At 56.5% G+C, this 46,743-nt stretch carries 44 protein-coding genes, 1 tRNA gene, 2 rRNA genes and 2 pseudogenes (2 of these 49 running past the window's edge); 30 read left to right on the top strand and 19 right to left on the bottom strand.

Annotated elements, in window-relative coordinates; all coding sequences use genetic code 11:
• The 3 genes from AC1DFB_RS14210 to AC1DFB_RS14200 all read left to right on the top strand — a co-directional run.
• Positions 1–2,521, top strand: a 23S ribosomal RNA gene (locus AC1DFB_RS14210) (it extends 345 nt beyond the left edge of the window).
• 190 nt (positions 2,522–2,711) lie between these two features.
• A 5S ribosomal RNA gene (gene rrf / locus AC1DFB_RS14205) occupies positions 2,712–2,826 on the top strand.
• Between the two features lie 122 nt (positions 2,827–2,948).
• A tRNA-Met gene (locus AC1DFB_RS14200) sits at positions 2,949–3,025 on the top strand.
• Between the two features lie 266 nt (positions 3,026–3,291).
• On the opposite strand, the gene AC1DFB_RS14195 is transcribed toward AC1DFB_RS14200, so the two are convergent.
• The 5 genes and pseudogenes from AC1DFB_RS14195 to AC1DFB_RS14175 all read right to left on the bottom strand — a co-directional run bounded on the left by AC1DFB_RS14195 (position 3,292) and on the right by AC1DFB_RS14175 (position 6,175).
• A complete protein-coding gene (locus AC1DFB_RS14195; protein WP_480921519.1) occupies positions 3,292–4,347 on the bottom strand; it encodes an energy transducer TonB family protein in 1,056 nt (351 codons plus the stop codon).
• Complete coding sequence (locus AC1DFB_RS14190; RefSeq protein WP_223117422.1) at positions 4,344–4,721, bottom strand: ExbD/TolR family protein; 378 nt, start codon at positions 4,719–4,721, stop codon at positions 4,344–4,346. The genes AC1DFB_RS14195 and AC1DFB_RS14190 overlap by 4 nt, the downstream gene beginning before the upstream one ends.
• 4 nt (positions 4,722–4,725) lie before the next feature.
• Positions 4,726–5,052: a biopolymer transporter ExbD gene (locus AC1DFB_RS14185; protein ID WP_480921518.1), complete on the bottom strand. Its 327-nt coding sequence runs from the start codon at positions 5,050–5,052 to the stop codon at positions 4,726–4,728.
• Between the two features lie 31 nt (positions 5,053–5,083).
• Positions 5,084–5,747, bottom strand: a pseudogene (locus AC1DFB_RS14180) (MotA/TolQ/ExbB proton channel family protein).
• Positions 5,744–6,175 (bottom strand): hypothetical protein, encoded by a 432-nt coding sequence (locus tag AC1DFB_RS14175; protein ID WP_480921517.1) that lies wholly within the window; start codon positions 6,173–6,175, stop codon positions 5,744–5,746. Before AC1DFB_RS14175 ends, AC1DFB_RS14180 begins: the two are co-directional and overlap by 4 nt.
• Positions 6,176–6,447: 272 nt before the next feature.
• Between AC1DFB_RS14175 and AC1DFB_RS14170 the strand changes: the two genes are divergently transcribed.
• Together AC1DFB_RS14170 and amaB are read left to right on the top strand one after the other, a co-directional pair.
• On the top strand, positions 6,448–7,554 hold the full coding sequence (locus tag AC1DFB_RS14170) for a saccharopine dehydrogenase NADP-binding domain-containing protein (protein ID WP_170408719.1): 1,107 nt from the start codon (positions 6,448–6,450) through the stop codon (positions 7,552–7,554).
• A 3-nt stretch (positions 7,555–7,557) separates the two neighbouring features.
• Positions 7,558–9,069: an L-piperidine-6-carboxylate dehydrogenase gene (gene amaB / locus AC1DFB_RS14165; RefSeq protein ID WP_480921516.1), complete on the top strand. Its 1,512-nt coding sequence runs from the start codon at positions 7,558–7,560 to the stop codon at positions 9,067–9,069.
• A 38-nt stretch (positions 9,070–9,107) separates the two neighbouring features.
• Here the strand turns inward: amaB and AC1DFB_RS14160 are convergent, their stop codons facing one another.
• Positions 9,108–10,685 (bottom strand): DUF5928 domain-containing protein, encoded by a 1,578-nt coding sequence (locus AC1DFB_RS14160; RefSeq protein ID WP_480921515.1) that lies wholly within the window; start codon positions 10,683–10,685, stop codon positions 9,108–9,110.
• Positions 10,686–10,825: 140 nt separating this feature from the next.
• Here AC1DFB_RS14160 and AC1DFB_RS14155 point away from each other — a divergent pair, with 140 nt between their 5' ends.
• Entirely contained in the window at positions 10,826–11,644 is an 819-nt protein-coding gene (locus AC1DFB_RS14155) for a sulfotransferase family protein (RefSeq protein ID WP_170423261.1), read from the top strand.
• Positions 11,645–11,814: 170 nt separating this feature from the next.
• Here AC1DFB_RS14155 and ilvD read toward each other — a convergent pair whose 3' ends face one another.
• Complete coding sequence (gene ilvD, locus AC1DFB_RS14150; RefSeq protein ID WP_480921514.1) at positions 11,815–13,647, bottom strand: dihydroxy-acid dehydratase; 1,833 nt, start codon at positions 13,645–13,647, stop codon at positions 11,815–11,817.
• A gap of 104 nt (positions 13,648–13,751) precedes the next feature.
• Between ilvD and AC1DFB_RS14145 the strand changes: the two genes are divergently transcribed.
• From AC1DFB_RS14145 to AC1DFB_RS14130, 4 genes are all read left to right on the top strand, one after another.
• Positions 13,752–14,309 carry an XRE family transcriptional regulator gene (locus AC1DFB_RS14145; protein ID WP_170395136.1) on the top strand — a complete coding sequence of 186 codons (558 nt, stop codon included), beginning with the start codon at positions 13,752–13,754 and terminating at the stop codon, positions 14,307–14,309.
• A gap of 14 nt (positions 14,310–14,323) precedes the next feature.
• Positions 14,324–14,593, top strand: a complete 270-nt coding sequence (locus AC1DFB_RS14140) for a CBU_0592 family membrane protein (protein WP_170395139.1) — start codon at positions 14,324–14,326, stop codon at positions 14,591–14,593.
• 93 nt (positions 14,594–14,686) lie between these two features.
• Positions 14,687–15,541 (top strand): 3-mercaptopyruvate sulfurtransferase, encoded by an 855-nt coding sequence (sseA, locus tag AC1DFB_RS14135; protein ID WP_170515509.1) that lies wholly within the window; start codon positions 14,687–14,689, stop codon positions 15,539–15,541.
• Complete coding sequence (locus AC1DFB_RS14130) at positions 15,541–16,725, top strand: amino acid aminotransferase (protein WP_170626352.1); 1,185 nt, start codon at positions 15,541–15,543, stop codon at positions 16,723–16,725. The genes sseA and AC1DFB_RS14130 overlap by 1 nt, the downstream gene beginning before the upstream one ends.
• 70 nt (positions 16,726–16,795) lie before the next feature.
• Here the strand turns inward: AC1DFB_RS14130 and AC1DFB_RS14125 are convergent, their stop codons facing one another.
• On the bottom strand, positions 16,796–18,118 hold the full coding sequence (locus AC1DFB_RS14125) for an ammonium transporter (RefSeq protein WP_170395150.1): 1,323 nt from the start codon (positions 18,116–18,118) through the stop codon (positions 16,796–16,798).
• A 33-nt stretch (positions 18,119–18,151) separates the two neighbouring features.
• Entirely contained in the window at positions 18,152–18,490 is a 339-nt protein-coding gene (locus AC1DFB_RS14120) for a P-II family nitrogen regulator (RefSeq protein WP_039541190.1), read from the bottom strand.
• 257 nt (positions 18,491–18,747) lie between these two features.
• Between AC1DFB_RS14120 and AC1DFB_RS14115 the strand changes: the two genes are divergently transcribed.
• Positions 18,748–20,934 carry a transglycosylase domain-containing protein gene (locus AC1DFB_RS14115; protein ID WP_480921513.1) on the top strand — a complete coding sequence of 729 codons (2,187 nt, stop codon included), beginning with the start codon at positions 18,748–18,750 and terminating at the stop codon, positions 20,932–20,934.
• Between the two features lie 57 nt (positions 20,935–20,991).
• Here AC1DFB_RS14115 and leuB read toward each other — a convergent pair whose 3' ends face one another.
• Positions 20,992–22,095 (bottom strand): 3-isopropylmalate dehydrogenase, encoded by a 1,104-nt coding sequence (gene leuB, locus AC1DFB_RS14110; RefSeq protein WP_170395155.1) that lies wholly within the window; start codon positions 22,093–22,095, stop codon positions 20,992–20,994.
• Between the two features lie 91 nt (positions 22,096–22,186).
• On the opposite strand from leuB, the gene AC1DFB_RS14105 reads away from it, so the two are divergent.
• Positions 22,187–22,714 (top strand): redoxin domain-containing protein, encoded by a 528-nt coding sequence (locus AC1DFB_RS14105; RefSeq protein WP_170395157.1) that lies wholly within the window; start codon positions 22,187–22,189, stop codon positions 22,712–22,714.
• Between the two features lie 6 nt (positions 22,715–22,720).
• Here AC1DFB_RS14105 and AC1DFB_RS14100 read toward each other — a convergent pair whose 3' ends face one another.
• Positions 22,721–23,614 (bottom strand): LysR family transcriptional regulator, encoded by an 894-nt coding sequence (locus AC1DFB_RS14100; RefSeq protein WP_170395159.1) that lies wholly within the window; start codon positions 23,612–23,614, stop codon positions 22,721–22,723.
• Between the two features lie 83 nt (positions 23,615–23,697).
• Between AC1DFB_RS14100 and AC1DFB_RS14095 the strand changes: the two genes are divergently transcribed.
• The gene (locus AC1DFB_RS14095) at positions 23,698–24,603 is read left to right on the top strand and encodes a sugar nucleotide-binding protein (protein WP_480921512.1); all 906 of its coding nucleotides are present in this window, start codon (positions 23,698–23,700) and stop codon (positions 24,601–24,603) included.
• Between the two features lie 7 nt (positions 24,604–24,610).
• On the opposite strand, the gene AC1DFB_RS14090 is transcribed toward AC1DFB_RS14095, so the two are convergent.
• The 6 genes from AC1DFB_RS14090 to AC1DFB_RS14065 all read right to left on the bottom strand — a co-directional run bounded on the left by AC1DFB_RS14090 (position 24,611) and on the right by AC1DFB_RS14065 (position 29,576).
• Entirely contained in the window at positions 24,611–25,633 is a 1,023-nt protein-coding gene (locus AC1DFB_RS14090; protein ID WP_480921511.1) for an endonuclease/exonuclease/phosphatase family protein, read from the bottom strand.
• Positions 25,630–26,460: a hypothetical protein gene (locus AC1DFB_RS14085; RefSeq protein WP_170395166.1), complete on the bottom strand. Its 831-nt coding sequence runs from the start codon at positions 26,458–26,460 to the stop codon at positions 25,630–25,632. The genes AC1DFB_RS14090 and AC1DFB_RS14085 overlap by 4 nt, the downstream gene beginning before the upstream one ends.
• A 332-nt stretch (positions 26,461–26,792) precedes the next feature.
• Complete coding sequence (gene leuD, locus AC1DFB_RS14080; protein ID WP_480921510.1) at positions 26,793–27,398, bottom strand: 3-isopropylmalate dehydratase small subunit; 606 nt, start codon at positions 27,396–27,398, stop codon at positions 26,793–26,795.
• A 42-nt stretch (positions 27,399–27,440) separates the two neighbouring features.
• A complete protein-coding gene (locus AC1DFB_RS14075) occupies positions 27,441–27,995 on the bottom strand; it encodes an HdeD family acid-resistance protein (RefSeq protein ID WP_170395171.1) in 555 nt (184 codons plus the stop codon).
• A 38-nt stretch (positions 27,996–28,033) separates the two neighbouring features.
• On the bottom strand, positions 28,034–29,437 hold the full coding sequence (gene leuC, locus AC1DFB_RS14070; protein ID WP_170395174.1) for a 3-isopropylmalate dehydratase large subunit: 1,404 nt from the start codon (positions 29,435–29,437) through the stop codon (positions 28,034–28,036).
• 43 nt (positions 29,438–29,480) lie between these two features.
• Positions 29,481–29,576, bottom strand: coding sequence for an isopropylmalate isomerase (locus AC1DFB_RS14065; protein ID WP_260023663.1), 96 nt, complete (start codon positions 29,574–29,576; stop codon positions 29,481–29,483).
• 123 nt (positions 29,577–29,699) lie between these two features.
• Here AC1DFB_RS14065 and AC1DFB_RS14060 point away from each other — a divergent pair, with 123 nt between their 5' ends.
• From AC1DFB_RS14060 to AC1DFB_RS14045, 4 genes and pseudogenes are all read left to right on the top strand, one after another.
• A complete protein-coding gene (locus AC1DFB_RS14060; protein WP_170408707.1) occupies positions 29,700–31,061 on the top strand; it encodes a mechanosensitive ion channel domain-containing protein in 1,362 nt (453 codons plus the stop codon).
• A gap of 164 nt (positions 31,062–31,225) precedes the next feature.
• A pseudogene (gene rsfS / locus AC1DFB_RS14055) lies at positions 31,226–31,586 on the top strand (ribosome silencing factor).
• A gap of 44 nt (positions 31,587–31,630) precedes the next feature.
• Positions 31,631–32,101 (top strand): 23S rRNA (pseudouridine(1915)-N(3))-methyltransferase RlmH, encoded by a 471-nt coding sequence (gene rlmH / locus AC1DFB_RS14050; RefSeq protein ID WP_170408706.1) that lies wholly within the window; start codon positions 31,631–31,633, stop codon positions 32,099–32,101.
• A 1-nt stretch (position 32,102) separates the two neighbouring features.
• The gene (locus AC1DFB_RS14045) at positions 32,103–32,588 is read left to right on the top strand and encodes an NAD(P)H-dependent oxidoreductase (protein WP_170636501.1); all 486 of its coding nucleotides are present in this window, start codon (positions 32,103–32,105) and stop codon (positions 32,586–32,588) included.
• Between the two features lie 3 nt (positions 32,589–32,591).
• On the opposite strand, the gene AC1DFB_RS14040 is transcribed toward AC1DFB_RS14045, so the two are convergent.
• Positions 32,592–32,939: a hypothetical protein gene (locus AC1DFB_RS14040; RefSeq protein WP_480921509.1), complete on the bottom strand. Its 348-nt coding sequence runs from the start codon at positions 32,937–32,939 to the stop codon at positions 32,592–32,594.
• Between the two features lie 35 nt (positions 32,940–32,974).
• Positions 32,975–33,685, bottom strand: a complete 711-nt coding sequence (locus AC1DFB_RS14035) for a DUF599 domain-containing protein (protein WP_170395190.1) — start codon at positions 33,683–33,685, stop codon at positions 32,975–32,977.
• A gap of 80 nt (positions 33,686–33,765) precedes the next feature.
• Between AC1DFB_RS14035 and AC1DFB_RS14030 the strand changes: the two genes are divergently transcribed.
• The 13 genes from AC1DFB_RS14030 to AC1DFB_RS13970 form a co-directional block, all read left to right on the top strand.
• Entirely contained in the window at positions 33,766–35,205 is a 1,440-nt protein-coding gene (locus tag AC1DFB_RS14030; protein WP_170408703.1) for an FAD-linked oxidase C-terminal domain-containing protein, read from the top strand.
• A 50-nt stretch (positions 35,206–35,255) separates the two neighbouring features.
• On the top strand, positions 35,256–36,350 hold the full coding sequence (locus tag AC1DFB_RS14025) for an FAD-binding protein (protein ID WP_480921508.1): 1,095 nt from the start codon (positions 35,256–35,258) through the stop codon (positions 36,348–36,350).
• Between the two features lie 3 nt (positions 36,351–36,353).
• Positions 36,354–37,667, top strand: a complete 1,314-nt coding sequence (gene glcF, locus AC1DFB_RS14020; protein ID WP_480921507.1) for a glycolate oxidase subunit GlcF — start codon at positions 36,354–36,356, stop codon at positions 37,665–37,667.
• A 117-nt stretch (positions 37,668–37,784) separates the two neighbouring features.
• Positions 37,785–38,570 (top strand): trypsin-like serine protease, encoded by a 786-nt coding sequence (locus AC1DFB_RS14015; protein WP_170395202.1) that lies wholly within the window; start codon positions 37,785–37,787, stop codon positions 38,568–38,570.
• Complete coding sequence (locus AC1DFB_RS14010; protein WP_480886176.1) at positions 38,567–39,385, top strand: trypsin-like serine peptidase; 819 nt, start codon at positions 38,567–38,569, stop codon at positions 39,383–39,385. The genes AC1DFB_RS14015 and AC1DFB_RS14010 overlap by 4 nt, the downstream gene beginning before the upstream one ends.
• 122 nt (positions 39,386–39,507) lie before the next feature.
• The gene (locus AC1DFB_RS14005) at positions 39,508–39,975 is read left to right on the top strand and encodes an Hsp20 family protein (protein ID WP_170395206.1); all 468 of its coding nucleotides are present in this window, start codon (positions 39,508–39,510) and stop codon (positions 39,973–39,975) included.
• Between the two features lie 223 nt (positions 39,976–40,198).
• A complete protein-coding gene (locus AC1DFB_RS14000; RefSeq protein WP_170395209.1) occupies positions 40,199–40,630 on the top strand; it encodes a hypothetical protein in 432 nt (143 codons plus the stop codon).
• A gap of 210 nt (positions 40,631–40,840) precedes the next feature.
• On the top strand, positions 40,841–41,920 hold the full coding sequence (locus tag AC1DFB_RS13995) for a coiled-coil domain-containing protein (RefSeq protein WP_170423295.1): 1,080 nt from the start codon (positions 40,841–40,843) through the stop codon (positions 41,918–41,920).
• On the top strand, positions 41,921–42,277 hold the full coding sequence (locus AC1DFB_RS13990; protein WP_170423297.1) for a hypothetical protein: 357 nt from the start codon (positions 41,921–41,923) through the stop codon (positions 42,275–42,277).
• Positions 42,264–43,388: a hypothetical protein gene (locus tag AC1DFB_RS13985; RefSeq protein WP_480921506.1), complete on the top strand. Its 1,125-nt coding sequence runs from the start codon at positions 42,264–42,266 to the stop codon at positions 43,386–43,388. The genes AC1DFB_RS13990 and AC1DFB_RS13985 overlap by 14 nt, the downstream gene beginning before the upstream one ends.
• Positions 43,389–43,443: 55 nt before the next feature.
• Positions 43,444–45,375, top strand: coding sequence for an AAA family ATPase (locus tag AC1DFB_RS13980; RefSeq protein WP_480921505.1), 1,932 nt, complete (start codon positions 43,444–43,446; stop codon positions 45,373–45,375).
• Complete coding sequence (locus AC1DFB_RS13975; protein WP_170408696.1) at positions 45,372–45,704, top strand: hypothetical protein; 333 nt, start codon at positions 45,372–45,374, stop codon at positions 45,702–45,704. Before AC1DFB_RS13980 ends, AC1DFB_RS13975 begins: the two co-directional genes overlap by 4 nt.
• A gap of 148 nt (positions 45,705–45,852) precedes the next feature.
• Positions 45,853–46,743, top strand: partial view of a DUF6638 family protein gene (locus AC1DFB_RS13970; protein ID WP_480921504.1) — the 5' portion only. Its footprint extends 447 nt past the window's final position; 891 of the gene's 1,338 nt are visible here — the first part of the coding sequence; it begins with the start codon at positions 45,853–45,855; the stop codon falls past the right edge of the window.

The raw sequence follows: 46,743 nt of genomic DNA, 5'->3' as shown, positions 1-46,743 counted from the left end.
CATAGCGGGTGACAGCCCCGTATAGGAAGCTTTGATGGACGTATTAAGTAGGGCGGAACACGTGAAATTCTGTCTGAAGATCGGAGGACCACCTTCGAAGGCTAAGTACTCCTTGCTGACCGATAGCGAACCAGTACCGTGAGGGAAAGGTGAAAAGCACCCCGACGAGGGGAGTGAAACAGTACCTGAAACCGAACGCCTACAATCAGTCGGAGGATCCTCGAGATCTGACGGCGTACCTTTTGTATAATGGGTCATCGACTTGGTCTTACGAGCAAGCTTAAGCCGTTAGGTGTAGGCGTAGCGAAAGCGAGTCTTAATAGGGCGAATGAGTTCGTGGGATCAGACCCGAAACCGAGTGATCTAGGCATGGCCAGGTTGAAGGTAAGGTAACACTTACTGGAGGACCGAACCCACATCCGTTGAAAAGGATCGGGATGAGCTGTGCCTAGGGGTGAAAGGCCAATCAAACTCGGAGATAGCTGGTTCTCTGCGAAATCTATTTAGGTAGAGCGTCATCCGAATACCCCGGGGGGTAGAGCACTGGATGGGTAATGGGGCCCCACAGGCTTACTGATCCTAACCAAACTCCGAATACCCGGGAGTACTAGATGGCAGACACACTGCGGATGCTAACGTCCGTAGTGGAGAGGGAAACAACCCTGACCTACGACTAAGGCCCCCAATTCATGGCTAAGTGGGAAAGCAGGTGGGACGACCAAAACAACCAGGAGGTTGGCTTAGAAGCAGCCATCCTTTAAAGATAGCGTAACAGCTCACTGGTCTAAATAAGTTGTCCTGCGGCGAAGATGTAACGGGGCTCAAGCCATGAGCCGAAGTCTAGGGATGCGTAAGCATCGGTAGCAGAGCGTAGTGTGACATAGCACTTATCTTGTATTATCGCCGGTCATTTGGTGCGAGTAATCGCGCTCAAGTAGCCGAATAGGCGGTAGCGCAAGATAAAGTGCTTTCGATGAAGCGGGCGCGTGAGCGATCCCGTGGAGAGATCACTAGTGAGAATGATGACATGAGTAGCGACAAAGAGTGTGAGAGACACTCTCGCCGAAAGTCCAAGGGTTCCTGCTTAAAGCTAATCTGAGCAGGGTAAGCCGGCCCCTAAGCCGAGGCCGAAAGGCGTAGGCGATGGGAACTAGGTTAATATTCCTAGGCCAGGAGGATGTGACGGATCACAGGTGTAGTTCAATCTTATCGGATTGATTGGGCTGCTGAGTGGTTCCTGGAAATAGCCCTCCATCAGACCGTACCCTAAACCGACACAGGTGGACTGGTAGAGCATACCAAGGCGCTTGAGAGAACGATGTTGAAGGAACTCGGCAAAATACCTCCGTAAGTTCGCGAGAAGGAGGCCCGGTTCCTAGGCAACTAGGGGCTGGGGGCACAAACCAGGGGGTGGCGACTGTTTATTAAAAACACAGGGCTCTGCGAAGTCGCAAGACGACGTATAGGGTCTGACGCCTGCCCGGTGCCTGAAGGTTAAAAGGAGAGGTGAGAGCCTTGAATTGAAGCCCAGGTAAACGGCGGCCGTAACTATAACGGTCCTAAGGTAGCGAAATTCCTTGTCGGGTAAGTTCCGACCTGCACGAATGGCGTAACGACTTCCCCGCTGTCTCCAACATCGACTCAGCGAAATTGAATTGCCTGTCAAGATGCAGGCTTCCCGCGGTTAGACGGAAAGACCCCGTGCACCTTTACTACAGCTTCGCACTGGCATCAGGATTGTGATGTGCAGGATAGGTGGTAGGCTTTGAAGCGGAAACGCAAGTATCCGTGGAGCCTCCCTTGAGATACCACCCTTCGCACTCTTGATGTCTAACCGCGGTCCGTTATCCGGATCCGGGACCCTGCGTGGCGGGTAGTTTGACTGGGGCGGTCGCCTCCTAAAGCGTAACGGAGGCGCGCGAAGGTTGGCTCAGAGCGGTCGGAAATCGCTCGTTGAGTGCAATGGCAGAAGCCAGCCTGACTGCAAGACTGACAAGTCGAGCAGAGTCGAAAGACGGCCATAGTGATCCGGTGGTCCCGAGTGGAAGGGCCATCGCTCAACGGATAAAAGGTACGCCGGGGATAACAGGCTGATACTGCCCAAGAGTCCATATCGACGGCAGTGTTTGGCACCTCGATGTCGGCTCATCTCATCCTGGGGCTGGAGCAGGTCCCAAGGGTACGGCTGTTCGCCGTTTAAAGAGGTACGTGAGCTGGGTTTAGAACGTCGTGAGACAGTTCGGTCCCTATCTGCCGTGGGTGTAGGAGACTTGAGAGGAGTTGCCCCTAGTACGAGAGGACCGGGGTGAACGATCCACTGGTGGACCAGTTGTCGTGCCAACGGCAGTGCTGGGTAGCTATGATCGGACAGGATAACCGCTGAAGGCATCTAAGCGGGAAGCCCCCCTCAAAACAAGGTCTCCCTGAGGGCCGTGGAAGACCACCACGTCAATAGGCCGGAGATGTAAGCGCAGTAATGCGTTCAGTTGACCGGTACTAATCGCCCGATAGGCTTGATTTGATCCAGTAATGGAAAGACAAATCACCAAAAGCATACACTGACCTTGAGTTGGATAACGTCGCAGCGCCAAGCCGCGATGTTGGTTGATACTATAACCGAGTGGCAACGCGCCTTTTGCAAGCAAAAGGCGCTGCCTGCCACCTCGTCGCTTTCCTGCAACGCAGGAAAGTCGACATGGGCTTTTCCTCGGTTTGGTGGTCATAGCGCAAGTGAAACACCCGGTCCCATCCCGAACCCGGAAGTTAAGCACTGCCGCGCCAATGGTACTTGGGCTTAAGCCCCGGGAGAGTAGGTCACCGCCAAACCTAGAAAAAGCCCACATCTCTCTAACACGATGAAAAGAACACTACCCGGTCTCAAGTAGCCGAATAGGCGCTAGACCAACACAAGACCTCAAGTAGCGTAAGCGATAGGTCACTTAAAGTGTCGCGGGATGGAGCAGCCCGGTAGCTCGTCAGGCTCATAACCTGAAGGTCGCAGGTTCAAATCCTGCTCCCGCAACCAACTTTAGAAAATCCCAGAGCAGCCCGTAGCATAAACGCTGCGGGCGTTCCGCTGTGTACCAAGAGCCAAAAGACCCGCCAACTCCCCAACGAGTTCTATGGTAAGCTGTCCGTCATTGGGCAGCAGTCGAATCAGCTCTTTTTTGCCAATTTCTGCGCTTCGCCCATGGTGATCTTGCCGTGACGACCGATCGAAATCCTCTCGCTGGAGCGTGTTGAAGCATTCAGGGAACGATCAACTGGTTCGGCGAACTGCTGTCTTTGGTATCAATTATTTTGGTAATAAAACGATAGCCTGCGGCTTGACCCGCTTGGTGGACGGGGAAATGGAGCGGCGCGGATGACTTGATCTCTGGCGGCGCGTTCGATTTCGGGTGAGCCAGAGCTATCGACGATATCAACCCACGCCAGTGATCCATCCGGACTGATTTCAAAGAATACCTGCGCAAACCCGCGGACCGGGACATAGACGACGGGCGTTTGATTGAGGTGGACCAGGACTTGTCCGGCATAGTTCGTGGTATCGGAGTTTCCAACGCCGCGACCCGAGGATTGATTTCGGCCACTGCTGGCTCGGAACGGGTCAGCCCCTTCCTTTTGATAAAGGCTAAGCGGCGACTCCAATGTTTGCGTAGGGTTGCGCAAGTTATCGAAATTACTGAACCCATCAAGTGATTTTGGTGTTTCAGTTGCTGGCCTTCTGTCCGGGAGGCGGGGGCGTTTGGAAACAGATACGGCCTGATCGGAAGGCGCTGCTTGTTCTTCTGGTAGCTCGTTTGTTGGCTCATCGACCGAACTAGGGATTTCTGGTTCGACTGCCGTACTCTCGAGTGTAGGGACCGGCGCTGTTGAGCCGTCTGTGGGCGGTAAAGCTGCCAAACGCTCGGGTTCCGGATCGACCGCTGGCGTTACGGCGGTATCTGCGTCTGTGGCTGGTTCCGGATTGGACGGGGCGACCGGTTCGGTCGGCACCTCTTCGTGTAGCTCTGATCGTGGGGCGACGGGCGCTCCGACATCGGGTGAAGATACCTGCTGAGGATTGGGGGAAGCGACGAGTGTATCGCTGATCGGGATGTCGGCAGTATCGGGCTTAACAGTGTCTTCAACCGGAGGCTCGGGGGCTTCAGCAGAGTCCGGCTGCACCGGGTCCGTCGTGTCGTCGGTGAATTCCTCGAATGTGTTGCCAAGCTCGATCAAACTGACCGTTTCCTCATTGGCCCGCAGTTCTGGCAGACTGGAACCGTAGAAACTGATCCCAAAGATGTGCAGGACAAGCGAAAGCACACCCGCCAACGCAGCGATGGCTGCTGACTTCCGGATCATTTTAAAGCCTGCTGGGTCACGAGGTACACAGATGGCGCCCCATGCCGTCGAAGGGCACCGGTTACCTCCATCAATCGTTGGCCTGAAACATTGCGGTCGGGGACAATCCTGACCGGTCCGTCATCATGGCTGGACATGAAAGCCTCAGGGTCGGTTTGCACTCCGCGAAAGCTGAGGATGCCATCAGCGTTCAAGACAAGCGCATCGGGAGGGTCGCGGCCTTCGAGTTCCGATGTGTCGACAAGCTGAAGCTCGGGATCAAGCGGTGGTGCCAGGGTGCCTGCAATCAGAAAGAAGATCAGCATCAGAAAGACGACGTTGATCAGAGGGATGGTCGAGTCTCGTTTGCGGCTTGGGCGACCAAAGCGGATCATCGGTCTACTCCAACACCGTGACGGTCAGGCCATCGCGGCCACGCAGCCTGGTCAGCAAATCCACAAGCCGTTGGGCGGACGTATCGGCATCAAGGCTCACCAGAGCCTGACCAGCCCCTATCTGCGCCGGCAGTTCATCCAGCGTCAGCGTTTCGCCATTCAAAGTCACGCGCTCCGCACCGATCTGAATGAAAATTCTCTCCACCGGCTCAGCCGAGGCTGATGCTCCTGAGGTTGCGCTGCCGATTTCGATTTCCGCGAACTTTGAGAAAGTTGAAGACAACATGAAAAACAGCAACAGCAAGAAGATGACATCGATGAGCGGGGTCATCGACATCGGGCGTCTTACAAAGGGCGCCGTGTTACGCATGTTCAGCGTTCAGAATCTCGGTCCTGCCTGAGGCGGGCTGGTTCGAGTTGTTCGGGACCAGAACCGTGCGCAGTGCTTTGTCCGCAAACACCCGTTCCCGGGCAGTTCGGCTTTCAAACCAAGACAAGACCATTGAAGTCGGCATTGCCACCGCAAGGCCAACGGCTGTTGTTACCAGAGCAACCCAGATGCCACCTGCCAACAATGAGGGATCGACAGAAGACCTGGCAGACTGAAGGCTTTGGAATGCATTGATCATTCCCAAAACTGTTCCGAACAATCCAAGCAGGGGTGCAAGCTGGGCGACCGTATCCAAAAGCCGAAATCCGCGCTCCAGCCCGGCCAGGGCCAATCCAGCTTCGGCATCCAGTCGAGCGTCCAGATCAGGAGTGTCCGGCGCGTCCATGGCGGCTTCTGACAAGCGGTGCAAGATAGCTGCTGCTCTGAGCGAGGCGCGCGCGTGCAGTGGCTCGATCTCCAGCATCCCAGGCCTGCAGCGCTTGTGACAGAACCTTGTGCCGCCCTACGCCACAGGCAGCGAACTGCCAAAGCTTGTAAAGAGTAACTGCTACGGTCAGGACCGACATGACAATAAGGATAGCCACAACGGGCCCGCCAAGGGTCAGGATCTCCCGAAGAGATGAGAGAATATTCATCCAAGCAACTCCACTTCAATCCGGCTGCTGAGCGTTAGGGTCGATTGACAGATGTCGCTCTGGGAGCCTTTTACCACGCATGAACTCGCGCCATTGATCAATGCGCGCCCAACAGTCGTGCAAGACATCTCTGGCAGATCGAACTGACGAACACGTGGGCGATCCAAAGGTAAGTCGCGAAAATCAAAAAGCGAGAGGGTAACGACACTGCCTTCGGTGTCAAATATCACCGTCTCGAATATGGCTTCATCGATAGTAGTTCCGGATTGGTTGGTCACCAGAAAGGTCAATCTGCAGGCACTACCAACGTCTTCCAAGGCATTGAGCTCTAACGAAATCTCAGCGGCAGGTGCCTCAGCGGATTGGGCCAGAGCTGCAAAAGGAAGCAGGCATGCGAAACAGGTAAGCAGGACACGGAGAGATCTCATTGAAGGCACCTATATGCTTGGGCGAACCGCGATTGCCCGCGTTGTATAGCCGACAATGGTCCTCTCATACCTGATAGTACAATCACTTCAAAGGAGCGCTGAAACGATTGTGACTTCGACCATGTTCGAAGTCATATTCGAGTAAGCTATTTAGCAAAGTGACGTATAATATGGCAAAATGACGGAATATTACCTCATTTCGTCAAGATACGATCTGCAATCCGAACAAGTCGCCCTTCATAATCAAAAGAAACACAGAATGGAGGCGCGTTTTGAGCTCGAATATTTGCGTAGTCGGGGCGGGGAAGATCGGTCAGATGATCGCGACTTTGCTGAAAACCTCGGCACATTACACGGTGACTGTTGCCGATCACGATCTTGCGGCCCTGTCAGCATTCAAGAAACGGGGCATTTCTACGCGGCAGATTGATGCCAGCGATAGCGCGGGCTTGGAGAAAGGCCTTAAAGGGTTTGATGCGGTGATCTCTGCCGCGCCGTTCTTTCTGACACCGGCGATTGCGAGCGCGGCCAAAACTGTTGGGGCGCATTACTTTGACCTGACCGAAGATGTCGCCGCCACCAACGCGGTGCGCGAGCTGGCGCAGAACAGCGAGACGGCATTTATGCCGCAATGCGGGTTGGCCCCCGGGTTTGTCGGGATTGCGGGCGCTGCGCTGGCGGCCGAGTTCGATGAAATCGACAGCCTGCATATGCGGGTCGGGGCGTTACCGCTCTATCCGACCAACGCGTTGAAATATAACCTGACTTGGTCAACTGATGGGCTAATCAACGAATACTGCAATCCATGTGATGCCATTGTGAATGGCGAGAGGGTCAAGACCGCCCCCCTCGAAGATTATGAGCTGATCGGCCATGACGGAGTCGAGTACGAGTGCTTCAATACATCGGGCGGGCTGGGCACCTTGCCCGAGACGCTAGACGGTAAGGCGAAGGCGGTATCCTATCGCTCGATCCGCTATCCGGGCCATCGGGATATCTTGCGCTTGTTGCTCAGTGACCTGGGACTAGAGCGTCGCCGCGATCTGCTGAAAGAGATTTTTGAAACGGCCTTGCCGCGTACGGATCAAGACGTCGTGTTGGTCTATTGCACTGCAAAGGGCATCGTTGACGGCACGTTGCGTGAGAAATCCCTGATCAACAAATCCTTTGCGCGCACCATCGATGGACAAGTCTGGAGTGCGATCCAAGTAACCACTGCGGCAGGCGTATTGGGTGTCGTCGATCTGATGCGGACAGGGGTTCTGCCCTCGAAAGGCTTTGTTCGGCAAGAGCAGGTAAAGCTTGCCGATTTCCTGAACACCGAATTTGGCCGGCTTTATCGCGCCGGTGACGTTACCGAACAAAACAAGGCGGCTTGAGATATGAAAGACATTATAATGACTGCTGAAACCACGCTTGCGAATTTGGACCTGACTGCAGCTGAGCTTAGCGGCGGGTCGCTGCGGGTGACCTCTCCGATAGATGGCAGCCTGTTGGCCGAGGTTCACGAAACTCCGGTTTCCGAGATGGGGGCCATCTTTGCCCGCTCGAAAGCGGCGTTCAAGGAATGGCGCGTTGTGCCGGCTCCGCGCCGGGGTGAGTTGATCCGCCTGCTGGGCGAAGAGCTGCGGGCCGCCAAGGACGACCTTGGCGCGCTTGTCAGTTGGGAGGCAGGCAAGATCACCTCGGAAGGTCTGGGCGAAGTGCAGGAGATGATCGACATCTGCGATTTTGCTGTTGGTCTGTCGCGGCAGCTTTATGGTCTGACCATTGCTTCGGAACGCCCGGGTCACCGGATGATGGAAACGTGGCATCCGGCGGGACCGGTCGGAGTGATCTCGGCCTTTAATTTCCCCGTGGCGGTATGGTCGTGGAATGCTGCGCTGGCCCTGGTCTGTGGTGATCCGGTAGTTTGGAAACCGTCCGAGAAAACGCCACTGACCGCGTTGGCTTGCCAGAAAATCTTTGAGCGGGCATTGGCCCGGTTTGGTGACGCCCCCGAGGGGCTTTTGCAGACCCTGATCGGTGGTGCCGATCTGGGTGAGGCGCTGGTTGCCAGCGAGGATGTGCCGATCATTTCAGCCACCGGCTCGACCCGGATGGGCCGCGCGGTGGCGCCGATTGTGGCGCAGCGCCTTGGAAAGTGTATTCTGGAACTCGGCGGCAATAACGCGATGATCGTTGGGGCGTCGGCTGATCTGGAAATGGCGGTGCGCGCGATCGTATTCTCGGCTGTCGGGACAGCAGGGCAGCGCTGTACGACACTGCGGCGGTTGATTGTACACAACTCGATCCGCGAGGAACTGGTTGGGCGTCTGAAGAAAGCCTATGCAGGTCTACCCATCGGTAATCCGTTGACCGAGGGTACGTTGATTGGGCCGTTGGTGGATGAAGCTTCGGGCAATGCGATGACCGCAGCGCTTGAATCAGCAAAGGCCGAGGGTGGTGCCGTGTTCGGAGGTCAGCGCGTGACCGAAAATGTACCGGGCGGTGTTTATATGCAACCGGCCATCGTTGAGATGCCGGGCCAGACCGCGACTGTGAAGGCCGAGACCTTTGCTCCGATCCTTTACGTCATGGGCTATGACGATTTTGCCGAGGCGATCGAGATTCAGAACGACGTGCCACAGGGCTTGTCGTCCTGCGTTTTTACACTGAACATGCGCGAAGCCGAGCAATTCCTGACAGCGGCCGGGTCGGATTGCGGGATTGCCAATGTGAACATCGGCCCGTCCGGGGCCGAGATCGGTGGCGCATTTGGTGGCGAGAAGGAGACCGGAGGCGGGCGCGAAAGCGGATCAGATGCCTGGAAAGCCTACATGCGCCGTCAGACCAACACGGTAAACTATTCAGCCGAGTTGCCATTGGCGCAGGGTGTCAAATTCGACATCTGAACGCGAATGTCCGGCGGCACCTGATCGTGCCGCCGGATTCAATCAGCGAACAGGTAATCCAGTTGCATGATCGCTTTGGCCTGATCGGCACTGATCCCCAGAAATTCCGCAATAATCACCTCATTCTCCGAACGTTCCGCCGCCTCACGCAAATGGAACAGCCCATCATTCTGGGTACTGCGGATCAATTCGGATTCGTAAGCCAGCGCATTGCGAAGGGTCGGTAGCAGGCGTGCAAGAGAATCCTGTGAGCTGTTCTGGCCCGCAAGACCGACACGATGGGCATGGCCCGTCAGATATTCATCTGAATAGGCACATTCGATTTCCAGAACACGTGTTTGGGCCTGATCTGCACAGAAATCCTGAATGACGTCCAGATTGGCCGGATCTACGCAGAGTACCAGCCTGTCGCTTTGGAAATAATCGAACAACATACGTGCAACGGCCCGCCGATGGCGCGACCGCTTAATCAGGGTCGTCTCGATTCCACCCAAATCGGGCAATGGCGTATCCTGCTCATCATAGATGTATTCGATGCAGGGAATGGGGGTTTCCGACGCGATCTGGTCAACAAGCCGTTTGGCGACATGCCACTTCTTGCAAACGATCAGAAACGCCTGCCGCTCGGGGCCTAACGTATTGCCGACCTCCCAAAAGCGCTGAGCGAAACGTCGTCCTACCCGACCGCGACCGGCAAGGAAGTGATACAGATTACGCCCTTCGTCCGAGATTTGGAACGTGACCCCTTCGCTGGCATAAAGCTGACCCAACCGTTCCTTCAACTCATGGGCCTCGGGGCTGATCTTGCGAGCGAACAGGTAGTTCTGCCCCAACAGCATGTCATAGTGATCATTATAGAAGGTGACAGGCATGCCATAGTCGGAAAACACCAAAAATGTCACTGTACGGTTTTCGATTTCCTGCTTCGGGACGAGGTGGCGAACAAGCGTCTGAAAGAACGTCTCGTCCGGAATCCAGGTGGTCGAGAAAAACCGGACCACATCGCGGCGTTGACGCAGGAAGTCCAGAATCATCTCGACTGTGCGACGGCGCAGGCACCACCACTGGCTGCCGATCTTGACCTGCAGGTCTGCGGGTATGCCGCGGGTCAGACCGAAACGCTTTTGCATTTCGTATGCGGCATAGAACAGGCGCGGCTGATTGCGTTCGTTGAAATAGTGACGATAGATCAGCCGGTCTTCTTTCATTCCGGTCTTAATCCAATTGCTTTCGAAGAAGTCATGGCTTTCGATGAAATCCATGTCGCGTTCATCAAGAAAGCTGTGCACATACTCGGCGGTTTTAATTGCCATGCAATCGCCGGACAGCATGTAAAAATGGGTGACCCTTGGGAACTGATCCACCGCCGCCTGTAATGCATGGAGCGTGGCCTGAACCAGTGACCATTCGCCCCATCCGCATTTGATCCGCTTCGTTGCAAATGTGACATTGCGGTTATCTTTCAGGGCGTCGCGTATCTGCGCATAATCCGTATCGTTGGCGCGAGCGTCAAAATGGATCGCCATACAATCGCCGGCAGCCGTTAGCTGACTGGCCTGCGCAATGATCGCGTCAGGATCTTTGTGGCACAGCAAGATATAGGCAATCTTTGCCATTTGCGTCTCGTAATTCCCCGTTTCTGCCCAATTGCAACCGTGATACTGAGGATGAGCGATTGAATAAACAGAATATTTTTGGTTCTTTGGGTCAAAATGCCGGAGTATCAATGCGATAACTGGCTAAGGAGGCGCAGTAGATGGGTTTTCCAGGAACATGGATGACCGAAAGTCAAAGCATGGTCTACCGTGTTGTGCCGAAATGCGCCTGCTCGACGATCGGGCAAATCATGTATTTCTCGGATCATGGCAGCTTCTTTGATGGTGACATTCACGACGCCAAGGACGGAATGCACAAGTGGGCCTTTGGTGCCAGTCAGGATCCGATTGCCAGAAATGTTCAATCGCACCAGTCCTATACGTTTACCTGCGTGCGTAATCCCTACACACGCATTCTCAGTTCCTTTTTTGACAAGATCTGCGGCATCCAGCGCAACGGCAAACGCTATCGCGGCAATCTGGTGCCAACGCTGATTTACAACTATGGAATCGAAGTCGGGGGTGACGACGGCAAGGGCGAGTTTGACCAAATTGCCAGTTTCCGCCGGTTCCTTTTATTCGCACGTGACACGATCCGTTGGCGGCGTCCGATGGACCCCGACATTCACTGGTCGGCCATGTCTGGCCATGTCTCGACGCTGATCGCTAATGGCGGGCGATATGATCGGATTTTTTGGACCGAGAAGTTCAACGATGGGATGCAGGGTGTGTTGGACAATCTTGAAACCTCGCATCCCGTGACTCTGTCCGAAATCCCGCGCTTCAACGAATCCGAAGGCCATGGGCCAAAACGCGTGCATCCGGTCGAGGATTACTTTGACGATTTGTCGATGCATCTGGTCTACGAGATCTACAAACAGGATTTTGAACTGTTCAAGTATGATTTCGAAAATCCCGCCAACAAAATGCCGACGGGTGAGATCGATCTGGATGAGATTCACGCCAAGCTGGGTGATTAAGACGCTCGAAGTGTGACGCTCCCGCCCATCGTCAATGTCTCTTGTGAGACATCTCCTCTGGTTGGGCCCGGCGCCGCGCAAAGCGCGGCGCCGGGCCCAAATTCCGAAAGTGGAATCGGCGCAGCCGATTCCATGTATCGGGTGCGGGAGTGTTCGCTCACCCGCAGTGCTTAGACCTGACGGACGGCACCTTTTGCGGCACTGGTCGTCAATTTGGCATAGGCTTTTAGCGCGGTGGACACTTTACGCTTACGTGGTGCAACGGGCTGCCAGCCCTTCTCGTCCTGCTCTTCGCGCCGCGCGGCCAGGTCTTCGTCGGAGACCGCCAGATGGATGCTGCGGTTGGGAATGTCGATTTCGATCGTGTCGCCGTTTTTCACCAAACCGATCTCACCACCTTCCGCTGCTTCGGGCGAGACGTGGCCGATTGACAGTCCCGAGGTGCCACCCGAGAAACGACCGTCAGTCAGCAGCGCGCAGGCTTTGCCCAGTCCCTTGGATTTCAGATACGAAGTCGGATACAGCATTTCCTGCATTCCCGGCCCACCACGCGGGCCTTCGTAGCGGATCACCACCACGTCACCTTCCTTGACCTTGCCGGTCAGGATGTCATTGACAGCCTGGTCCTGGCTTTCGCAGACATAAGCTGAGCCTGTGAATTTCAGGATGTTCTCATCCACACCCGCAGTTTTCACGATACAGCCGTCGCGCGCAATGTTGCCGAACAATACCGCCAGACCGCCATCCTGGCTGAATGCATGCTCTTTCGAACGGATCACGCCGCCTTCGCGGTCAGTGTCCAGCTCCTTGTAGCGGTTCGACTGGCTGAAGGCTTGTGTAGTACGCACGCCGCCGGGCGCCGCTTTGAATAGGTCCTGAGCCTTCGGGTTGTTGGCGACTTTGATGTCCCAGTTGGCAATCGCTTCGCCCATGGTTCCGGAATGCACCGTGTGACAATCCTCGTGCAGCAAGCCCGCGCGGCTGAGTTCACCAAGGATCGAGAAAATGCCACCAGCGCGATGGACGTCTTCCATGTGCACGTTTTCGATGTTGGGCGCGACTTTGCACAAACAGGGCACTTGGCGGCTCAGGCGGTCCATGTCGGACATGGTGAAATGCACTTCACCTTCGTGCGCGATGGCCAGCAAATGAAGCACCGTATTGGTCGATCCACCCATTGCGATATCCAAGCTCATGGCATTTTCGAACGCGTCGAACGTGGCGATTTCACGCGGCAGGAAGCCTTTCTCGTCCAGATCATAGTGGCGCTTGGTGATCTCGACGATGCGGCGACCAGCTTCCAAGAACAACTCTTTACGGTCGGCATGTGTGGCCAGGGTCGAGCCATTGCCCGGCAGCGCCAGACCCAGTGCCTCGGCCAGACAATTCATCGAGTTCGCGGTGAACATGCCCGAGCATGAACCACAGGTTGGACAGGCGTTTTCCTCGATGTGTTGAACCTGTTCATCGGTGAACCGGTCGTCGGCCGCAGCAACCATCGCGTCGACAAGGTCGATCTTCTTGGCGTCCAGGTCGGCGATGTCGATCTTGCCCGCTTCCATCGGTCCGCCCGAGACAAAGATCGCCGGGATGTTCAGACGCATGGCCGCCATCAACATGCCGGGCGTGATCTTGTCGCAGTTCGAGATACAGACCATAGCGTCCGCGCAGTGGGCGTTAACCATGTATTCAACAGAATCCGCAATCACCTCACGCGAGGGCAGCGAATACAGCATCCCGTCATGGCCCATGGCGATGCCATCATCGACCGCGATGGTGTTGAACTCTTTGGCGACACCGCCAGCGGCTTCAACCTCACGCGCAACCATCTGTCCCAGGTCCTTCAGGTGGACGTGACCGGGTACAAACTGGGTGAACGAGTTGACGATGGCGATGATCGGTTTGCCGAAATCGTCGTCTCCCATACCGGTGGCGCGCCACAGGCCGCGGGCACCGGCCATGTTACGGCCATGGGTGGAGGTTCTGGATCGGTACATTGGCATGATGCTGTATCCCTATTGCCCAAACTGCGATATTGGGTGTGTACGTTATAGCGCACGTATCATATGTACGTTATAACGCACAAGACAAATCGCAGGGCGCGGCTATGGAATCGGACGAACTAACGCTGAAACTAAGGGATGTGCGGGCGGCATCCGGGCTGAGCCTGTCAAAAGTCGCGGAACTCACCGGGGTCAGCAAAGCTATGCTGGGCCAGATCGAGCGTGGCGAATCAAGCCCGACCATCGCGACCCTGTGGAAGATCGCGAAGGGTTTCCAGCTCCCGCTGAGTGCTTTGATTGGTACTGCTGCAATGCGTGACACGACAGATGCCGATGTGTTCAGTACCGTGAGATTTCCAGGAAGCATCGAAGTCAAGATTGTCTTTCCCTTTGATCCCGCATTGGGGGCCGAAACATTTCATGTCGAGTTGTCACCCAATCAAAGCCACGAATCTCCGGCCCATGCAGCAGGCGTAACCGAAGAGGTTTTTGTTCTGAGCGGAGCTTTGGACGTGCTGCGAAATGGAAACTGGGTTCCGCTACAATCCGGTCAAGGGTTGCGATTTTCTGCGGATGTGCCGCATGGATACCGCGCTGGTGATCAGGGAGCTGCTTTTCTAAATATGCACCACTATTCGCAACCAGCGGAAGTTTCAGAATAGGAAAGCCCCATACAATGACCGCACTACTGGACAGTTTGACCGTCGTCGATGCCATCGGCTCATTCGGGGCTTTGATCGTTGTTGCGGCATATTTTGCGACCCAGATGCGAGTGATGAACTCGGAGGATCTGGCCTTTCCGCTGGTGAATCTTATCGGTTCGGTGCTGATCGTGTTCTCACTGCTGCAGAACTTCAATCTGGCGTCGATGCTGATCGAAGGCTTCTGGATCATCATCAGCGTTATTGGGATCATCCAGTATTATCGCCTGCGTCGTTTGCGATAAATCCAGTGTGGTCGGGACGCTAGCGCTATCCAGCCTTGAACCTGCATCCTGCCAAGTATAGGGAAAACCCAAGCTCGCTTAGGGGAGGCATAGATGCAGGACGATCCAAAAACCCTCGTTTCTACCGAATGGCTTGCCGCACATCTCAAGGATCCGGATCTAAGGATTCTGGATGGGTCGTGGTACCTGCCGCAGCAAGCGCGAGACGCCAAGGCAGAGTATGACTCTGCCCACATCCCTGGTGCGCGGTTCTTTGATATTGATGAGATATCCGACCATCGTTCTGACCTGCCGCATATGGCACCTCCGGTCGAGAAGTTCATGTCGCGCCTGCGCGCGATGGGCGTTGGCGATGGCCATCAGGTCGTGGTCTATGACGGTGCGGGGCTGATGTCGGCGGCGCGGGTCTGGTGGTTGTTCCGTCTGATGGGACAGGACAATATTGCCGTTCTGGATGGTGGACTGCCAAAATGGCAGTCCGAAGGGCGCGAGATCGAAGACCTGCCCCCCATTATTCGCGACCGTCATATGACGGTGCGGGTTCAGAACCACCTTGTCCGCGATGTGACGCAAGTTTCATCAGCCGCGAAGCTTGCGGATCACGAGATCATCGATGCCCGCTCGGCGGCCCGTTTCTTCGGGACCGAAGCCGAACCGCGCGAGGGGTTGCGCTCGGGTCATATCCCAGGCTCGCGCAACGTGCCTTTTGGAATGCTGTTGAACAAGAATGGCACGATGAAGTCGCCCGAAGACTGCCGCGCGGTTTTCGAAGATGCCGGCGTCGACTTATCGAAACCCGCGATCACATCCTGTGGCTCTGGTGTGACTGCCGCAATTCTCAGCCTTGCCTTGGAACGCATGGGCAAGAAAGACCACGCGCTATATGACGGCTCCTGGGCTGAATGGGGTGCCTTCCCAACCCTGCCCGTCGCAACCGGAGAGAACTGATGTTCGAGAACCTTAAACCGCAGCCGGCAGACAAGATTCTGGCGTTGATGCAGATGTACCGCGACGACCCACGTGATCAGAAGATCGATCTGGGCGTTGGCGTCTACAAGAATGCCGAGGGGGTCACTCCGGTGATGCGCGCGGTGAAAGCAGCTGAAAAGCGTATTCTCGAAGAGCAGGAGAGCAAGGCTTATACCGGTCTGGCTGGTGATCCAGCCTTTGCGGACGCGATGATCGACTTGATCCTCGGAAATTCTGTCCCGCGTGGCAACATTGCAGCCGTAGCCACCCCCGGTGGTACCGGAGCCTGTCGTCAGGCGTTTGAGATGATCCGTATGGCCAACCCCACCGCGCGTGTTTTCGTGTCGAACCCCACATGGCCAAACCATTTGTCGATCCTGAACTATCTAGGGATCGAGACAGTCCAATACCGTTATTTCGACGGAGAATCGCGTGGCGTCGATTTCGACGGTATGATCGAGGACCTGAAAACTGCCAATGCAGGCGACGTGGTTCTTCTGCACGGCTGTTGCCACAACCCAACGGGTGCCAACTTAAATATGGTGCAATGGCAAGAGGTCGTGAACCTGATCAACGCGCGTGGCCTCGTCGCAATGATCGACATCGCCTATCAGGGCTTTGGCGACGGTCTGGAAGAAGATGCGCAGGCAACCCGTCTGGTGGCATCGTCAGTGAAGCGCTGCCTGATCGCGGCGTCTTGTTCGAAGAACTTCGGCGTCTACCGTGAACGCACCGGCCTGCTGATGGCGATCAGTGACGATCCGGCACAGACTGCACTGAACCAGTCTACGCTGGCATTTCTGAACCGCCAGAACTACTCGTTCCCGCCTGATCACGGCGCGCGGGTGGTGACGACGATCCTGAATGACGATGCTCTGCGGGCAGATTGGGCGACCGAATTGGAAGATGTCCGCCTTTCCATGCTGGGCCTGCGTCAGCAACTGGCTGATGAGTTGCAGAGCCTTAGTGGATCGGATCGATTTGGATTTATCGCCCAGCATCGCGGCATGTTCTCGCGACTGGGGGCCGCGCCAGAACTGGTTGAAAAGCTGCGTGCCGATCACGGCATTTACATGGTCGGTGACAGCCGTCTGAACATCGCTGGTTTGAACGCCAATACTGTGCCCATTTTGGCGCAGGCGATTGTCGATGTCGGCGTCTGAGCGATATCTTTGAATGAAGGAAAACCCGGGCGCGAACGCCCGGGTTTTTTTGTTTTTACTTGGTTGGCTATTAGCCCTTGGAGAATTCCGGATACGCTTCCATACCCAGTTCAGCCATGTCGAGGCCGTTGATCTCGTCCTCTTCGCTAACACGGATACCTACGGTGGCCTTCAGGATCGACCAAAGGATAAGAGCAGCACCAAAGGTGAAGACACCATAAGCAATGATCCCGGTCAGCTGAGTGATCAGGCTGGCTTCGCCATAGAAGATCACGGCGATGGTGCCCCAGATGCCAGCGAACAGGTGGACCGGGATGGCGCCGACTACGTCGTCGATCTTGAACTTGTCCAGCATCGGAACCGCGAAGACCACGATGATACCGCCCACAGCACCGATCCACAGAGCGCCGAACAGGGTTGGGGCCAGCGGCTCAGCAGTGATCGACACCAGTCCCGCCAGCGCGCCGTTCAGCACCATGGTCAGGTCGGGCTTTTTGTACAGCAGCTGTGTCATGATAAGGGCGGCAACGGCTCCGGATGCAGCAGCCATGTTAGTGTTGGCAAAGATGCGCGATACGTCCGAGACATCTCCTACAGTGCCCATCGCCAGCTGCGAACCACCGTTGAAGCCGAACCAACCCAGCCACAGGATAAAGGTACCCAGAGTGGCCAGAGCCAGGTTCGAACCGGGCATCGGGTGCACTTTACCGTCCTTGTACTTACCGATGCGCGGCCCAAGGATGAGAGCACCTGCCAGAGCCGCCCAGCCACCGACCGAGTGCACGATGGTCGAACCAGCGAAGTCCGAGAAGCCTGCTTCGGACAGCCAACCACCACCCCACTGCCACGAGCCCGAGATCGGGTACATGATGCCGGTTAGGACAACAACGAAGGCAAGGAAGGGCCACAATTTGATCCGTTCAGCCACCGCACCGGACACGATCGAGGCGGTCGCTGCGACAAAGACCAGTTGGAAGAAGAAATCCGAACCGATTGAGGCGTAGTCAAGCGCCGCAGCATCTGCACCGACACCCACTGGGTCAAGCACGGTGGTCGAGAAGAACGGGCCCAGCCAGCCAGAAATGGTCCAACCATCACCGGGGTACATCAGGTTGAAGCCGATCAGCCAGTACATGATCGCGGCGATTGAAAACAGCGCGATGTTTTTGGTCATCTGCATCGCGACGTTCTTGGACCGCACCAGCCCGCCTTCGAGCATGGCAAAGCCTGCAGCCATGAAGAACACCAGGAAACCGCCCATCAGGAACAGCAGCGTGGTGAAGATATATTGGGTGTGTTGCGCGGGCTCTCCGGTAGCGGCCTCTTGCGCAAGACCCATCTGCGGCAGTGCGACGATCGCAGCAGCAGGGATGAGAGATTTCATCAGGTTCATTGTTAGTCCTCGAGTGATTGTGAGTAAGCGCGCTTAAAGCGCCTCTTCGTTGGTTTCCCCGGTCCGCACGCGCAGGGCTTGCTCGACATCGAGGACGAAAATCTTGCCGTCGCCGATCTTGCCGGTCTTGGCGGTTGTGGTGATGGTTTCGACGATCTGGTCGGCCATGGTGGCGGGCACCACGATCTCAAGCTTGATCTTGGGAACGAAATTCACGGCGTATTCGGCACCGCGATAAATCTCGGTGTGACCCGATTGCGAGCCAAACCCTTTGATCTCAGTCACCATCATGCCGCGCACGCCTGCATTGGTCAGCGCTTCGCGCACCTCCTCAAGCTTGAACGGTTTGATTGTCGCAATGATCAGTTTCACGTCTTTCCCCTCTACTACTCCGGGCGGCCCGGTATTTTGCATCTGCAGAAAAATGCGCGACGGAGGTTCAGATGGAACGTTTTCGGGGGGTAAATGAGGGTAAAAAATCAGCAATTATGCACAATTTTTGCACAAAACACGCTATTTGGTGAAAATATAGGCAAACTTGTGAGGGAAAATACGGGTATTTCACACCTCTACATGGCCGTTCCGGCGGGGTATGGTGCCCCAAAAGCATAACCGGGCAGAGTTTGAGCATGACTGAGTCCAACCGTCGCAAATCGCGCCTTGTCGCGGATAAAAGGTACCCGTCCAAAGGTCGAAAACCTACGGCGACCAAGCGGGCTGCAAAACCCGCTGGTAAGAAGTCGACGGCCCGAAAAGCCGCTCCGCGCAAAACGGCGCGGAAGAAAACGCGGCGCAGTTCTGGTGGGAAGGGCGGTGGCATTTTCCGCCGGCTGTTCCGCTGGCTCTGGCGCATAATTTGGGGGATCACTTGGAGGGTCGGCGCAGTGGCGGGGTTGCTGTTGGCGCTGGCGGTGGGTGTTGTTTACACCTCATTGCCGGATGTCGATGCCCTGCTTGATGGGCGGGCACGTGGTTCGGTGACCTTGCTGGATCGCGACGGCAAGGTCTTTGCCTGGCGCGGCGATCAGTTTGGCGGCGTGATTACGGCGGATACAGTTTCGCCGCATCTCAAGAACGCCGTGATCGCAACCGAGGATAAACGGTTCTACCGCCATTTCGGCGTCAGCCCGCGCGGTGTCGCCAGCGCGGTACGCATCAACCTGAGTGAAGGACGTGGACCGCTGTCTGGTCACGGTGGTTCAACGATCACCCAGCAAACCGCGAAACTTCTATGCCTGGGTGTGCCTTATGAGCCCAGCGAATGGGAGTCTGAGGCTGCATATGAAGCCGATTGCCGTCAGGGTTCGCTATGGCGCAAGGCGAAAGAGGCAGTTTATGCCATTGCGATGGAGGTCAAATACTCCAAGGATGAAATTCTGACGATCTATCTGAACCGCGCCTTCCTCGGTGCGGGAGCCCGCGGCTTCGAGGCCGCCAGCCAGCGGTATTTCGGTATTTCAGCAGCCGAAGTGTCTCCGGCCGAGGCGGCAATGCTGGCAGGTCTATTGGTGGCCCCGACACGCTATGCGCCAACGAACAACCTGCAACGTTCACAAGATCGGGCACGTTTGGTGGTTGGGCTAATGGAGACTCAGGGCTATCTGAGCAGCGCGCAGGCCAGCGAGGCCCGCAGCCGTCCGGCGCAGTTGTCCGAGGCCGCTGCCGCGCGTGCTGGTGGTTACTTTGCCGATTGGGTCATGGCCAGCGGGCCTGAGTTTTTCACACGTAACACAACCGAGGACGTGGTGATCCGAACCACACTGGATCAGCGCATTCAAACGTCGGCGGAAGAGGCGCTTAAATTCATCTTCCAGGAGAAGGTGCGCGAAGGGTCTAAAGCGCAGGCCGCCATTGTCGTGATGTCAGCGGATGGCGCGGTTCGAGGTATGGTCGGTGGGCGCAAGACCCGTGTTTCGGGGGCGTTCAACCGGGCTACGCAGGCTCTGCGTCAAACGGGTTCGTCGTTCAAACCGTTTGTCTATGCGACGGCCTTGGAGTTGGGATATTCACCGCTGGACACGGTGATGGATGAACCAACTTGCTGGAACATCGCAGGTTCAGGTCAGTGGTGCCCGAAGAACTACACCAATAAGTTCTATGGCCGGGTGACATTAGCAGATGCGTTGAAGAATTCGTTGAATATTCCCGCAGTCAAAGTGGCCGATATCTCGGGGCTGGACAACGTGCGCACAGTTGCCAGTGGTTTCGGCCTTTCAAGTGATCTGGCCGAGGGACTCGCGCTGGCGCTCGGCGCATCGGAGAGCACGCTGATAGAGATGACGGGCGCTTACGCCGGTATCCTGAACGGCGGTTCAGCGGTGGAACCCTATGGCCTGACCGAGTTGAAGCTGCTTGGTGAGACCGATCCAGTTATGATCACGACAACCGGTATTGGTGAACGCGTCATCAACGACAAGGCCGCCAAACAACTGACCTGGATGATGGAGCGTGTGGTCTCTGAAGGTACAGGCGGACGGGCAAAGCTGCCGGGCTGGCAGGTGGCGGGCAAGACCGGCACGACCCAGGCCGCGCGGGATGCGTGGTTTATCGGATTTACCGCGGACTACGTTACGGGCGTTTGGATGGGGTATGATGACAATACGCCGTTGTCAGGTGTCACGGGTGGAGGCTTGCCGGCGGAGATATGGAAAGAGACCATGCTGCGCGTGACAGAAGGGATGACGCCCACGCCGTTGCCCATGTTGGTGCCGGACCCACCGGTTAGAACCGCGCAGCCGCAGCAACAGCGCCGTAAGAATCAAACCGGTTTGGACCGTGCGATCAACAACCTGCTGAACAACATCTTCGGAAACTGACCAACAAAAAAAGGCGGTGCGCTGGGCACCGCCTTTGATGTCTGAATGATCGTAAGATCAGACGCTTTCGTCTAGCGCTGCCAGAATTGCATCACCCATTTCGCTGGTCGAAACCGGCTCAACCCCTTCTTCGGCCAGCAGGTCAGCTGTGCGAACGCCGTCGGCCAGAACCTTCTCGATCGCGGTTTCCAGACGATCCGCTTCGTCGCCCTGGTCAAAGCTGTAGCGCAGTGCCATGGCGAAGCTGAGGATACACGCAATTGGGTTGGCCTTGCCTTGACCTGTAATGTCCGGGGCCGAGCCATGCACGGGTTCATACATGGCCTTAGGGCGGCCATTCGCCATCGGTGCGCCCAGCGAGGCAGACGGCAGCATGCCCAAAGATCCGGTCAGCATCGCTGCGCAATCGGATAGTACATCGCCAAACAGGTTGTCGGTGACGATCACGTCAAACTGTTTGGGCGCGCGCACAAGCTGCATCGCGCCGTTGTCTGCATACATGTGTGACAGCTCGACCTCGGGGTATTCCTGACCGACACGTGTCACGACCTCGCGCCACAGGATGCCCGATTCCATCACATTGGCTTTTTCCATCGAGCACAGTTTCTTGTTCCGGCGCATCGCCAGCTCAAACGCGGAACGTGCTGCGCGTTCGATCTCGGATTCGGTGTACCGCTGGGTGTTGATGCCAACGCGCTCATTGCCTTCTTCAAAGATGCCGCGCGGCTCACCGAAGTAGACACCCGATGTCAGCTCGCGCACAATCATGATGTCGAGGCCAGCGACCACATCCTTCTTCAGCGACGAGAAATCCGCCAGCGCGTCGAAGCACTGAGCTGGGCGCAGGTTGGAATACAGGTCCATTTCCTTGCGCAAACGCAGCAGTCCGCGTTCGGGTTTCAGGCTGAAATCCAGATCGTCATACTTAGGGCCGCCAACAGCCCCCAGCAGCACGGCGTCGACGTCTTGTGCCTTGGCCATGGTCTCATCCGATAGGGGCTTCCCGTGCGCATCATAGGCAGCGCCGCCGACCAGATCCTCGCTCACGTCAAATTGAAGACCGCGATTGGCGCCGAACCAATCGATGATTTTGCGCACTTCGGCCATAACTTCCGGGCCAATTCCGTCTCCGGGCAGGATGAGGAGCGAGGGGTTGGACATCGACAGTCTCCTTGCGTTTTGTCGCACAGGCCCTAGCGTTTGCGGCGCATCGGGTCAATGAGACGAACCCATCAAATCACGAGGAAACCACATGCTGACACCCGGAAATCCGGCCCCATCGCTAAAAATCGAAACAGTAAGCCATGGCACCTTTGATCTTGAGCGCGACACTGGCGAAAACGGAACGCTGGTGATTCAGTATCGCGGCCTGCATTGCCCGATCTGCGTTCGCCAAATGGGTGAGGTCGAGGCTGCGCTGGATGAATTCGCCGAGCTGGGGATTGAGGTGATCATGATCACCACGGATACCGGCGAACGTGCGGCCGAGACGGTTGAGAAGGCCGGAGTGTCGAAGCTGCGCGTAGGATACGGCCTGTCCATGGCTGACGCGCGGGATGTCTGGGGCCTGAACATCTCGGTGGCTCGTGAAGGTAGTGCCGAGCCAGCGTTGTTCGCTGAGCCAGGACATTTCTATATCAAACCTGATCAGACCCTCTATTACGTCTGGCAGCAGACAACGCCTTTTGCGCGGCCGCCGATGTCGGACATCGTCGGCGGTTTGAAATTCACCTTGGCCAATAACTATCCTGCGCGCGGCACCTATACCGGCGCGCTGTAGGCGGTTTTAAAGCCGGGCCTTCAACCCGTCGGCCAGTAAATCCCAGACTCTGCGAATGCGCGGGGTCTGTCGCATCGCCTGAGGGGCAGCCAGCCAGACCGGCAGCACCGGTATCTCGACATCAATATCTAGCACTTCGACCAGAGGATCGGACTGCGCGATGCTGAGTTGGCTGAAGCCCACCCCACACCCTGCGCGGATCAATTCCCAATAGGCAGTCTGGTTGTCGCATCGCGTGGCAAAGCTGTCCCGGCTGGCAGGCCAGCCCTTGTTCCGCATTGCGGTGATAATGTCTTCATTGGTGTCAAATCCCACAAGGTCGTGCTGCATCAACTCTGTCGGCGTTGTTGGTCGCCCTGCACGATCCAGATAGCTTTGGGCGGCGCAGAAACATAACGGAACCTCACCGATATGCTTTGCCACGATGTCAACCTGTTCGGGCCGATACATGCGCACGGCAATATCGGCCTCGCGGAACAGCAAGTTTTCGCTGGCATCCGAGGCGACCAGATCAAGCTGAATGGCCGGTTCTGCCTCACGGATTGCGGCAAGTATCGGCGGCAACAGGTGATGCGATACAAATACCGAAGCGGTGATCCTGACCGACCCTTCCAGCTGTTGCGCCTGACCCGCTGCCGTCAGCCCCAGGGCATTGACTGCGCTGTACATCTGCTGCGCCATTGGCAGCACTTGCTGCCCCACCTCGCTGAGCGTCAGTCCACGCGCGTGACGATCAAACAGCGAGACCCCCAATTCTTCTTCCAGCGCATGCACCTGACGTCCAAGCGTCGGCTGGCTGCGACCCAGTTGCTTTGCGGCTGCGGATAGTGAGCCGGTTTCGGCAACCGCCAGAAAGCTTTGAACTAAGGACCAGTCGGATAGTTGGAGTGTTTTAGCCATTCAAAAACGAATACATAATCTGCGATTTTTCGCAATTTCCAAAACATCGTGAATGAATAGATTGATCCGGAACGGAGGGATCAATGCCACAAACGGTACTTATTCTCGGGGCCACCGGTCGACTTGGACGCAACGCTGCAAGAGCTTTTTCGGATGCGGGATGGATTGTGCAAAAGTTTGATCGACGCAGGGAGGAATTGCGCGCGGCGCTACATGGAGTAGACGTCATCGTGAACGCCTGGAACCCGCTTTACCCCGACTGGGCGGAGCAGGTGCCAGAGTTGCATCGTCAGGTAATCGCCGCTGCATCAGAGCGTGACTTGACGGTCATTGTCCCGGGGAACGTTTATGTTTTCGGTGCGGATACGCCCGGCCCCTGGTCGAGCAGGACACCGCATCTTGCGCGAAATCCGTTGGGACGCATTCGGATCGAGATGGAAGAGGCTTATCGCGCCTCGTCGGTTCGGACCATCATGTTGCGGGCAGGTGATTTCATAGATACCACGGCCTCTGGCAATTGGTTCGATCAGATTCTCATCAAACACTTGCGGCGCGGGCGCTTTGTGTATCCCGGCAATCCGGATATCGCGCATGCTTGGGCCTATCTGCCCGATTTAACTCGCGCTGCTGTGGAATTGGCAGAAATGCGCAGCCTGCTACCGCGTTTCTGCGATGTCCCCTATGCTGGATACACTTTGACCGGCAATGAAATGGTATTGGCGCTTTCGCAGGTTGCGGGGCGTGAACTCACCCTTAAACAGATGGCATGGTTGCCTTTGCATCTGGCCCGCCCGTTCTGGCGTATGGCGCCTCATTTGCTTGAGATGAGGTATCTATGGAATACTTCTCACCGGCTGGACAGACGCCTCTTTGATGCTCTGCTCCCGGAATTTGCGCAGACCGACCTAAATGACGCGTTGAGGAACGCCGTGTCTGAACCTGTGCAATATGAATCCCGCCAGCGATTCGGCACAGTCATACGGTCATGATCGAAGCCTATTCGTCGAACAGATCGACCCAGACAAGCCGGTGACGGCTTGCGGCGACGGCCGCGTCATGGGATGTGGGCTCCGGCCAGTAAATGCCCGCATCGTGCACACGCCAATCCGCCGAAGGTAGGACATAATCCACTCTCATCTCGCCAACGCCCTTCCACAAAACTGTTGAAGTTGACCCCGCAGGGTCAACAGGCATCGGATCCTGCAGTTGCGGATTGGCCAGAAGATTACGGATTGCTGATTTGCGACCCTCGCCTTTGTAAGGATCCTGGTTCGCATCACCTGCGATGACAAAACGGCCTGTAGGTTTCTCACCCAGATCACCGTTCAGCAAAAGCGACCAGAGCCGAATTTCATCCCGGTTGCGCAGTCCGTTCCGATCTTCAGGTCCATCAAAGACAGGCGGGCTGGCGTGAAACGTCATCAGGTTTAGGCGACCACCTGGGGTGTCGACCGGAACGACCCAATGCGATGTAGAAGACAGCCGCTGAACAGCCTGCGCTTGTGGTGATGGGAAGGGCTCTCCATCCTCGGCTGGCAGCTGGGCATCCGGCAAGTCGCGCCACCGCATCTGGGTGAATGACCGCACTTGATCGGTAGCGATAGGATAGCGGGACAGCACTGCCAGCCCATTCTGGCCGGTGAACCGCCCCCAGCCTTGTGCATCGCCCGGGCCGCCCGTATCGCCGTCCCCATCCAGATCCAATGCGGTTTCGATCCCGGAATTGGGTTGCTCGGCGTAACTGTATCGATAATCCAAGCCGTTGCTTTTCAGCGCCTCGACCAGCGCAGCAAGGGCAAGCCCGTCTAAATCCCAATCGATGCCTTGCAGCGCGACGATATCGGGACGGGTTGTCATCAGCACCTCGATCACCGCAGCGACCTGAGGGTCGTTCCGCCGAATATCACGCAGCAACAGGCCGGGACCTTCGCGACTGAGTTCTGTATTGAAACTTGCGATGCGCAATGTCTCTGCCTGTGCCGTAAACGGCAACAGCAACAGAACCAGCAGTCGGATCATGCGATCTGAGTTGACTCGGAAGTTGAGTATGCGCGGCGCTTCTCAACGATCAGGCCGGCAATGCGTAGTGTCGCCATGCCTCGCATGATCATGCTGGCAGGCAGGAATGCCCATGCGCAAAGGGTCCAGATCAATGTCTGCGGATTGCTGAGCGCGATCGGCGTGATGAAAGCAGCCATCAGTTTGATCAGGGCGGGAATCAGGAAAGGCAGCAAAGCCCCAATTGCGATGTTGAGCCGCCCGTCACGCTGCAGACGGGTGACCACATCACCACCCTTGGTTGGGTCAAACAGCGGTAGATTGGTCCAGACGTTGAACGCGCCGTTGCCTGTTGGCCATCCCCGAAGCTTCACCGCATAGGCAAAGCTGGCGATGGTAACCAAGGCCGCGACATAAGCGACGCTGGCGGAGATACGCACCAAATCTACGAGGGGCTGGCTGGCATCGGCGGGCAGCATCAAAACCACAAGACGAACGGGGGAGTAGGGGAAATCCACCACATTCGCGACCATCAGGCCAACTGAATAAAACAGGCCAGTAAGTTCCGAGGGGGCATAGGCGTTTTTGCAGATTAGCGTCAGGAAGGTAACCATCGACATCAAACCGACAAAGCGCAGCCTGTTCACAGGTGGTGCGTCACGAAATTCGATAAAGCTTGGAAAGGCCGAGTTGTATTCCGAGAAAGTCAGGATAAACGCAAGGATCGCCAGAAAGACGACAATCTCAGTCCCATTCGACGTCGATGTAGGCAGGTACAACGCAGGGGTAAGCACCATAAGTGCTACCAATAATCCACGTATCGCCGCCCCCGTTGTGCGTGCAATCACAATCCGAACCCTTTTCCAAACCGGCGTAGTCGATTCTGTGCCGACTTATCGTCCAACTTGTGCTCACCGCTCGTTCGTTGGCGGCTACCTCATGGGTGCCAACTTTGCCGATAAGCGGTATTTCGCTCAAGCCAATGAGCAAATAACACGCAATTTCGGGCAAAATGATGGCGCAACTGGTGCGGGATTGCATCAATTTCGACGCAAATCCGGCGTGTATCTCAAATTGATACCTATATGTTGTGGTGCACTGGGTTTTTGCCCCAAGAATGCGAACAGGGCCGCGCTTGCGACCCTGTTAGGTTGAGTATCAACAGATCTCGTCCCCAGAATCATACCCAGGGGCGGGCCTGACTCGCATGATCTTCGAACTTGTCGATGTGATGGTCTTTTTCCATCGTCAGGCCAATATCGTCCAGACCGTTCAGCAGGCAGTGCTTGCGGTGTGGGTCAATGTCGAACTCGATGATCATGCCATCCGAAGTGGTAATCTGCTGATCTTCCAGATGCACGGTCATGCGGGCGTTTTCACCCTTGTGCGCGTCATCCATAAGAATCGCGTGATGCTCTTCTTCGACTACGATGGGCAGGATGCCGTTCTTGAAGCAGTTGTTGAAAAAGATGTCGGCGAAGCTGGTCGAGATCACCACCTTGATGCCGAAATCCTTGATCGCCCATGGCGCATGTTCCCGCGACGAGCCGCAACCGAAATTGTCGCCAGCCACCAGAATCTCGGTGTTGCGATAAGCGGGTTTGTTCAGAACGAAATCTTCGTTCTCGCCGCCATGATCGTGATAGCGCATCTCATCAAACAGCACGACACCCAGGCCAGAGCGTTTGATGGTTTTCAGGTGCACTTTGGGAATGATCATATCGGTGTCGATATTGATCAGTGGCATTGGGGCGGCCACCCCGTGGACTTTTTCGAACTTTTCCATTTCTACACTCCTGCGGGGTAGGGCCGCGCCCGTGCTCCGCGTTTAAGCTTCTTTCGCTTCTGTTGTTTCGTCCTTGGGTGCGTTCTTGACGAAGAACGCCATGAAGACCAATCCGAACCCGTTGAACAGCATCTCAATGCCCAGGAAGATCCCCAGTATACTCAGCAGAGCAGCCGGTTCCTTGCCCACATAGGTCCAGATGATGCCGGCGAGGATGATCGACAAGATGCCCGAGATCATCGTGGGCCAGAAAAACTGCGTTCCTTTCATCTGGAACGACAGAATGACCCGTGCGATACCGCCTGCCATGAACAGGATCAGCATCACAGTTGCTAGCGTCAGCGTGCCCTGCAGCGGGTGATCCAGAAAGGACCAGCCCAGAAACAGCATGACCGCACCCATGATGAGTGACAGGATCTTGTTGCCAGTGCCTTCAACCGTGAAGCCACCAACGATCTGCATTCCGCCCGCAATCAATAGCAACACACCAGTTACTACTGTTACGGCAACGGACGCCACGACCGGTGCGCCCAATACGAACACCCCGAATGCTATGGACAAAAGTCCAAGCAGTAGCCATTTGACCCAATCACTCATGTTAGTCTCTCCATCAAATATCTAGATATGAGAGACTCTTACATCAATTCACGGACGTCTGTCAGCCGTCCTGTGATTGCCGCAGCGGCAGCCATTGCAGGGCTCAGCAGATGGGTACGCCCACCGCGACCCTGACGGCCTTCGAAGTTGCGGTTCGAAGTCGCGGCACAGCGCTCGCCCGGTTGCAGCTGGTCGGGGTTCATCGCCAGACACATTGAACAGCCCGCAAGACGCCACTCGAAACCGGCATCTTTGAAGATCTCGGCCAAACCTTCTTCTTCGGCCTGTGCACGCACCAAGCCCGAGCCTGGTACGACCATGGCGCGCATGCCGTCCTTGATCTTCTTGCCTTTCAGGATTTCCGCCGCAGCGCGCAGGTCTTCGATCCGACCGTTGGTGCAAGAGCCGATGAAAACAGTGTCGATTTCAACATCGCTCAGCTTTTGACCGGCTTCCAAGCCCATATACTCGATCGAACGGCGGGCCGCGTCGACTTTACCGCCTTCGAAATCTTCGGGATGCGGTACGGATGCGGTGATCGGCAGCACATCTTCGGGACTGGTGCCCCAAGTGACGACTGGCGCGATATCTTCACCACGCAGCGTGATGACTTTATCGAAATGCGCATCTTCGTCGGTGTAAAGCGTCTTCCACCAGTCCATCGCGGCTTCCCACTGCGCGCCTTTGGGGGCATGCGGGCGGCCTTTGACATATTCAAAGGTGGTCTCATCCGGCGCGATCAGGCCAGCGCGGGCACCGCCTTCGATGGCCATGTTACAGACGGTCATGCGCCCTTCCATCGAAAGATCGCGGATCGCTTCGCCGCAATACTCGATGACATAACCTGTGCCGCCAGCAGTACCGGTCTCGCCGATCACAGCCAGAGTGATATCTTTGGCGGTCACACCCGGCTGCAGTTTGCCGGTGATTTCGACCTTCATATTCTTGGACTTCTTCTGGATCAGAGTCTGGGTGGCCAGAACGTGTTCAACCTCGGACGTGCCGATGCCGTGGGCCAGAGCGCCGAATGCACCATGAGTCGCCGTGTGGCTGTCGCCGCAAACAACGGTCATGCCGGGCAGGGTCCAGCCCTGTTCGGGGCCGACGATATGCACAATGCCCTGACGGACGTCGTGCACAGGGTAATAGTGAATGCCGAAATCCTTGGCGTTCTTGTCCAGTGCCTCGACCTGAATGCGTGATTCCGGGTTTTCGATACCATTCACACGGTCCGGCGTGGTCGGAACGTTGTGATCCGGCACGGCGATGGTTTTTTCTGGCGCGCGCACCTTGCGGCCCGCCATGCGCAGGCCTTCGAACGCCTGTGGGCTGGTCACTTCGTGAACCAGATGGCGGTCGATATACAGCAGGCAGGTGCCATCATCGGCCTCGTGGGCGACATGGGCATCCCAGATCTTGTCATAGAGTGTTTTGGGGGACATCGGTCCTCTCCCGTATGAAATGAGAAATAGCTGGCGAGTTGGCTTAGGCCGCCGATAGGCGGGCCAAGACCGTGCGGGCAGCCCCAAAGAACCGTTCACGCAGACGCGCGCGATCTTCCAGATTCTGTTCTTGGGCCACATTGAGTCTCATACGCACCAGATATAACGGGCATTCGTGTCAATCAAGGTTCAATCCCAACCGTCTCACTGCGGGCTTGCATCATCCAGCATCGCTGTCCAAGCTGACCTGCAGGAGAGGTGAATGAACCAGGATTTACTACCGGAGACGCTCTCGGAGCTTTACGCCAACATGACGGCGGCGTTTTCCTCGCAAATTGAAGGTCTGGTCGAGTTGATCGTCACCCCAGGATGGCGGCAGTATCAACTCATCATCATCCTGTTTCTCTGGGCAATCTCATTCTTGCTGAAACTGCTGACGCAGGGCCGATGGGAAACCTGGGCGAGGGCCCGGGTGGGATGGCCGAAATGGCGTCTGCGGATATTGATACAACTGATGCGCCGTCTGACATTGGTCTATTTTGTGTTGCTGTCTGGTGGGCTTTATCTGGTGATGCAACAGGTCACATGGCCGTCGCGGAGCTATATACTTGGTGTCTTCGCAACGCTGGCTGTTGCATGGCTGGCCATCGCGTTGGTTTCGCGATTGGTGAGAAACCGAACGCTGCGACAAATATTTAAATGGTCTATGTGGGTCTATGCCACGTTAATTGCGTTGAACCTGACGGATGATGTAGCCGGTTTCCTTGATGGCGTCGCCATTTCTATCGGTGATCTTCATATCTCGGCGCTGGGCATCATCAAGGCTGTACTGCTGATTGGCGTCCTGCTGACTTTGGCGCGTGTCGGCACACGCGCGGCTGAGCGCGGCCTTACGAACAATCAAGACATAACACCATCGATGCAGGTTCTTCTGGCCAAGGGTATTCAGGTGCTGCTCTACGGGGCGGTGTTCATGGCGGCGATCCGCACCCTCGGGTTTGATCTGACTGGCATAGCGTTGCTGTCCGGGGCCATTGGCGTCGGGATCGGGTTTGGCCTGCAAAAAGTGGTTTCGAACCTGATCTCGGGCATTATCATCCTGATGGACCGGTCGATCAAACCGGGCGACGTGATTTCACTCGGGGACACATTTGGTTGGATTAACGCGCTGGGCGCGCGCTATGTCTCGGTGGTTACGCGGGATGGTCGGGAATATCTGATTCCGAACGAAGATCTGATTACCAATCAGGTGGTGAACTGGTCGCATTCCGACCGTTTCGTGCGGTTGGATCTTGATTTCGGCACCAGCTACGACGACGACCCGCACAAAGTCCGCGCGACAGCGATCCGTGCCGTCAAGACGGTTGGTCGAGTGCTGAGTGGAGGCAAACATGAACCTGTCTGCCATATCACTGGTTTCGGTGACAGCAGCGTGGACTATGTGTTGCGCTTCTGGATCAGTGATCCGAACAAGGGTCTGACAAACATTCGGGGCAATGTTTTCCTGGCGCTGTGGGATGCGTTCAAGGTCGAAGACATCTCGCTTCCGTTCCCGCAGCGTGAAATCCGCGTATTGGGCGGCCCGGAGGCCGACGCCGAGGTGCAACATCTCGCCAAAGAGTGACTGGATGTGGGGCGCAGCGTCGGCCCTTTCATTGAAATGTTGCAATCCCCTTGTTACCTTATTAGTACCCCGGCGCCGGGGTTTGGCGGCGCGCAGCAAAGGAGGACTATGTCCTGTCTCTACATACACAGGCGGGTTTGCCCGCCGATGATGGGGCCGATGTAATGGCCCACTCTCAGTCAATCAGCGACAAGCTGCTTGAACGTATCCTTTCCTCACTTTCCGATGACAAGGCCGAAGACGTCAGTGCAGATCAACCTGCAAGGTAAGTCTTCTGTTGCGGATCACATGGTGATTGCCTCGGGTCGCTCGACCCGTCAGGTCTCGGCCATGGCGGAAAAGCTGACGGATCGCATCAAGCAGGAATTCGGTTTCACCTCGAAGGTCGAAGGCAAGGATGCCGGCGACTGGGTGCTGATCGATACGGGCGACGTGGTCGTCCATATCTTCCGCCCCGAAGTGCGTGAATTCTATCAGCTGGAAAAGATGTGGCTGCCTCAGGGCGGCAGCGCCTCGGCGAATTGAGGCGCCATCCCGGCCTGTATTGAGGGGCCGGAGGCGAGAGAGACATGCGTATCAGCATCGTTGCGGTCGGGCGATTGCGCGCCGGACCGGAGAAATCCCTGCTTGACGACTATCTGACCCGATTTGACCGGACCGGCCGCGCGCTGGGGCTTGGGCCTGCGCGCGTGATCGAGGTTGAAGACAAGAAAAACGCTGGCATGGGGGCCGAGGCCACCCTGCTGCGCAAGGCGCTGCCCAAGGGTGTGGTGATCTGTACGCTAGATGAGCGCGGACGGGTGTTGTCCTCGCCTGATTTTGCAAAAAAGCTGGGTGGATGGCGCGACGCGGGCCGACAGGATCTGGCGCTGATCATCGGCGGAGCGGACGGAATAGACCCTAATCTGCGGGCGGAGGCTGATTTTTCCCTATCCTTTGGGTCAATGGTCTGGCCCCATATGTTGGTCCGTGTGATGCTGGCCGAGCAACTTTACCGGGCCGCGACCATCCTTTCAGGCGGCCCTTATCACCGGGTCTGACATGGCGCAGCTATTGATCGTCTACCACTCGCGCACCGGCGGCACCCGGCAAATGGCTGAAGCCGCAGCCGAAGCAGCGCGGGATGAAGCGAACACCATCCTGAAAACCGCCGATCAGGCCGGGCCAAACGACCTGCTGGCCGCCGATGGCTATATCTTCTGCGCACCCGAGAACCTGGCCGCGATCTCTGGGCTGATGAAAGAGTTCTTTGACCGCTGCTATTATCCGGTGCTGGGTCAGATCGAAGGTCGACCCTATGCGCAGATGGTCTGCGCCGGATCAGATGGCGAAAATGCCGCGCGCCAGATGGCTCGGATCGCAACGGGATGGCGGCTGAAAGAAGTGCAACCGCCCCTGATCATCTGCACTCATGCGCAAACACCCAAAGCGATCTTGGCCGAAAAGATCATTCCCGAAGAACAACTTGAAAGCTGTCGTGAGGTTGGAGCGGCCTTGGCCGCAGGTCTCAGCCTCGGGGTGTTCTGAGGGTCAGTTCAGATCGACCACGGTCGTGTCTTCGCTCCAACCACCGACATTGTCGCGCGCCTGAATTTGCACCTGCGTGGTCCCGTCCGGGATAACCACCCCGCTTAAAGACCGGGTAAAGGGCTGCTCATCGACATGAGGGTGATGCAGCACACGCATCCCCAGCTCGTTCCCCTGCATATCCAGAACACGCCAGCCGTCGGCATAGTCATCCCATCCGGTGTCGGAGTGGCGGATCGTGACGTCGAACCGCCAGTTATCCCCATTTGATTGGGCTGAAACCTGTTCGACCGTCGGAGGGTCGGCGAATGCGGGGCTGGCCAGTAAGGCGCTGAGAATCAGATATCGCATAGGGTCAAACTATGCTCTCGCGCATGGCATTGCGATCACGACTCTGTGTTTGGTGGCGCAGTCATGATTACGGTCCGTGAATGCGAGGCGAATTCGCGACGATAGAGCACACCGAATGTGACGATTGAGCTTAGGATCAGGGCTACCGGTCCAAGTATCCATGCGATTGAAGCCAACGCAAAATATGTCGCCCGCAACGCGCGATTGAAACTACGAGCCGCCGTGATGCAGATATCAGCAGATTGTGTGGCGCGTGGATAGGCCTGTGGATCATCGGGATCATTTGGAACAGCGGCCATCAGAATTGCGCAATACCCAAACAGGCGATGCGACCAGACAAATTTCAGAAAAGCGTTCGACAGAAAAAGCAGAATAATCAGTATCTTGATTTCCCAAACCATGGCAGGCGCACGGCCGATGGCAAGATCTTCAGCAACCCCAGCAAGGCGTTCGGTATTGCCAAGCAATGCCAAGCCGCCGCCTATTGCAATCATGATTGTCGAAGCGAAGAACGTGCTGCCCTGGCGCATGGCCGAGATCACTTGTGCATCGAACACACGCGGCTGGCGCGTCACCATTTCACGCATCCAGACCTTGCGGAAATCATCCATCATCAATGAAACCGATGGTTTCTGAGAGGACGGATTTTCGATCCTCCACCCAATCCCCAGCCATGTCGCGAACAATAGCAAAACGGCTGCATAGTCCAGCGAGGAAAACAGTAATGTGCGGTCGATCCAGGTCATGCCGCGACACTATTGTTGGATTCGGTAACTTGCCAGTCGATAAAATTGGTAATATAATTTTACCAAATGGAGGATCAGCGATGGAAATGCCCAAGCCAAATCCGGATGTCTTAGCACGCAAGGAGGCATTGGTTGCGCGACTACAGCAAGTGCTGCCGAAGGATGCTGTTATCCATGAAGAGGCCGAGACCAGGGCTTATGAATGTGATGCGCTGACCGCCTATAAATGCCCGCCAATGCTGGCTGTACTGCCTTCGACCACGCAGCAGGTTTCCGATGTCTTGCGCATTTGCCATGAACTGGGTGTGCCGGTTGTACCGCGCGGCGCGGGCACGTCATTGGCCGGTGGCGCCCTGCCGACGGCAGATTGTGTGATTCTAGGCGTTGCACGGATGAACGAAGTTCTGGAAATCGATTACGACAACAGGTTTATCAAGGTGCAATCCGGCCGAACCAACCTGAGTGTAACCGGTGCCGTTGAAGAAGAGGATTTCTTTTACGCTCCCGATCCCTCATCCCAGCTTGCCTGCGCCATTGCCGGGAATATCGCGATGAATTCCGGCGGCGCGCATTGCCTGAAATACGGGGTGACGACCAACAATCTGATGGGTGTGACTATGGTCATGATGGATGGCAGCGTGGTCGAAATTGGAGGTGCCTATCTGGATGTTGGCGGGTTGGACCTGTTGGGTGTTATCTGCGGATCCGAAGGGCAATTGGGTGTCGTAACTGAAGCAACGTTGCGCATCCTGCGCAAACCTGAGGGCGCGCGTCCCGTTCTGATGGGCTTTGACGATAATGAAGTAGCCGGTCAATGCGTCTCTGACATAATCAAATCGGGCATATTGCCTGTCGCGATCGAGTTCATGGACCGCCTTTGTATTCGAGCCTGCGAGAATTTCGCCCAAGCGGGTTATCCTGATTGCGAGGCGTTGCTGATTGTCGAAGTTGAAGGATCAGAGGCAGAGATCGATAGCCAGTTGTCGAAGATTATCGAGATCGCCAAGCGGCATAATCCGGTTGAGCTGCGAGAAAGCCAATCGGCTGATGAAAGCGCCCGTATCTGGCTGGGGCGGAAATCGGCCTTCGGCGCGATGGGGCAAATCAACGATTATATGTGTCTGGATGGGACGATCCCGGTCTCATCGCTACCCTTCGTCCTGCGCCGGATCGGGGAGCTGAGCAAAGACTATGGCCTGCCAGTCGGCAATGTGTTCCATGCTGGTGACGGCAACATGCACCCCTTGATCCTGTTTGACGCCAACAAACCCGGCGATCTTGAGAAATGTGAGGCGTTCGGGGCGGACATCCTGAAGCTTTGCGTTGATGCGGGGGGCTGCCTGACTGGTGAGCATGGGGTCGGCATCGAAAAGCGTGATCTGATGACACACCAATATGAACCACAGGATCTTGAGGCGCAGATGGCGGTGAAAGATGTGTTTGACCCGAATTGGCTGTTGAACCCAGCCAAGGTGTTTCCGCTAAAGGCGTCTGCCACGCGCAGGATGGCCGCGGAATAGATGAGCCTTCCCCATCAATACCCAGAGTATTTGCGAAAAGATGAAGTGCCATGACACCTGAAACCGAGGCTGAACTTGCGGACATCGTTGCCGGCCTGGATGGCCCAGTGCATATTGCGGGAGGCGGCACGCGCGGCCTTGATGGGCCCGAGCCTGTGCTGAACCTGTCAGGACTGCACGGAATTACACAGTATGAGCCGGGCGCATTGACTCTGGTCGCGCATGCCGGGACTCCAGTGACTGAGATCGAAGCGGCTTTGGAGGCCGAGGGCCAGCAACTGGCGTTCGAGCCGATGGATCATCGCGGTTTGCTGGGCACCACGGGGGAACCGACAATCGGCGGTGTTGTCGCGGCCAACATCTCGGGGCCGCGTCGAATTCAGGCTGGCGCGTGCCGGGATTTCCTGTTGGGCGTACGTTATGTCGACGGGTTGGGGCAGGTGATCAAGAATGGCGGGCGGGTGATGAAGAATGTCACCGGTTACGATCTGGTCAAGCTCATGGCGGGTTCCTGGGGCACGCTAGGGGTGCTGTCCGAGATCTCACTGAAAGTGCTGCCTAGACCTGAGATCGAGACCACTCTGGCAGTCGGGGCCGCTGATGTAGGAACCGCAGTTGATCTCATGTCCACTGCCCTGAAATCCCCCTTCGAGGTGAGCAGCGCAGCCTATGATCCACTGGGTGGGCAGGCGCTGTTGCGGATCGAAGGATTTGCCGACTCGGTTGCCTATCGGGTAGGTCGATTGCGCGAAATCCTTGGGGGCGAATGCACCGAGTTAGAGAATTCGAGGAACCGCTGGGTCGATCTGCGTGATCTGCGTGCGTTTAAGGATCTGCAAGGTGATGTCTGGCGCTTATCGGTGAAACCCGGCGATGCAGCCAGCCTTGCAGAACGGATAGACGCGGTTCGAACCCTATTTGACTGGGGCGGGGGCTTGATCTGGGTATTGGTGCCAAAGGGCACCGATCTGCGTGCACGACTGGGTCACTTTGAAGGACATGCAACGCTGGTACGTGCAGAGGCTGACACCATTGTTGAATTTGGGCGGTTCCAACCGGAGAGCACGCAGATTCAGGCTCTAACAAAGGCAATTCGGAAGAGATTTGACCCTCGGAACGTGTTCAATCCGGGTCTGATGGGGTAGGCGATGCAGACGAAATTTACCGAAAAGCAGTTGCAAGACCCAGCGATTCAGCGATCCAACGAGATACTCCGAAATTGTGTTCACTGTGGTTTCTGTACAGCAACCTGCCCGACTTATCAGGTCCTAGGCGATGAGTTGGACAGCCCTCGCGGGCGCATCTATCTGATCAAGGACATGTTGGAGAATGAGCGTGTTCCGGACGAAAAGACTGTCAAGCATATCGATCGCTGCCTATCCTGCCTCGCCTGCATGACCACGTGCCCCTCGGGCGTGCATTACATGCACCTCGTGGACCACGCACGGGAATATATCGAAGACAACTACAAGCGCCCGTTCTCGGATCGGGCTCTGCGCTGGATATTGGCCAGAATCCTGCCTTATCCGACACGCTTTCGCTGGGCTCTAATAGGGGCAAAGCTGGGTCGTCCGTTCCGGTTTCTGATGCCGGATGCCCGGCTAAAGGCGATGCTGGACATGGCGCCGAGATATATTCCACCAGTCAGTCGCAATGATGACCCTCAGAGCTTTGCAGCAAAAGGCGCTAAGAAGAAACGCGTCGCCCTAATGACGGGCTGTGCGCAAAAAGCGCTGAACACCGACATCAACGACGCCACGATTCGCCTGCTGACCCGATTGGGCTGCGAGGTCGTTGTCGCCGAAGGTGCCAGCTGTTGTGGCGCATTAACCCATCACATGGGTAAAACCGGTGAAAGCCATGCGTCTGCTGCAGCCAATATCCGGGCCTGGACACGCGAAATGGATGGTGATGGTCTGGATGCGATCGTGATCAACACCTCGGGGTGTGGGACCACGGTTAAAGATTATGGGCACATGTTCCGCAGTGATCCGCTGGCGGTGGATGCGGGGCGTGTATCCGGCATGGCGATGGATATCAGTGAGCTTTTGGTGCAGCTGGAGATGCCGGACAGCGACAAGAAAGAACTGGTTGTTGCCTACCACGCGGCGTGTTCATTGCAACATGGGCAAAAGGTTACCTCTTATCCCAAGAACCTGCTGAAATCGGCTGGATTCACAGTGTTAGAGCCTAAAGATAGTCATTTGTGCTGTGGCAGTGCAGGAACCTACAACCTGATGCAGCCTGAGATTTCGGGTCAGTTGAAACAACGAAAAGTGCGCACGCTTGAGGCTAGGAACCCTGATGTTATCGCGGCAGGTAACATCGGATGCATGATGCAGATCGGCTCTGGGACTGACACGCCCGTTGTCCACACAGTCGAGCTGCTGGACTGGGCCACCGGAGGGCCGGAACCGCGCGCATTGCGCGACGGCATGGCTGGGGTACCCCAACTGCGCTGATCGATTGCTGCACCCGCGCATCAGGTCCGGTTGAATTTAATCCAAGGGGCAATTGCCCTATTTTCGCCGCACCAACGGCATACGAATCTTGGTCGGACCTCATGACCGGAGACCCGCGTGCGCAACTGGATCACGGCTATTGTCTTCAGCTTGCTGCCCTTGGCAGGACAGGCGCAGGATACTGGGCTTAGGAGCCTGGAAACCACCGATGCTGGGCGCGAGTGGATGGCAGTTGGTCGGCTGGATATCGACGGCACCGGGTTTTGTACCGGATCGCTGATATCTCCGACTCTGGTACTGACGGCTGCGCATTGTCTGTACGACAAAACCACGAAACAGCGAATTAATCCGGCCCGGATCGAGTTTCTGGCCGGTTGGCGCCTCGGTTCCGCCTCGGCTTATCGCCCGGCGCGTCGAACAGTGGTTCACCCCGACTATGTGTATGAAGGCAATGTTTCTGCAACGCGGGTGCGTCATGATATTGCGCTGATCGAGCTGTGGCAGCCGATCCGCAACACCTCGGTCATTCCTTTCGAAACCGGACGTCGTCCTGCCCGCGGTCAAGAGGTGGGGGTTGTCTCGTACGCGCATGACCGCGCCGAAGCGCCAGCACTGCAGGAAGTCTGTTCCGTCATTGGGAGACAGGCTGGAATTCTGGTTATGTCCTGCAACGTGGATTTCGGGGCATCCGGCGCGCCGATCTTTTCGTTTGACGGTGAGCGGCCCCGCATTGTGTCGGTCGTTGCAGCGAAGGCCGAATTGCAGGGTCAACGCGTTGCGCTGGGCACCGCCTTGGATGAATCGCTGGAATTGTTGCGGGCCGAGCTTTCGCAGGGGCGGGGTATGAACGCCACATTGGACAACAACACCAAAAACCTCGGAGCAAAGTTCATTAAGCCATGATGCGTGTTTTTCTAAGTATCACCTTGCTTGTTTCTATTCTCGTAACTGCCGCACAGGCCCAGACCAGCGGCAAGCGCCGACTGACGGATCGCGATGATCTGTATGGGTGGGAGGCGGTCGGACGTCTGGATATCGGCGAACAGGGCTTTTGCACCGGTACTTTGATCGCAAAGGACATCGTGCTGACAGCGGCGCATTGCGCTGTGAGCAAGGCCACCGGAAAACCCTATGCCCCCGGTGAATTGACCTTTCGCGCCGGTTTGAGCGACGGTCAGGCGCTTGCGGATCGCAAGGTCATCCAGATTGCGACCCATCCCGATTTTGTTGCCAATGCGCCGGTATCGGCGTCACGTGTTCGAATTGATGTGGCTCTAATGCGGCTGGAAGAGCCGATTCCCTATTCGATTGCTGATCCGTTCGCCCTGCACAGCGGCCGCGTCAGCGACAGCGAAATCAGCGTCGCCTCGTATGGTCGCGGTCGGGCCGAGGCGATCACGCGCCAACGCTCTTGCCGCATCCTGCAACGCGGGCAGGGGCTGATCAGCTTTGATTGCGATATTACATTCGGTTCGTCGGGCTCCGCTATTTTAGCAAAAAAAGGCTCGCGTTGGCAGATCCTGTCGGTTGTTTCGGCGGGCGCATCGGATGGTCAACGCAAGATCGGCTACGGGATGGAGCTGTCGGGGATTGTCTCGGAACTCAAGGCGATATTGCGTCGTGACGCGCCCCGACCCACGGCAACAATCCGCAGATTGCAGCCGGGTTCAGCCAAGTCCAGTTCGGGTGCTAAATTCCTCAGCGCGGGCGGGTCTTGAACCCAGTCCTTTTACTTCCCATCTGAGTTTTACTGGATCGCCAAAGCTGGGGTCCGGCATAAATCACCGCCCGTCCATTTCGGAGGGCAATTTCGTGAATCGCTCAAAGATGAGGATACGACATGCGTACATTTGACTTCGCACCACTTCACCGCGCAACCATCGGTTTCGACCAGATTGCAGACATGATGGACCGGGTTTTGACCAATGACGTGGCTCAGCCCAGCTATCCCCCTTACAACATCGAAAAGACCGATGCTGATACCTACCGCATTTCGGTCGCTGTTGCAGGGTTTTCCGAGGCCGATCTGTCGGTTGAGGTAAAGGAAAATTCTCTGGTGGTTTCCGGCAAGAAAGCTTCGGACGAAAAAGAGCGCAGCTACCTGCACCGTGGCATCGCCACCCGCGCGTTCGAGCGCCGCTTTGCTCTGGCCGACCACGTTCGTGTCACCGGCGCGAGCCATGAGAACGGCATGCTGAACATCGATCTGAAGCGCGAAGTGCCAGAAGCCCTGAAGCCGCGCCGGATCGAAATTTCGTCTGGCAAGGCCATTGAAAAGGACGTGGTTGACGCCAAAGCCGTGAACTGAGGCCGTTGATCACTTAGCGACAGTCCCGCCTCTCTGGATTGTCGCACCACACGCCCCGCGTTCCTCCAGGCGCGGGGCGAAGTTGTATCCATCGCAACACGGACATGGTGGGCAACACGTTTTCACGAAAATCTGGCAATAGTTTAGGTCGTCAGGCTAGTCTCTTCTGGAACACTTCAATGAACTGAATTTTGTTCACTGCCTACAGAGGGAGACGAAATAGATGCGAATGAAATCCGTTTTTGCCGCTATAGTCTGTGCCGTTGTTGCATCGACCACACTGACCGCGACATCAACCCGTGCCAACGATACAGGAGCGCTTATCGCTGGGGTCGCGTTGGGTGTGCTGGGAGCGTCGATCGCCAAACACCATCACAAGCACGGATCAAAATACCAGAAGCACCCGCACGTTTCGCCCGAGGAGAATGCGATCGGGCTTTGTATGCATCGGACCCACACCGCCATGAGCAATCAAGGCTACTATGCCGTCGATTTTGAGCGGACGCTTTCCTATACGACAAATTCTGATGGCATCGATCTGATTGATTTGGAGGTCGCGCGCTCAAAGGACAGCAATGATGCTCGGAGCCACATAAAAGCCCATTGCGCTATTCAAGATGATGCTGTGGTCAATTTCCGGTATTCGAACTACTGAGCTTACCCATCGGCAGCTTCAACTTAAGAAATCCAAGAGCTTCTATTTTCCCTTCTGAAAACCAGCGGGCAATGTGTCTCGGCCTTGTCTCTGCGTCTATCTTTTTAGCGTCGAGTTTGTCACAGTCTTGGTGATTTGGAGACCCAAGGGGATGTAAATTGCCATAACATTCCCTATGTCATTGGATGATAAGAAGAATAGGGATAGCAGATGTCGAACCAGCAATTCGAAGCATTGATTCAAGAGACGCAACAGAAAGTCCGCGAAAGCCAGTCGCAGATTGAAGGCTTGACCTCACGGATCGAAGCGGCGCGTGCCAAGATCGGAACCGCAGAGGCAGATATCGACATTGAAAATGCCACTTTGGAAGATGTGCACGCCCATACCGAGGTGATGAACGCCAACATCGCTGAGCTGATCATGGGGCTCGACGACGTGACCAACGCGTTTTCCAAGGATTTCGACGAAATGCGTTCGAAAACCGGGTGGGAGTCGTTCGTCGGCATCTTCGCCAAGGCCAAATCCGAGTCCATGCGGCAGGAACGCATGCGCACCGCCAATATTGATGACAAGCTGCAGGACCTGATCGCCAAGTCCGATGTGATCGTAAAGTTGCTGGAAGGGCAGTTGTCGGTACTGGAGGAACAGCGCGTCAAGGTCGAAGACAACCTGACTGTCACGCTGGATGACCGTGAGGCGACGGTGGCCGAGTTGGAAGCACTGCGCGCCGAGATTCAGGGTATGGACCCGACAATCATCACGCTGGAAAACAAAATCAGCGTCGAACAGGACGCCGCCGCGCGGACCCAGCTGGAAACTGAACTGGCCGAGCTGAACAAGCAATACAACGCCAAGGTTCAGGAAGAGCAGGTCAAGCTGGCCAAGTCTCAGACGTTGGAGCGGTACATCGAAAAGGGTAAAACTTGGGTCGATTCACTCCAGAATCAGGCAGCGACGCAGATGGTGCTGATCAACAAGCTGCAGACAGACACGCAACAACGCGTGGTGCTGTATGACGCCCTGACCAAATCGCTGAAAACTGCACAGCAGCAGGACGTGGCCCACCGCATCAACGAGATCGGTGTGCAGACCGATCAAGAGGCGCAAACCGCCATGGCCGCCATCGGCACCGCGACCAACCAGAAAATGGCCGACATGCTTGAGGCGCATGAGGACCACATGGTCTTTGCCCGCGACGTGCTGGAGAAAAAGGCCAAGGCGGATGAGCGGTTCGCGCGGCGCTTTGCCTCGATTGTCGAGAAGCATGACAAGAATTTGTATGGGGGGTAAATGGCCTCTTTCATATTGATGTTTGGCCCAATGGTCGTGTTGATACCGGTATTGGCAATTGCGTTGGTTGTTTATGTACTAGCACTGTGGGTTTTGGCGCTTTTGGGCCTGCACAATGCCGCCAACGTGGAGGGTGTCGCAGTTACTTTCGGAGTGCTGCTATTACCGGCCTACGTCTATTTCGTCGTCCGTATTGTGGTGCCAGCTTTTTGGTTCGGCATGGTGAATATGTATGAAGAAATACTTCACAGTGATGGTATGACGTCAGCCGAAGCCTTTGGTTTTTGGCGGGATCGTTTCCGGCTCGTCTTTGAAGATTGGGGCAGATACAGGAAATTTATCCGTGGTCGAAACTAACCCCACCAAAGACCATGTCGGCTTGACCGACACTTTCGCCTCACGCCGCTATTTCCGCAAATTCGAGGTGATCACCGTCCACCTGCTGCGCGTGGCTGCGACGATGGAGGCGGAGGGCGCAATCAGCAAGCAAGAGGTGCGGATCGTGTCGCGCTACCTCTCGGGACTGCTCTATACGTTCCGCGCGCTTTCCATGAAATACCTGCTGGTTGGGCGCGATACGGGGCGGTTCTTTGGCAGCCTTGCGATGGACAAGCGCGACAGCGGATTTCCGGTGGCGGCCGAGCTGCTGACCATGGCCAATGACGCGCAGCAGGCGCAGGTGCATCTGGCGAATATGCCGTCCGAGGATGACCTAAAAACTGACATGGTGCGTACGATCATTGGCGATCAGGAAATCCCCACCAAGCTGCAATTCGCGCTGTCACAAAGGCTCTACTATGAGGAATTGCTGAAAGGTCAGCTGTTCTGGGCCCGCAACGATCCCGAGTGCCACTGGATCGGGAATGAGGGCGAACGGCGGAAGTTCATGATCCACTGGGCGGTCTATGACAGCCAGATCAACCTGCCAGTGATCTACCTGATGCAACTGGAGGACAGCGGCAAAACCGCCCTTCCCAAAGACCAACGCCGCTGGCCCGAAGTGCAGGCGCATCTGATGGCGCAGTCTCTGGGCGGGTTGAAACTAGTGACCATAGCCAAAGGGTTCGATCAGGATTTCGACGACCTGCACCCCAAACACCTGCGCCGCATTCATGTGGGGCCGATGTATTCCTCCGCCTTTACCGAACAATCCGGCCCCCTGCGGCAGGTGCTGGAGGATGCGCAATCTCCGCAAGGTCAGGATTGGGCGCTGGCCTGGACCACGGAAGAGCTGGAAAGCGAAGATGTGATCGAAGAGCGGGCCGGATGGTTCTCGACCGTCGAACGCGAGGTTTTTGCCTTGGATCCGTTCGGCGGGCAGGGGGCCGAAACCGGGGCCACACGCACCCAACGGTCGATCATCTTGCCCCAGCGTCCGTTTCAGGTGCTGGCCGAGCGTAACCCTCCAGGGTTTGCCGATGTGCGCAAGTTCGTGGTCAGCAAGTCAGGGCAGGTGTTGAGGTATTAGTTTCGCCTTCGGCGAGAGTATTTTTGAAAAAGATGAATCAAGGGCGGTTTTTGAGATGAGTTTGACGTCAGATCAGATGGAATTGCGCGAGGCGGATATTCGCAAGCATTACCCGGCAGCGACCGCCTTGCTGAATGGGTTCGAACACGCGCCGCGGATTGCCAAGGCGGTGGAGACGTCGACGGAACGGTCGCCGGGGGTGTCGACCGGACGGAGGTTTCGATCCACCACGCCGGGTTTGGTGACACGGCGCACAGTGCGCGCAGACGGGGTGCATTTGGTCGAACGGATCGAAGCCTCGGATGATGGCGATGCGCTGGTCTCGCCACCGCAGGCCACAACGCAGCAGGCAATCCGCCGTGCGGTTGCCATCGCTCTGGCGGTGAGCGAGGCCTACGCCGAACAGACACCGTTGGCAGACTTGAAACGCGCGAACCTTGCGGGCGATTTGCCCGCCGCGCGAAAGACCGAATTCTCGGAACTGCTGACTGCCGAGGCTCTGATCACCTCGCACACCTTCGGCAATGCGCTGGCGTACTTGATCTCCTCGCATCTGGGAGAGACCACTGTCGATATCGGTGAGATCGAAGAGGTCCTGACCGACAACGGCCAACTCGCCTTGCACGGCGCGCTGTGGGAGTTGGACCAGACCCTTGCCAAACACGCCCCCGATGATGCCCACCTGATCGCGGCCACCAGCGCTTATGCCGAGCAACTGTTGGAAAAGGTCGCTCTACGCGCCCAGTCCGCAGGCCATCTAGCACCGTTCCAGAGTGCCGCTTGGCATATCGAGGCAGATGATCTGACCATCCGGGGCTTCGAACCGGCATCAAAGGCCAAATCCACCACCCTGACCATGACGTTCAAGAAACCGAACGAGGTGGTCGGCAACCATATCGCCAAATATCAGGCGATGAAGCTGGCCAAGATGGTGATGGCCTATGATTTCGACCGCCGTCTGAACCCGTTTGCTGAGCTTGGCGGGTTCATCTTTACCTTCATGGGCGACGGCAAACCGGGCACCGGCAAGACCACTCTGATCCAGATGATGGCCGGGCTGATCAACGACTATTGTCAGAACGCAGGCTATCCGTTCCGCTATCAGAACCTTAGCACCGACAATATCGACAGCTATCAGGGTAAATCCGGCCAGAACGCCAAGGCCTTTATCAACACGATCGTCGACCCCTCGGTCATCGGTTTCGGCACCATCGACGATATCGACCAGCTGGCAGGCAAGCGTGGCGACCGGCAGTCCAGTGCGGGCCAACTGGAAATCACCGCCGTTCTGATGGAGAGCTTTGCGGGGGCCAACACCGTCGTGCGCGGCAACTGCACCTTTGGCATGTTCTCGAACTACCCAGAGAATGTGGACGACGCCCTACGCCAGCGGGCGGGCGCGCGGTTCCTAGTGGACGGTCCGCAAACGCGTGAGGACTACATCGACATCCTGCACCTGCTGATGGGCCGCAACCACGACATTCCGCTGGGCGAACACGACGCCTATGCCGCGCAGGAGATCAAAAAGGCCGTCGTCGCCAGTTTCGAAAGCCACGCCCGCCCGCATGAGGATGCCCTGCTGCAGGTCTTTGACCGCGTCTCCGGCGAGATCGGCCAGATGGACACGATTGCCAAACTGGGCACCTACCTCAAAGCGATCCAACAGGCGGATGAGCGGTTCACCGGGCGCGCGATCAAGAACATCACCGACGCGGTCAAGGTCCGCGCGATGGATTTCGAACTGCCCGATGAGTGGATGGAAAACCCCGACCTGTTCCTGTTCCGCGACTACGACAGCAAGAAAGCTATGATCGAGGACCTGCGCCAGCCGATCACGGTGGAAATGGTAATCCAGGAGATCAACCGCTACGCCGACAGCGAATTCCGCTATGCCGACAAGAGTGACGAGGTCGCCATCGAAAACGCAGTGCGTGAGATGGGTCGGATGGAAGAGGCCAAGCGGCGGTATCTGGAGGGGAAGGGGTGAATTATTTGATCGCTATAGGTCTGCCTCTTCTACTGAGCACTGTGGTTGCTATTCCAATAGGGTTCCGAGCCTATCGAACATCTCGTGCGGCTAAAGAAAGCGGAAAGAAATGTTTTCTTCCTTTCTTCGTATATGGCGCGGTTTGCGCTGTTCTGGCAATTCTTACCAGCTACACTTTGATGGATTTTTTTGTCGACCGATTTGCCGTGGACGTTGGCAACGCAAATCCCGCAGATGTAATGGTCTATTTTCAGCTACAGTTCTGGTTGATTGCAGTACCCCTTGGTTTCGCGATCATTTTTGCATTTGCAAAAGGACTGCGAGCATGAGTTTCGAATTCTTGGAGTACAGGTTTCTGTTTGAGAGTGATATCGCGGCGCAGCCGCGACGCGCCCGACCCGGCCCCCAGGGCGGGCGCGTTCCGCACCCACCCTCAGGCCGGGCGCATCGCTACCGTTGCGCGGGAAGGCAATTGTTATGATCCGCCTCATCGAAAAAGGCCTGATGTTCGGCAATCTCATCCACATCTCCAGCCCGGCTCTGGTCAAGCGGTATAACCGCGCGCTGCAGCATCTGACGGGCAAGACTACGGCGTTAACGGATTTCCATGTCGATATCTCGGGCTATTCGCCGGAGGTGGGGATTGAGCTGGAGGATGAGCTCTACCTCAACCCCAACGGGGTTAACCGGCAGTTCATCCTGCTGACGACCGAGCAGAAACGCGCGCCCCTGCTGAACGTCAAATTCTCGACCTCGCGCGATATCCTGCGTGACTTCATCGAGATGAACGAGGCGCAGCTGTTTGCCCTGACCGCCACCGATGCGGTGGCCGGAGAGCTGGTGAACTCGGTCATCAAACTCACCACGCCCCGCGATCTGCTGAACCTGCGCAAGATCGAGATCGAGGCCGACACCGCAGGCGGCACTCTGCGCAAAGCGCAACAACTGGCGGGCATGGTCGAACGCTTCAAAACCGAAGAGGACGCTTGGTTCGACGATGTGCTGATCGCCAAGATGATCGAAACCGCCAAAGAAACTGGCGACGTAACGCGCAATCCGGTGCGCCTGCGCCATACCGCTTTCGAGCAGCGCAACTTCTGGACGGCACACTTTGGCGGGCTCTACCTGTTCCCGGTTATGGATCACCCGGCGGCGATTTGCATGGGCGAAAAGCCTGACGATATGCCGATCAAATACATTTTTGACCCGTCGCAGCGGAACCAGATTGCAAAGTTTCTCGACTTCAACGATCTGGTTGAACCTATCGTTAAGGCGCGCGGCGTGGATGCCGCAGCGATCTTACAACAGAAGATGGACTTTCTGACCATTGCTGCGGCTGCTGACGCAGATGTTGATCTGAGCGGGCTG

Source organism: Ruegeria sp. S84 (assembly GCF_056583445.1).
This window is presented reverse-complemented; position numbering and strand designations above follow the sequence as displayed.

Excerpts from the sequence above, each read along its gene's own strand:
- AC1DFB_RS14195 (WP_480921519.1), bottom strand. The coding sequence starts at position 4,347 with ATGATCCGGAAGTCAGCAGCCATCGCTGCGTTGGCGGGTGTGCTTTCG.
- AC1DFB_RS14190 (WP_223117422.1), bottom strand. The coding sequence starts at position 4,721 with ATGATCCGCTTTGGTCGCCCAAGCCGCAAACGAGACTCGACCATCCCT.
- AC1DFB_RS14185 (WP_480921518.1), bottom strand. The coding sequence starts at position 5,052 with ATGACCCCGCTCATCGATGTCATCTTCTTGCTGTTGCTGTTTTTCATG.
- AC1DFB_RS14175 (WP_480921517.1), bottom strand. The coding sequence starts at position 6,175 with ATGAGATCTCTCCGTGTCCTGCTTACCTGTTTCGCATGCCTGCTTCCT.
- amaB (WP_480921516.1), top strand. The coding sequence starts at position 7,558 with ATGAAAGACATTATAATGACTGCTGAAACCACGCTTGCGAATTTGGAC.
- AC1DFB_RS14160 (WP_480921515.1), bottom strand. The coding sequence starts at position 10,685 with ATGGCAAAGATTGCCTATATCTTGCTGTGCCACAAAGATCCTGACGCG.
- AC1DFB_RS14155 (WP_170423261.1), top strand. The coding sequence starts at position 10,826 with ATGGGTTTTCCAGGAACATGGATGACCGAAAGTCAAAGCATGGTCTAC.
- ilvD (WP_480921514.1), bottom strand. The coding sequence starts at position 13,647 with ATGCCAATGTACCGATCCAGAACCTCCACCCATGGCCGTAACATGGCC.
- AC1DFB_RS14145 (WP_170395136.1), top strand. The coding sequence starts at position 13,752 with ATGGAATCGGACGAACTAACGCTGAAACTAAGGGATGTGCGGGCGGCA.
- AC1DFB_RS14140 (WP_170395139.1), top strand. The coding sequence starts at position 14,324 with ATGACCGCACTACTGGACAGTTTGACCGTCGTCGATGCCATCGGCTCA.
- sseA (WP_170515509.1), top strand. The coding sequence starts at position 14,687 with ATGCAGGACGATCCAAAAACCCTCGTTTCTACCGAATGGCTTGCCGCA.
- AC1DFB_RS14130 (WP_170626352.1), top strand. The coding sequence starts at position 15,541 with ATGTTCGAGAACCTTAAACCGCAGCCGGCAGACAAGATTCTGGCGTTG.
- AC1DFB_RS14125 (WP_170395150.1), bottom strand. The coding sequence starts at position 18,118 with ATGAACCTGATGAAATCTCTCATCCCTGCTGCTGCGATCGTCGCACTG.
- AC1DFB_RS14115 (WP_480921513.1), top strand. The coding sequence starts at position 18,748 with ATGACTGAGTCCAACCGTCGCAAATCGCGCCTTGTCGCGGATAAAAGG.
- leuB (WP_170395155.1), bottom strand. The coding sequence starts at position 22,095 with ATGTCCAACCCCTCGCTCCTCATCCTGCCCGGAGACGGAATTGGCCCG.
- AC1DFB_RS14105 (WP_170395157.1), top strand. The coding sequence starts at position 22,187 with ATGCTGACACCCGGAAATCCGGCCCCATCGCTAAAAATCGAAACAGTA.
- AC1DFB_RS14100 (WP_170395159.1), bottom strand. The coding sequence starts at position 23,614 with ATGGCTAAAACACTCCAACTATCCGACTGGTCCTTAGTTCAAAGCTTT.
- AC1DFB_RS14095 (WP_480921512.1), top strand. The coding sequence starts at position 23,698 with ATGCCACAAACGGTACTTATTCTCGGGGCCACCGGTCGACTTGGACGC.
- AC1DFB_RS14090 (WP_480921511.1), bottom strand. The coding sequence starts at position 25,633 with ATGATCCGACTGCTGGTTCTGTTGCTGTTGCCGTTTACGGCACAGGCA.
- leuD (WP_480921510.1), bottom strand. The coding sequence starts at position 27,398 with ATGGAAAAGTTCGAAAAAGTCCACGGGGTGGCCGCCCCAATGCCACTG.
- AC1DFB_RS14075 (WP_170395171.1), bottom strand. The coding sequence starts at position 27,995 with ATGAGTGATTGGGTCAAATGGCTACTGCTTGGACTTTTGTCCATAGCA.
- leuC (WP_170395174.1), bottom strand. The coding sequence starts at position 29,437 with ATGTCCCCCAAAACACTCTATGACAAGATCTGGGATGCCCATGTCGCC.
- AC1DFB_RS14060 (WP_170408707.1), top strand. The coding sequence starts at position 29,700 with ATGAACCAGGATTTACTACCGGAGACGCTCTCGGAGCTTTACGCCAAC.
- rlmH (WP_170408706.1), top strand. The coding sequence starts at position 31,631 with ATGCGTATCAGCATCGTTGCGGTCGGGCGATTGCGCGCCGGACCGGAG.
- AC1DFB_RS14045 (WP_170636501.1), top strand. The coding sequence starts at position 32,103 with ATGGCGCAGCTATTGATCGTCTACCACTCGCGCACCGGCGGCACCCGG.
- AC1DFB_RS14040 (WP_480921509.1), bottom strand. The coding sequence starts at position 32,939 with ATGCGATATCTGATTCTCAGCGCCTTACTGGCCAGCCCCGCATTCGCC.
- AC1DFB_RS14035 (WP_170395190.1), bottom strand. The coding sequence starts at position 33,685 with ATGACCTGGATCGACCGCACATTACTGTTTTCCTCGCTGGACTATGCA.
- AC1DFB_RS14030 (WP_170408703.1), top strand. The coding sequence starts at position 33,766 with ATGGAAATGCCCAAGCCAAATCCGGATGTCTTAGCACGCAAGGAGGCA.
- AC1DFB_RS14025 (WP_480921508.1), top strand. The coding sequence starts at position 35,256 with ATGACACCTGAAACCGAGGCTGAACTTGCGGACATCGTTGCCGGCCTG.
- glcF (WP_480921507.1), top strand. The coding sequence starts at position 36,354 with ATGCAGACGAAATTTACCGAAAAGCAGTTGCAAGACCCAGCGATTCAG.
- AC1DFB_RS14010 (WP_480886176.1), top strand. The coding sequence starts at position 38,567 with ATGATGCGTGTTTTTCTAAGTATCACCTTGCTTGTTTCTATTCTCGTA.
- AC1DFB_RS14005 (WP_170395206.1), top strand. The coding sequence starts at position 39,508 with ATGCGTACATTTGACTTCGCACCACTTCACCGCGCAACCATCGGTTTC.
- AC1DFB_RS14000 (WP_170395209.1), top strand. The coding sequence starts at position 40,199 with ATGCGAATGAAATCCGTTTTTGCCGCTATAGTCTGTGCCGTTGTTGCA.
- AC1DFB_RS13995 (WP_170423295.1), top strand. The coding sequence starts at position 40,841 with ATGTCGAACCAGCAATTCGAAGCATTGATTCAAGAGACGCAACAGAAA.
- AC1DFB_RS13990 (WP_170423297.1), top strand. The coding sequence starts at position 41,921 with ATGGCCTCTTTCATATTGATGTTTGGCCCAATGGTCGTGTTGATACCG.
- AC1DFB_RS13980 (WP_480921505.1), top strand. The coding sequence starts at position 43,444 with ATGAGTTTGACGTCAGATCAGATGGAATTGCGCGAGGCGGATATTCGC.